This is a genomic window from Variovorax sp. J2P1-31, assembly GCF_030317215.1.
Classification (GTDB): Bacteria; Pseudomonadota; Gammaproteobacteria; order Burkholderiales; family Burkholderiaceae_C; genus Variovorax.
The window spans coordinates 1-54,061 of record NZ_JASZYA010000001.1; the positions used below are offsets into that span (position 1 = coordinate 1).

General features: G+C 68.8%; 54 protein-coding genes, 1 rRNA gene and 1 riboswitch. Of the genes, 18 read left to right on the forward strand and 37 right to left on the reverse strand.

What is annotated here, in order from left to right:
- The first annotated feature begins 187 nt into the window (after positions 1-187).
- Positions 188-300, forward strand: a 5S ribosomal RNA gene (rrf, locus tag QTI20_RS00005).
- Between the two features lie 128 nt (positions 301-428).
- Here rrf and QTI20_RS00010 read toward each other — a convergent pair.
- The 6 genes from QTI20_RS00010 to QTI20_RS00035 all read right to left on the reverse strand — a co-directional run bounded on the left by QTI20_RS00010 (position 429) and on the right by QTI20_RS00035 (position 5,279).
- Positions 429-1,184, reverse strand: coding sequence for a helix-turn-helix transcriptional regulator (locus QTI20_RS00010; RefSeq protein ID WP_286550935.1), 756 nt, complete (start codon positions 1,182-1,184; stop codon positions 429-431).
- 13 nt (positions 1,185-1,197) lie between these two features.
- Positions 1,198-1,653, reverse strand: coding sequence for a GyrI-like domain-containing protein (locus QTI20_RS00015; RefSeq protein WP_286550934.1), 456 nt, complete (start codon positions 1,651-1,653; stop codon positions 1,198-1,200).
- A 90-nt stretch (positions 1,654-1,743) separates the two neighbouring features.
- Positions 1,744-2,124 carry a VOC family protein gene (locus QTI20_RS00020; protein ID WP_286550932.1) on the reverse strand — a complete coding sequence of 127 codons (381 nt, stop codon included), beginning with the start codon at positions 2,122-2,124 and terminating at the stop codon, positions 1,744-1,746.
- A 148-nt stretch (positions 2,125-2,272) separates the two neighbouring features.
- Positions 2,273-4,099: a PhoH family protein gene (locus QTI20_RS00025; RefSeq protein WP_286550930.1), complete on the reverse strand. Its 1,827-nt coding sequence runs from the start codon at positions 4,097-4,099 to the stop codon at positions 2,273-2,275.
- Between the two features lie 178 nt (positions 4,100-4,277).
- Positions 4,278-4,754 (reverse strand): peroxiredoxin, encoded by a 477-nt coding sequence (locus tag QTI20_RS00030; RefSeq protein ID WP_183027129.1) that lies wholly within the window; start codon positions 4,752-4,754, stop codon positions 4,278-4,280.
- 138 nt (positions 4,755-4,892) lie between these two features.
- A complete protein-coding gene (locus QTI20_RS00035) occupies positions 4,893-5,279 on the reverse strand; it encodes an Mth938-like domain-containing protein (protein ID WP_286550928.1) in 387 nt (128 codons plus the stop codon).
- Between the two features lie 67 nt (positions 5,280-5,346).
- Here QTI20_RS00035 and QTI20_RS00040 point away from each other — a divergent pair, with 67 nt between their 5' ends.
- From QTI20_RS00040 to moaD, 6 genes are read left to right on the forward strand one after another with little or no spacing between them, the layout of a single operon-like run.
- Positions 5,347-6,570, forward strand: coding sequence for a pyridoxal phosphate-dependent aminotransferase (locus QTI20_RS00040; protein ID WP_183027131.1), 1,224 nt, complete (start codon positions 5,347-5,349; stop codon positions 6,568-6,570).
- Between the two features lie 52 nt (positions 6,571-6,622).
- On the forward strand, positions 6,623-7,948 hold the full coding sequence (locus QTI20_RS00045) for a homoserine dehydrogenase (protein ID WP_286550925.1): 1,326 nt from the start codon (positions 6,623-6,625) through the stop codon (positions 7,946-7,948).
- Positions 7,948-9,363 (forward strand): threonine synthase, encoded by a 1,416-nt coding sequence (gene thrC / locus QTI20_RS00050; RefSeq protein ID WP_286550924.1) that lies wholly within the window; start codon positions 7,948-7,950, stop codon positions 9,361-9,363. The genes QTI20_RS00045 and thrC overlap by 1 nt, the downstream gene beginning before the upstream one ends.
- Positions 9,364-9,367: 4 nt before the next feature.
- A complete protein-coding gene (mobB, locus tag QTI20_RS00055) occupies positions 9,368-9,925 on the forward strand; it encodes a molybdopterin-guanine dinucleotide biosynthesis protein B (protein ID WP_286550922.1) in 558 nt (185 codons plus the stop codon).
- Complete coding sequence (locus QTI20_RS00060) at positions 9,906-11,153, forward strand: molybdopterin molybdotransferase MoeA (protein WP_286550920.1); 1,248 nt, start codon at positions 9,906-9,908, stop codon at positions 11,151-11,153. Before mobB ends, QTI20_RS00060 begins: the two co-directional genes overlap by 20 nt.
- Positions 11,154-11,160: 7 nt before the next feature.
- A complete protein-coding gene (gene moaD / locus QTI20_RS00065; RefSeq protein ID WP_286550918.1) occupies positions 11,161-11,409 on the forward strand; it encodes a molybdopterin converting factor subunit 1 in 249 nt (82 codons plus the stop codon).
- 2 nt (positions 11,410-11,411) lie between these two features.
- On the opposite strand, the gene dapA is transcribed toward moaD, so the two are convergent.
- Positions 11,412-12,296 carry a 4-hydroxy-tetrahydrodipicolinate synthase gene (gene dapA / locus QTI20_RS00070; protein WP_286550915.1) on the reverse strand — a complete coding sequence of 295 codons (885 nt, stop codon included), beginning with the start codon at positions 12,294-12,296 and terminating at the stop codon, positions 11,412-11,414.
- Between the two features lie 254 nt (positions 12,297-12,550).
- On the opposite strand from dapA, the gene QTI20_RS00075 reads away from it, so the two are divergent.
- On the forward strand, positions 12,551-13,021 hold the full coding sequence (locus tag QTI20_RS00075) for a molybdenum cofactor biosynthesis protein MoaE (protein ID WP_286550914.1): 471 nt from the start codon (positions 12,551-12,553) through the stop codon (positions 13,019-13,021).
- Positions 13,022-13,158: 137 nt separating this feature from the next.
- On the opposite strand, the gene QTI20_RS00080 is transcribed toward QTI20_RS00075, so the two are convergent.
- On the reverse strand, positions 13,159-14,148 hold the full coding sequence (locus QTI20_RS00080) for a Bug family tripartite tricarboxylate transporter substrate binding protein (RefSeq protein ID WP_286550913.1): 990 nt from the start codon (positions 14,146-14,148) through the stop codon (positions 13,159-13,161).
- 115 nt (positions 14,149-14,263) lie between these two features.
- Here QTI20_RS00080 and clpB point away from each other — a divergent pair, with 115 nt between their 5' ends.
- The 3 genes from clpB to QTI20_RS00095 are packed head-to-tail and all read left to right on the forward strand — an operon-like array spanning position 14,264 to position 17,878.
- Positions 14,264-16,885 carry an ATP-dependent chaperone ClpB gene (gene clpB / locus QTI20_RS00085; RefSeq protein ID WP_286550912.1) on the forward strand — a complete coding sequence of 874 codons (2,622 nt, stop codon included), beginning with the start codon at positions 14,264-14,266 and terminating at the stop codon, positions 16,883-16,885.
- Between the two features lie 8 nt (positions 16,886-16,893).
- On the forward strand, positions 16,894-17,223 hold the full coding sequence (locus QTI20_RS00090; protein ID WP_286550911.1) for a hypothetical protein: 330 nt from the start codon (positions 16,894-16,896) through the stop codon (positions 17,221-17,223).
- A gap of 49 nt (positions 17,224-17,272) precedes the next feature.
- A complete protein-coding gene (locus QTI20_RS00095) occupies positions 17,273-17,878 on the forward strand; it encodes a class I SAM-dependent methyltransferase (RefSeq protein WP_286550910.1) in 606 nt (201 codons plus the stop codon).
- Between the two features lie 43 nt (positions 17,879-17,921).
- Here QTI20_RS00095 and QTI20_RS00100 read toward each other — a convergent pair whose 3' ends face one another.
- From QTI20_RS00100 to QTI20_RS00125, 6 genes are all read right to left on the reverse strand, one after another.
- Entirely contained in the window at positions 17,922-19,742 is a 1,821-nt protein-coding gene (locus QTI20_RS00100; RefSeq protein WP_286550909.1) for an AMP-dependent synthetase/ligase, read from the reverse strand.
- Entirely contained in the window at positions 19,739-20,566 is an 828-nt protein-coding gene (locus QTI20_RS00105) for an ABC transporter ATP-binding protein (RefSeq protein ID WP_286550908.1), read from the reverse strand. The genes QTI20_RS00100 and QTI20_RS00105 overlap by 4 nt, the downstream gene beginning before the upstream one ends.
- Positions 20,567-20,573: 7 nt before the next feature.
- Positions 20,574-21,761 carry an ABC transporter substrate-binding protein gene (locus QTI20_RS00110; RefSeq protein ID WP_183027143.1) on the reverse strand — a complete coding sequence of 396 codons (1,188 nt, stop codon included), beginning with the start codon at positions 21,759-21,761 and terminating at the stop codon, positions 20,574-20,576.
- Positions 21,762-21,784: 23 nt separating this feature from the next.
- Complete coding sequence (locus tag QTI20_RS00115) at positions 21,785-22,822, reverse strand: branched-chain amino acid ABC transporter permease (RefSeq protein ID WP_286550906.1); 1,038 nt, start codon at positions 22,820-22,822, stop codon at positions 21,785-21,787.
- Positions 22,823-23,008: 186 nt separating this feature from the next.
- Positions 23,009-23,887, reverse strand: a complete 879-nt coding sequence (locus QTI20_RS00120) for a branched-chain amino acid ABC transporter permease (RefSeq protein WP_183027145.1) — start codon at positions 23,885-23,887, stop codon at positions 23,009-23,011.
- Positions 23,887-24,741: an ABC transporter ATP-binding protein gene (locus QTI20_RS00125; RefSeq protein WP_286550905.1), complete on the reverse strand. Its 855-nt coding sequence runs from the start codon at positions 24,739-24,741 to the stop codon at positions 23,887-23,889. Before QTI20_RS00125 ends, QTI20_RS00120 begins: the two co-directional genes overlap by 1 nt.
- Before the next feature lie 149 nt (positions 24,742-24,890).
- On the opposite strand from QTI20_RS00125, the gene QTI20_RS00130 reads away from it, so the two are divergent.
- From QTI20_RS00130 to arfB, 4 genes are all read left to right on the forward strand, one after another.
- Positions 24,891-25,607, forward strand: coding sequence for a TetR/AcrR family transcriptional regulator (locus tag QTI20_RS00130; protein ID WP_286550904.1), 717 nt, complete (start codon positions 24,891-24,893; stop codon positions 25,605-25,607).
- Positions 25,604-26,386, forward strand: a complete 783-nt coding sequence (locus QTI20_RS00135) for an enoyl-CoA hydratase/isomerase family protein (protein WP_286550902.1) — start codon at positions 25,604-25,606, stop codon at positions 26,384-26,386. Before QTI20_RS00130 ends, QTI20_RS00135 begins: the two co-directional genes overlap by 4 nt.
- Positions 26,387-26,426: 40 nt before the next feature.
- A complete protein-coding gene (locus tag QTI20_RS00140) occupies positions 26,427-27,611 on the forward strand; it encodes an acetyl-CoA C-acyltransferase family protein (RefSeq protein WP_183027149.1) in 1,185 nt (394 codons plus the stop codon).
- Positions 27,612-27,720: 109 nt separating this feature from the next.
- Positions 27,721-28,134 (forward strand): alternative ribosome rescue aminoacyl-tRNA hydrolase ArfB, encoded by a 414-nt coding sequence (gene arfB, locus QTI20_RS00145; RefSeq protein ID WP_259652105.1) that lies wholly within the window; start codon positions 27,721-27,723, stop codon positions 28,132-28,134.
- Between the two features lie 6 nt (positions 28,135-28,140).
- Here arfB and QTI20_RS00150 read toward each other — a convergent pair whose 3' ends face one another.
- Positions 28,141-29,817: a SulP family inorganic anion transporter gene (locus QTI20_RS00150; RefSeq protein WP_286550901.1), complete on the reverse strand. Its 1,677-nt coding sequence runs from the start codon at positions 29,815-29,817 to the stop codon at positions 28,141-28,143.
- An 88-nt stretch (positions 29,818-29,905) separates the two neighbouring features.
- Positions 29,906-30,733, reverse strand: coding sequence for an AraC family transcriptional regulator (locus QTI20_RS00155; RefSeq protein ID WP_286550899.1), 828 nt, complete (start codon positions 30,731-30,733; stop codon positions 29,906-29,908).
- An 84-nt stretch (positions 30,734-30,817) separates the two neighbouring features.
- On the opposite strand from QTI20_RS00155, the gene QTI20_RS00160 reads away from it, so the two are divergent.
- Entirely contained in the window at positions 30,818-32,065 is a 1,248-nt protein-coding gene (locus tag QTI20_RS00160; RefSeq protein WP_286550898.1) for an MFS transporter, read from the forward strand.
- Between the two features lie 34 nt (positions 32,066-32,099).
- Here QTI20_RS00160 and QTI20_RS00165 read toward each other — a convergent pair whose 3' ends face one another.
- The 10 genes from QTI20_RS00165 to QTI20_RS00210 all read right to left on the reverse strand — a co-directional run bounded on the left by QTI20_RS00165 (position 32,100) and on the right by QTI20_RS00210 (position 41,106).
- On the reverse strand, positions 32,100-32,612 hold the full coding sequence (locus QTI20_RS00165; RefSeq protein ID WP_286550896.1) for a 6,7-dimethyl-8-ribityllumazine synthase: 513 nt from the start codon (positions 32,610-32,612) through the stop codon (positions 32,100-32,102).
- Positions 32,613-32,706: 94 nt separating this feature from the next.
- Positions 32,707-32,865, reverse strand: a riboswitch (FMN riboswitch).
- A gap of 107 nt (positions 32,866-32,972) precedes the next feature.
- Positions 32,973-34,067 (reverse strand): DNA glycosylase AlkZ-like family protein, encoded by a 1,095-nt coding sequence (locus QTI20_RS00170; RefSeq protein WP_286550895.1) that lies wholly within the window; start codon positions 34,065-34,067, stop codon positions 32,973-32,975.
- Between the two features lie 69 nt (positions 34,068-34,136).
- Positions 34,137-34,856: a cysteate racemase gene (gene cuyB / locus QTI20_RS00175; protein WP_286550894.1), complete on the reverse strand. Its 720-nt coding sequence runs from the start codon at positions 34,854-34,856 to the stop codon at positions 34,137-34,139.
- On the reverse strand, positions 34,853-35,542 hold the full coding sequence (locus QTI20_RS00180) for an aspartate/glutamate racemase family protein (RefSeq protein ID WP_286550893.1): 690 nt from the start codon (positions 35,540-35,542) through the stop codon (positions 34,853-34,855). Before QTI20_RS00180 ends, cuyB begins: the two co-directional genes overlap by 4 nt.
- Positions 35,539-37,050: a dihydropyrimidinase gene (gene hydA, locus QTI20_RS00185; RefSeq protein WP_286550892.1), complete on the reverse strand. Its 1,512-nt coding sequence runs from the start codon at positions 37,048-37,050 to the stop codon at positions 35,539-35,541. Before hydA ends, QTI20_RS00180 begins: the two co-directional genes overlap by 4 nt.
- Before the next feature lie 22 nt (positions 37,051-37,072).
- Positions 37,073-38,008 carry an N-carbamoyl-D-amino-acid hydrolase gene (locus QTI20_RS00190; protein WP_286550891.1) on the reverse strand — a complete coding sequence of 312 codons (936 nt, stop codon included), beginning with the start codon at positions 38,006-38,008 and terminating at the stop codon, positions 37,073-37,075.
- A 50-nt stretch (positions 38,009-38,058) separates the two neighbouring features.
- On the reverse strand, positions 38,059-38,745 hold the full coding sequence (locus QTI20_RS00195; protein ID WP_286550890.1) for an amino acid ABC transporter permease: 687 nt from the start codon (positions 38,743-38,745) through the stop codon (positions 38,059-38,061).
- 24 nt (positions 38,746-38,769) lie between these two features.
- Positions 38,770-39,450: an amino acid ABC transporter permease gene (locus tag QTI20_RS00200; protein WP_286550889.1), complete on the reverse strand. Its 681-nt coding sequence runs from the start codon at positions 39,448-39,450 to the stop codon at positions 38,770-38,772.
- A 21-nt stretch (positions 39,451-39,471) separates the two neighbouring features.
- On the reverse strand, positions 39,472-40,230 hold the full coding sequence (locus tag QTI20_RS00205) for an amino acid ABC transporter ATP-binding protein (protein ID WP_286550888.1): 759 nt from the start codon (positions 40,228-40,230) through the stop codon (positions 39,472-39,474).
- Between the two features lie 33 nt (positions 40,231-40,263).
- The gene (locus tag QTI20_RS00210; protein ID WP_286550887.1) at positions 40,264-41,106 is read right to left on the reverse strand and encodes a transporter substrate-binding domain-containing protein; all 843 of its coding nucleotides are present in this window, start codon (positions 41,104-41,106) and stop codon (positions 40,264-40,266) included.
- Between QTI20_RS00210 and QTI20_RS00215 the strand changes: the two genes are divergently transcribed.
- On the forward strand, positions 41,105-41,260 hold the full coding sequence (locus tag QTI20_RS00215; protein WP_286550886.1) for a hypothetical protein: 156 nt from the start codon (positions 41,105-41,107) through the stop codon (positions 41,258-41,260). The two genes, QTI20_RS00210 and QTI20_RS00215, sit on opposite strands and share 2 nt — an antisense overlap.
- A 100-nt stretch (positions 41,261-41,360) precedes the next feature.
- On the opposite strand, the gene QTI20_RS00220 is transcribed toward QTI20_RS00215, so the two are convergent.
- From QTI20_RS00220 to QTI20_RS00265, 10 genes are all read right to left on the reverse strand, one after another.
- Positions 41,361-42,275, reverse strand: coding sequence for a LysR family transcriptional regulator (locus QTI20_RS00220; protein ID WP_286550885.1), 915 nt, complete (start codon positions 42,273-42,275; stop codon positions 41,361-41,363).
- Positions 42,276-42,336: 61 nt separating this feature from the next.
- Positions 42,337-43,215, reverse strand: a complete 879-nt coding sequence (locus tag QTI20_RS00225; RefSeq protein WP_286551019.1) for a sugar phosphate isomerase/epimerase family protein — start codon at positions 43,213-43,215, stop codon at positions 42,337-42,339.
- Positions 43,216-43,223: 8 nt separating this feature from the next.
- The gene (locus QTI20_RS00230; protein ID WP_286550884.1) at positions 43,224-44,408 is read right to left on the reverse strand and encodes a dihydrodipicolinate synthase family protein; all 1,185 of its coding nucleotides are present in this window, start codon (positions 44,406-44,408) and stop codon (positions 43,224-43,226) included.
- A 10-nt stretch (positions 44,409-44,418) separates the two neighbouring features.
- On the reverse strand, positions 44,419-45,582 hold the full coding sequence (locus QTI20_RS00235) for a Gfo/Idh/MocA family protein (RefSeq protein ID WP_286550883.1): 1,164 nt from the start codon (positions 45,580-45,582) through the stop codon (positions 44,419-44,421).
- A 40-nt stretch (positions 45,583-45,622) separates the two neighbouring features.
- Complete coding sequence (locus QTI20_RS00240; RefSeq protein WP_286550882.1) at positions 45,623-46,603, reverse strand: tripartite tricarboxylate transporter substrate binding protein; 981 nt, start codon at positions 46,601-46,603, stop codon at positions 45,623-45,625.
- 164 nt (positions 46,604-46,767) lie between these two features.
- Positions 46,768-48,195, reverse strand: coding sequence for an enolase C-terminal domain-like protein (locus QTI20_RS00245; protein ID WP_286550881.1), 1,428 nt, complete (start codon positions 48,193-48,195; stop codon positions 46,768-46,770).
- A gap of 64 nt (positions 48,196-48,259) precedes the next feature.
- Positions 48,260-49,039, reverse strand: a complete 780-nt coding sequence (locus tag QTI20_RS00250) for an ABC transporter ATP-binding protein (protein ID WP_286550880.1) — start codon at positions 49,037-49,039, stop codon at positions 48,260-48,262.
- Between the two features lie 20 nt (positions 49,040-49,059).
- Positions 49,060-50,070 carry an ABC transporter substrate-binding protein gene (locus QTI20_RS00255; RefSeq protein WP_286550879.1) on the reverse strand — a complete coding sequence of 337 codons (1,011 nt, stop codon included), beginning with the start codon at positions 50,068-50,070 and terminating at the stop codon, positions 49,060-49,062.
- A gap of 43 nt (positions 50,071-50,113) precedes the next feature.
- On the reverse strand, positions 50,114-50,887 hold the full coding sequence (locus QTI20_RS00260; RefSeq protein WP_286550878.1) for an ABC transporter permease: 774 nt from the start codon (positions 50,885-50,887) through the stop codon (positions 50,114-50,116).
- A 131-nt stretch (positions 50,888-51,018) separates the two neighbouring features.
- Positions 51,019-51,678 carry a TetR/AcrR family transcriptional regulator gene (locus tag QTI20_RS00265; protein WP_286550877.1) on the reverse strand — a complete coding sequence of 220 codons (660 nt, stop codon included), beginning with the start codon at positions 51,676-51,678 and terminating at the stop codon, positions 51,019-51,021.
- 121 nt (positions 51,679-51,799) lie between these two features.
- Between QTI20_RS00265 and QTI20_RS00270 the strand changes: the two genes are divergently transcribed.
- Complete coding sequence (locus QTI20_RS00270; protein ID WP_286550876.1) at positions 51,800-53,515, forward strand: thiamine pyrophosphate-binding protein; 1,716 nt, start codon at positions 51,800-51,802, stop codon at positions 53,513-53,515.
- Positions 53,516-53,584: 69 nt separating this feature from the next.
- Here QTI20_RS00270 and QTI20_RS00275 read toward each other — a convergent pair whose 3' ends face one another.
- Positions 53,585-54,028 (reverse strand): SWIB/MDM2 domain-containing protein, encoded by a 444-nt coding sequence (locus tag QTI20_RS00275; protein WP_183027269.1) that lies wholly within the window; start codon positions 54,026-54,028, stop codon positions 53,585-53,587.
- Positions 54,029-54,061 lie beyond the last annotated feature (33 nt).

Below are 54,061 nucleotides of genomic sequence, written 5' to 3' on the forward strand. Positions count from 1 at the left end.
GTTAAGCTAACTGATACTAATTGCTCGTGAGGCTTGACCCTATAACTTTGATCAGACCGAAAGGTCGCGAATACATGATCAAGGTGTTATGCCAAGTTGACGCATTCAAAATAATTCGCCAAAAGCTGATTCCAAACTCTATGAATTCGTTTGATTGATCATGTGATCAAGCAGACAACAAGTTATGCCTGATGACCATAGCGACGTGGTACCACTCCTTCCCATCCCGAACAGGACAGTGAAACGCGTCAGCGCCGATGATAGTGCGGGTTCCCGTGTGAAAGTAGGTCATCGTCAGGCTCTTACAGCCCTAGACAAGCCCCAACCAATCGGTTGGGGCTTTTCTTTTTGGGGAATTGGAATCGCGTGGATCGCGGGTTCCATTCGAATTCGACGGATCAATTCATCGGCCCCGAGATTCGGTGCATTCAGCCGGCCTTCGTCTCGGCAGTCGCCCACGGCGGTGTATCGCCCGGCTGCTGCGGCACGATCTTTCCCTTGGCCTTTTTTGCCTTGAGTTGCCGCAGCATGTCGGCCAGCGTCTTGCCGGGTTCGTCGCGGAAACGCTCCGGCAGCACCGCGATGGCGTCCATGCGGTCCACGCGAAAGCCGCGGAAATCATCGCGCAGTTCGCACCAGGTCGACAGGGTCCAGACCTTGCCCCAATAGAAGCAGCCCAGCGGCCGCACGGTGCGTTCGCTGGCGTCGCCCAAAACGTCGCGGTAGCTCAGCCGGAGCTTGTGGTGCGACTGCACGCTCTCGCGCAGGGTCTGCAGCCGCCTGCGCAGGGTGTCGTCCAGGCCCATGGCGGGCGCATAGAGTGCCAGCGCCTCCGCGGAGACCCGCGCCGCCGGCGGCAGCACTGAGAGGATCTTGCCCAGGCTGCTCTCGATGTCTCGCGCCAGCGCCGGGTCGACCCAGCTTTGCGCCATGCGCGCCGCCGCCACCAGCGCGGAGGCCTCGTCCTGCGTGAACATCAGCGGGGGCAGTTCGAAGCCCGCGCCCAGCCGATAGCCGACGCCGGCCTCACCCTCGATCGGCACGCCCTGGTGCTGCAGGTCGGCCACGTCGCGGTAGACCGTGCGCTCGGACACCTCGAGGCGTTGCGCGAGAAAGGCCGCCGTGGTGAGACGGCGGCCGCGGATGAGCTGCACCAGCTGGAAGAGGCGGTCGGCGCGGCGCATCGGTGTGTCTTCTTCAGGATCCGCGCACGCCGATGTGGATCGATACCTTGTCCGGTCCCTCGTAGGCTTCGAAGTCGCTGCGGTAGCTGCGTGCGACCTCCGGGTGCGCCTCGAAGTACTGCCAGATGCGCTGCCAGGTGGCGATCACCACCTGCGGCATCGGGCCCTGGGCGCTGAACACGAGGTAGTCGCCAGCTTCGATGGCCACGCTGTCCGCGCCGCCCGAGACGGCCACGCCGGCCGTCAGGTCGAAGGCGCCGTGGGCATCGGATGCGTAGCCCGAATAGACGCCGTAGACCCGCTCGTCGTGGGTGCGCTGCGGTGTCGATGCCGCGGTCTGCTCGCTGAAGAAGCGGTTCCACAGCGCGCCGATGCGGGCCGTGCCCGGATCGGCTTCTTCGCGGTTGGTGGTGCGGACCGCAATGCCTGCGACCCGGAAGGCGCCCTGCTGTTGGCGGATGGGTTCCATCTTGTTCTCCTGCTCAAAGAAAGAAAGTGCGAGCATTGTCGGTTCGGTCTTCACGGCCCCGGCGATCCGGTGGTGCCGGGCCATGGCGGATCAGGCCAGCGCGTGCAGGCCGACCTCGTTGCCCTCGGTGTCGCGCATGTGGGCGATGAAGCCCATGCCGGGCGGCAGGGCCGACTTGGGTGCGACGACCTGCCCGCCGGCCGGCTCGATGCGTGCGAGCGCGGCGTCGATGCTGGGCGCGCAGTCCAGGTAGATGCGGATGCTGCTGCCGGTGCGCGCGGCAGCGCTGGCGCCCGCCTGCAGCGCACCGCCGGTGGCGGGCCTGTCGTACGGAAACACGGCCAGCGCACCGGCGCCGCCGAAGTCTTCGCGGCGCAGCTTGCGGGCCAGCACGGTCTCATAGAAGGCCTGGGCGCGGTCGAGGTCGGCGACCGGAATCTCGAACCAGCTGATGACGTTCTGCGTGGACATGGAGGGCTCTCTTTCGTGTGTGTTGAAGGAGCCCCGATGGTGCGGACCGCCTCCTGACAACGTCTTGTCAGGAGCCTGTCACCGCGAACGAAAAAAAGCCCGCAGGCTTCGAAAAGCGTGCGGGCTCGGTGCGTGGCGTGGGCCGTGTCTAGAGCACTTCGCTCGCGAAATCCGCCAGCCGCGAACGCTCGCCGCGCGCCAGCGTGATGTGCCCGCTGTGCGGCCAGCCCTTGAACTTGTCGACCGCGAAGGTCAGGCCCGAGGAGCCTTCGGTGAGGTAGGGCGTGTCGATCTGCGCCAGGTTGCCCATGCAGATGATCTTGGTGCCCGGGCCGGCCCGGGTGATCAGCGTCTTCATCTGCTTGGGCGTGAGGTTCTGCGCCTCGTCGATGATCACGTACTTGTTGAGGAAGGTCCGGCCGCGCATGAAGTTCATGCTCTTGATCTTGATGCGGCTGCGGATCAGCTCGTTGGTGGCCGCACGGCCCCATTCGCCGGCCCCGCCGCCGTCGCCCTTGGCCAGGAACTCGAGGTTGTCGTCGAGCGCGCCCATCCAGGGGCCCATCTTCTCTTCCTCGGTGCCGGGCAGGAAACCGATGTCCTCGCCCACGCTCACGGTGGCGCGGGTCATGATGATCTCGGTGTAGCGGCGGTCGTCGAGCACCTGCGTCAGGCCCGAAGCCAGCGCCATCAGCGTCTTGCCGGTGCCGGCGGTGCCGGTCAGCGTGACGAAGTCGATGTCCGGGTCCATCAGCAGGTTCATCGCGAAGTTCTGCTCGCGGTTGCGCGTGCTCACGCCCCACACGGCGTTCTTGCCCGAGGCGTAGTCCTTGAGCGTCTTGAGCACCGCGGTCTTGTCGCGGATCTCGGTCACGCGCGCGTACATGCTCGGCTCGCCCGGGGCCTCGAAGAAGACGAACTGGTTGATGTAGAGGTTCGGCACGATCGGCCCGCTGATGCGGTAGAAGGTGCTGCTGCCGCTCTGCCAGCTCTCGACGGTCTTGCTCTGGCGGGTCCAGAAGTCGGCCGGCAGCGCGTAGGAGCCGGCGTAGAGCAGGTCGCCGTCTTCCAGCGTCTTGTCGTTCTGGTAGTCGTCGGCCGCGAGGCCCAGCGCGCGTGCCTTGACGCGCATGTTGATGTCCTTGGACACCAGCACGACTTCCTGCTTGGGCTGGCCGGGGCGGTCCTGCGCGTACTGGTTGCGCAGGGCCTGAACCACACCCAGGATCTGGTTGTCGGCCTTGCCCTGGGGCAGGCTGGTGGGCAGCGTGTAGTCCAGCGGCGAGGTCTGGAAGAACAGCTTGCCGCCGGCCTCGCGGTGGCCGGTGGTGTCGAGCTTCAGGCCCTTGGCGATGTCGGCGTCCTTGGCACCGGCGAGCGCATCCAGCGTGCGGCTGGTCTGGCGTCCGTTGCGCGCGACCTCGGTCGTGCCCTTCTTGTGGCCGTCGAGCTCTTCGAGCACGATCATCGGCAGGAAGACGTCGTGCTCCTCGAAGCGGAACAGGCACATCGGATCGTGCAGCAGCACGTTGGTGTCGAGCACGAACAACTTGGTCGGGCCGGTCGACTTGGCGCGCCGCGGGCGGGCGCTTTCCTGGGCGCCGTTGCGCGCGCGCGGCGCCGGGCTGGCCGCGACGGGCGCGGGGGTCGGCGGCGTCGCCGGCGCAGGCGGGCGTTCCGGGGCACGCTCGGCGCGTGCCTGCACCGCGGCGGGCGCCGCTTCGGGTTGCGGGGCGGGCCGTGGCTTGGTTTCGATCTGGCGGGCCACCTCGGGCGCGGGCGGCGTGGTCACGCGCGGGGCGGCGGCGCCCTGGCTGTGGTCGTCGAACAGTTCCAGTGCGCGCGGTCCGTTGCCGCGTGCGCTCTCCGTGGTCCGACCGCCGCGGCGCGGCGCCTTGGGGGTCGCGGCCGGCGCGTCGATCGCGTCAGGCGAGAGGAGGGCGGCGCGTTTCGTGGGAGCGGGAGGCAAGGGCATGGGGCAGTGTGCTCGCAAAAGTGAAGCCGGAAAACGAAAAAGCCGCCTGAAGACCAGGGCGGCTTTGTTCGGGGGATGCGGTCGTGGAGCTCAACGGCATGAGGCCATTATGCACACCGTGCGCGCCACATCGGTGTCACGTGGCGTGCGGCCAACAGACCGCGAAAAACGGCGATCGTCAGGCGGCCTTCTTGAGCGCCTTGACGGCCTTCAGAACGTCGTCGACATGGCCCGGCACCTTGAGGCCGCGCCATTCGGCCTTGAGGATGCCGTCGGCGCCGATCAGGAAGGTGCTGCGCTCGATGCCCTTGACCTTCTTGCCGTACATGATCTTGTTCTTGACCACGCCGAACATGTGGCACATCTTCTCTTCGGTGTCGGCGATGAGTTCGAAGGGCAGCTCGAGCTTGGCCTTGAATTCGTCGTGTGACTTCATGTTGTCACGCGAAACACCGAAAACAGTGGCGCCGGCCTTCACGAAATCCTTGTAGCGGTCCCGGAACTGCATGGCTTCGGTGGTGCAGCCTGGCGTGTTGTCCTTGGGATAGAAATACATCACCAGAACGTGCCCGAGGTGCGAGGTGTTCGACACCTTGAGCCCGCCGGTGGCATTGGACTCGAATTCGGGGATGGGTTTGTTGACAACGATCGCCATGAAACTTGTTTTCTCCGTTGGTTTCCATTCGTGCGGCTGCAAGGCCGAAAACGATGGAAGATTGGTCGTTGCTTGACTGAGAGGGGATCTGAGGGCGGATCGCCGTTCGCAACCCGGGATTTTAGCTCGAAATGCCCTCTAATTGCCAGCTTTTGGCTGCTCGACCAGCAGGGCCGCCACCACGTGGCGCCCCTCGCTCGCAAGGATGTTGTAGGTGCGGCAGGCGGCCGCGGTGTCCATGGTTTCGACGCCGGTGCGCTGCGCCATCAGGGTGCGCAGCCAGGCCGGCTGCGGGAAACGGATGCGCTGGCCGCTGCCGAAGATCACCAGCTCGGCGCCCAGGGCCGCGAGCTGGGCGAAATGTTCAGGGCCCAGATCGTCGAAGTTCGCGCATTCCCAGGCGAAGCGCTCGCCCCGCGAGCCCAGCACCACGCTGTGTTCGACCCGCTCGTTGTTGATCGCCACCCAGCCCGGACCGTGCGCGGTGAGGGTCTGGGTGTCGGATTTGTCGGGTTGAAGCTTCATCTATAAGGCCGGGGAACTGTGGTCAAATTATAGGTTTTCCCCTGTGCAGGCACCCTCTGGAGGGACTTTGAAGCAGCTCAAGAAGTCGGCCAAACTGGCCAATGTTCTCTACGACGTCCGCGGCCCCATCGTCGATGCGGCGCGGCAGATGGAAGAGGATGGTCAGAAGATCATCAAGCTCAACATCGGCAACATGGCGCCGTTCGGCTTCGATGCGCCCGAAGAGATCCAGCAGGACATGATCCGCAACCTGCCGGATTCGGCGGGCTACTCCGACAGCAAGGGCATCTTCGCCGCGCGCAAGGCGGTGATGCACTACACGCAGCAGCAGGGCATCGAGGGCGTGACGCTCGACGACATCTACCTGGGCAACGGCGCCAGCGAGCTGATCGTGATGGCCACCAATGCGCTGCTGGACGACGGCGACGAGCTGCTGGTGCCCATGCCCGACTACCCGCTGTGGACCGCGGCCGTGTCGCTGTCCGGCGGCAAGCCGGTGCACTACCTCTGCGAGGAAGACAACCACTGGATGCCGAGCCTGGCCGACATCCGCGCCAAGATCACGCCGCGCACCCGCGGCATCGTGGTGATCAACCCCAACAACCCCACCGGCGTGCTCTATTCCGACGAGCTGCTGCGCGGCATGGTGGCGATCGCGCGCGAGCACGGCCTGGTGCTGCTGGTCGACGAGGTCTACGACAAGGTGCTCTACGAGGACGCCAAGCACACGGCCATGGCCAGCCTGTCGACCGACGTGCTGACGATCACCTTCAACTCGCTGTCCAAGGCCTACCGCTCCTGCGGCTACCGCGCCGGCTGGATGATCGTGTCGGGTCCGAAGGCCAACGCCACCGACTACATCGAAGGCCTGAACATGCTGGCCAACCTCAAGCTCGGCTCCAACGTGCCGGGCCAGTGGGCGATACAGACCGCGCTCGGCGGCTACCAGAGCATCAAGGACCTGGTGAAGCCCGGTGGCCGCCTGCGCCGCCAGCGCGACCTGGCCTACGAGCTGATCACCGCCATTCCCGGCGTGAGCTGCGTCAAGCCCGAGGCCGCGCTCTACATGTTCCCGAAGCTGGACCCGGTGATGTACCCGATCGCGGACGACCGCGAGTTCTTCATGCAGGTGCTGCGCGAGACGCGCGTGATGCTGGTGCAGGGTTCGGGCTTCAACTTCCCGGACAACCAGCATTTCCGCATCGTGTTCCTGCCCCACGAGGAAGACCTGCGCGAGGCCATCAACCGCATCGCCAAGTTCCTCGAGCGCTACCGCGCCCGCTTCGCCTGAGCGCGTACCGCGCGGCCCTCCGTCCCCTTTCGTTTTGACTGAAGTTGTATCCATGAAACCCATCCAGGTCGGCCTGCTCGGCATCGGCACCGTCGGTAGCGGCACGTTCAACGTGCTCCAGCGCAATCAGGAAGAAATCAAGCGCCGCGCCGGCCGCGGCATCGAGATCACCATGGTGGCCGACCTCGACACCGACCGCGCCCGCGCGGCCGTGGGCGAAGGCGTGCAGGTGGTGGCCGACGCGCGCGCCGTGATCGCCAATCCGGACATCGACATCGTGATCGAGCTGATCGGCGGCTACGGCATCGCCAAGCAGCTGGTGCTCGAGGCCATCGCGGCCGGCAAGCACGTGGTCACGGCCAACAAGGCGCTGCTCGCGGTGCACGGTACCGAGATCTTCGCCGCGGCCCAGCAGAAGGGCGTGATGGTCGCGTTCGAAGCGGCCGTGGCCGGCGGCATCCCGATCATCAAGGCACTGCGCGAAGGCCTGACGGCCAACAGCATCCAGTGGATCGCCGGCATCATCAACGGCACCACCAACTTCATCCTGTCCGAGATGCGCGACAAGGGGCTGGACTTCGCCACCGTGCTCAAGGAAGCGCAGCGCCTGGGCTATGCCGAGGCCGATCCGACCTTCGACATCGAAGGCGTGGACGCCGCGCACAAGGTCACGCTGATGAGCGCCATCGCCTTCGGCATCCCGGTGCAGTTCGACAAGGCGCATGTCGAGGGCATCACCAAGCTGGCCGCGCAGGACATCAAGTACGCCGAGCAGCTGGGCTACCGTATCAAGCTCCTGGGCATCACCCGCCGCGCCGCCGGCGGCATCGAGCTGCGCGTGCACCCCAGCCTGGTGCCGGCCAAGCGCCTGCTGGCCAATGTCGAAGGCGCGATGAACGCGGTGGTGGTGCACGGCGATGCCGTGGGCACCACGCTCTACTACGGCAAGGGCGCGGGCAGCGAGCCCACCGCCAGCGCGGTGATCGCCGACCTGGTCGACATCACGCGCCTGCACACGGCCGACGCCGCGCAGCGCGTGCCGCACCTGGCCTTCCACCCCAACGCGATGAGCGACGACCTCCAGATCGTGCCCATGCGCGAGGTGGTGACCAGCTACTACCTGCGCCTGCGCGTGGCCGACGAGGCCGGCGTGCTGGCCAAGGTCACGGGCCTGCTGGCCAGCGCGGGCATCAGCATCGACGCGGTGCTGCAGCGCGAAGCCGACGAGGTGGGCGGCGAGGGCTCGACCCAGACCGACCTGATCATCCTCACGCACGACACGCGCGAAGGCACGCTCGACGACGCGATGGCCGAGCTGCAGGCGCTGCCGACCGTGCTCGCGCCGATCGTGCGCCTGCGCAAGGAAGAGCTGTCCTGATGCGCTACCTCTCGACCCGCGGCGACATCGAGCGCCGCCAGTTCTGCGACATCCTGCTCGAGGGCCTGGCGCCCGACGGCGGCCTGTACCTGCCCGAGCACTACCCGCAGGTCGATGCGGCCACGCTGGCGAAGTGGCGCGGGCTGCCCTATGCCGAGCTGGCCTACGAGATCCTCTCGCTCTACATCGACGACATCCCGGCCGAGGAACTGAAGGCGCTGTGCGCGAAGACGTACACGGCCGAGGTCTTCGGCTCCGACGAGATCGTGCCGCTGCGCGAGCTCGAAGACGGCGTGTACCTGGAAGGCCTGTCCAACGGCCCCACGCTGGCCTTCAAGGACATGGCGATGCAGCTCCTGGGCAACCTGTTCGAGTACGAACTGGGCCGCCGCGGCGCGCAGCTCAACATCCTGGGCGCGACCAGCGGCGACACCGGCAGCGCGGCCGAGTACGCGATGCGCGGCAAGAAGGGCGTGCGCGTGTTCATGACCTCGCCCGACGGCCGCATGAGCCCCTTCCAGCAGGCCCAGATGTTCAGCCTGCAGGACGCCAACATCCACAACATCGCCATCGAGGGCGTGTTCGACGACTGCCAGGACATCGTCAAGGCGGTCTCGAACGACCTGGGCTTCAAGCGCAAGTACCGCATCGGCACCGTCAACTCGATCAACTGGGCGCGGCTGCTGGCGCAGGTCGTCTACTACTTCGCCGGCTACTTCCAGGCCACGGGCAGCGACGACAAGCCGGTGAGCTTCACCGTGCCCTCGGGCAACTTCGGCAACGTCTGCGCGGGCCATGTGGCGCGCATGATGGGCCTGCCGATCCGCACGCTGGTGGTCGCCACCAACGAGAACGACGTGCTCGACGAGTTCTTCCGCACCGGCGTCTACCGCGTGCGCGCGGCCGCCGACACGCACGAGACCTCGAGCCCCTCGATGGACATCTCCAAGGCCAGCAACTTCGAGCGCTTCGTGTTCGACCTGCTGGGCCGCGACGGCGCCAAGACCCGCGCGCTGTTCGAAGGCGAACTCGGCCGCACCGGCCGCTTCGACCTGAGCGCCGACCCGGTGTTCGCGCAGGCGGCCGAGCGCTTCGGCTTCGTCAGCAGCCGCAGCACGCATGCCGACCGGCTGGCCACGATCCGCGACACCGACAAGCGCTTCGCCGTGCTGATCGACACCCACACCGCCGACGGCGTGAAGGCCGCGCGCGAACACCTGTCGCCCGGCGTGCCGATGATCATTCTCGAGACCGCGCTGCCGATCAAGTTCGCCGAGACCATCGTCGAGGCGCTGGGCCACGAGCCCGCGCGGCCGGCCCGCTTCGAGGGCATCGAGGACCTGCCCAAGCGCGTGGTCAAGCTGCCCGCCGACGCCGAGGCCGTGAAGGCCTACATCGCGGAACACTGCGACTAGCGGCATGCACGTCATCGGCTTCGCAGGGTATTCGGGCGCCGGCAAGACCACGCTGGTCGAGCGGCTGATCCCCGTGCTGAAGCGGCAGGGCCAGCGGGTGTCGGTGGTCAAGCACGCGCACCACAAGTTCGACGTCGACCATCCGGGCAAGGACAGCTACCGCCACCGCGAGGCCGGTGCCTTCGAGGTGGTGGTCGCGTCCGACCAGCGGCTCGCGCTGATGCGCGAGTTCGAGCAGCCCGCGCAGCTGTCGGTGCACCACCTGATCGCCGAGCTCTACGAGGGTGTCGACTGGGTGCTGGTCGAGGGCTTCAAGCACGCCGACCTGTGGAAGATCGAGGTGCTGCGCCAGAGCGGCCCCGACGAGGAGGCACGGCCGGCGCAGTACCCCGACGACACCTTCGTGGCCGCGCTCGCCACCGACCGGCCCGACGCGCTGCCCGAGCCGACCCTGCGACCGGTGTTCCATCTCGACGACGTCGAAGGCATCGCGCGGTGGTTGCTCGACAATGCGCATCGCTTCGACTACAAGGCCGAGAACCATGAGCTCTCCTTCCGCTGAACGCCCCCGGCTCACGCCCCTCGACGAAGCGCTGGCGAGCCTGCTCGCCCGGGCCCGCCCGCTGGAGGCGCAGAGCGTCTCGACCTTCGAGGCCGACGGCCGCGTGCTGGCGCAGGACGTGGTGTCCGGCCTCACGGTGCCGCCGCGCGACAACAGCTCGATGGACGGCTACGCGGTGCGCGCGGCCGACTGCGCCAGCGCCGGCGCACTGCTCACGGTCGCGCAGCGCATTCCGGCCGGCAGCGTGGGCACGCCGCTCGCAGCCGGCACCGCGGCGCGCATCTTCACGGGCGCGCAGATCCCCGAGGGCGCCGATGCGGTGGTGATGCAGGAAGAGGCCACGGCGCAGCCCGAGGAGGGCATGCTGGGCCGCGTGCGCATCGACACCGTGCCCGCGGCGGGCCAGTGGATCCGCCGTGCCGGCGAGGACGTGTCGCGCGGCGACGTGGTGCTCGCGCGCGGCGCGCGCCTGGGCCCGGCGGCGCTGGGCCTCGCAGCCAGCGTGGGCCTCGATCGCCTGTTGGTGGCGCGGCGTCCGCGCGTGGCGCTGCTGTCGACCGGCGACGAACTCGTGATGCCCGGCGCGGTGGCACCCGAGGCCATGAAGCCCGGTGCGATCTACAACTCCAACCGCTTCTTCATGCGCGCGCTGCTGCAGCGCCTGGGCTGCGAGGTGAGCGACCTGGGCCTGGTGCCCGACCGGCGCGACGCGACCATCGAGGCGCTGCGCAGCGCGGCCGCGCACAACGACCTGATCATCACCACCGGCGGCGTGTCGGTGGGCGAAGAGGACCACATCAAGGGCGCGGTCGAGGCGCTGGGCGAACTGCAGCTGTGGTCGCTGGCGATCAAGCCCGGCAAGCCCTTCGCCTACGGCCGCATCGGCCAGGCGCACCTCACGGGCCTGCCGGGCAACCCGGTCTCCAGCTTCATGACCTTCGTGCTGCTGGTGCGCCCCTTCCTGCTGGCCTTGCAGGGCGCGACGCAGGTGGCGCCGCAGCCGGTGGCCCTGCGCGCCGACTTCGACTGGCCGCGCGCCGACCGCCGCCGCGAGTTCCTGCGCGCGCGCCGCAATGCCGAGGGCGGGCTCGACCTGTTCCCCAACCAGAGCTCGGGCGTGCTGACCTCCGCGGTGTGGGGCGATGGCGTGGTCGACAACCCGGCGGGTCAGCCGATCCGCAGGGGCGACACGGTGCAGTTCATCTCCTTCGCCACGCTGCTGGGCTGAGGCGACCATGAAGATCGCGATCCGCTACTTCGCCTCGGTGCGCGAGGCCCTGGGCAGCGGCGAGACCGTCGAAACCCAGGCCGCCACGCTGGCCGAGCTGCGCGACGAACTCATCGCACGCGGCGCGCCGCATGCCACGGCCCTGGCCCGTGGCAAGGCCGTGCGCATGGCGCTGGACCAGGCCATGAGCGTCGAATCGGCCTCACTGCACGAGGGCTGCGAGGTCGCCTTCTTTCCGCCCGTGACGGGCGGCTAGCGTCAGGCCGGAATCGCCCGGCGCAACTGCTCGCGCAGCGCATCGCTGACCGGCGTCATCGGCGCGCGTAGATGGCCGTCGCCGATCACGCCCGCATCGGCCAGCCAAGCCTTGAGCGGCGCCGGATTGGGTTCGGCGAAGAGCAGCGCGATCAGCGGCTGCAGCGCCTGCCAGAGCGGCCGCGCCTCGGCCAGGCGGCCTTCGCCGATCAGTTGCAGCACCTGCACGAACGTCTCTGTCTCGACATGCGTGCTGGCCGCGATCGCACCGGCGCCACCCTCGGCCACGGTCGAGAAGATCTGCGCGTCCTCGCCCGCCAGCACCTGCAGCGCGCCGTCGGCGATCAGCGCACGGGTCTTGGTCATGTCGCCGCCGCAGTCCTTGAGCGCGCGGATGCGCGGGTGGGCAGCCAAGGTGCGCAGCGTCTCGAGCGACAGCGTGGCGCCGGTGCGGTAGGGGATGTCGTAGACGATCAGCGGCACGCTGCTCGCGTCGGCGATCGCGCTGAACCAGCCGACCAGGCCCTGCTGCGAAGGGCGGATGTAGCTGGGCGCGGGCACCAGCAGCCCGTGGAGGCCGTGGTCGGCAAGCCGGCGCACCCAGCCCAGCGTCTGGCCCAGGTGGTAGCCCGAGAGGCCCATCACGCGCGGCAATTCGGGCGCAGCGGCGGCCACGGTGGCCAGCACCGCCAGTTGCTCGTCTTCGTCAAGCGCGGCGGCCTCGCCGGTCGAGCCGCAGACCACGAAGCCGGCGATGCCCGTGGGCGCGAGCCGGCGCACGAGGGCCGCGAGCGAGGGATGGTCGACCGTGCCGTCGTGACGGAAGGGCGTGATCAGGGGAACCCAGAGGCCCGAGAAATCGGAGGGGGCGACAGAAGAAGAGGACACGCAATGCTCCTTGGTGCAGGAAGCGACCGATGGGAAAACCATCGTCGGATGTGCGCGTGCCATGGGCTGCAGCCTGAGCCTTGCCGGTCCCGTCGCTCATCCGACGACGGAACCGCAGCTCCGGTCAGACGAGCTGTGGTTTTTTGGCTTTGCCGTTGCAGCGTGCGCACGCCTGGCCTTCGGACGAAGGCTGGAGGGGGTGCGCGGCGCGGCAGGGCATGGTGGCGAGTCTACCGCGATGCCACAATCCGCCGATGACCCGCGTTGCTATCCAGACCCATGATTTCGACCTGGCGCAGGAGATTGCGACGCTGCGCGCGGAAGATCCGCGTGTCGGCGCCGTCTGCAGCTTCGTCGGCACGGTGCGGGATCGCAACGACGGCAGTGCCGTGGCCTCGATGGAACTCGAGCACTACCCCGGCATGACCGAGAAGGCCATCGAGGCCATGATCGACGCGGCGCAGCGCCGCTTCGACATCCTGGGTGCGCGCATCGTGCACCGCGTGGGCCTGCTGCAGCCGCTGGACCAGATCATGATGGTGGCGGTGGTCTCGGCACACCGCGGCCAGAGCTTCCAGGCCTGCGAGTTCCTGATGGACTACCTCAAGACCCAGGCGCCGTTCTGGAAGAAGGAACAGACGCCCGAGGGCGCGCGCTGGGTCGATGCGCGCGTGTCGGACGATGAGGCGCTGGCGCGCTGGGGCATTCAGGCGCCCAACGCCTGATTCGTCCGGGCCCCGTTTTTTCCCTCTCCCTCCGGGAGAGGGCAGGGTGAGGGCGACGGCCGTCGTTTGACCACGCGCTTCGGCAAAGGCTGCATGCCCTCACCCCCACCCTCTCCCAGAGGGAGAGGGGGCAAGACTCATTGAGGTTTGAAGCCGCTGGCCTGGATGATCTTTTCCCAAGTTTGCGTGTACGTCCGCACGCGCCCCGCGAACTGCCCCTGCGGCTCATAGGCCACGTTGAGGCCCATGGCCGTGAGCTTCTGCTTCACGTCCGGCATCGCCAGCACCTTCTGCAACGCGGTGCCGAAGCGGTCGATCACCGGCTGCGGCGTGCCCACGGGCGCGAAGATGCCGTAGTAGGGGTAGTCGTCGAGGTTCGCGAAACCCAGCTCGGTGAAGGTCGGCACCTGCGGCAACAGCGGCTGGCGCTTGGCGCCGATCACGGCCACGATGCGCACCTTGCCGGCCTTGTGGTTCTCGATGAAGTCGGGCACCGAGGCGATGCCGGCGGTGATCTGGTTGCCCAGCATGTCGGCCGTCAGCGGCGCGCTGCCGCGGTAGGGCGCGGCCTGCAGGTCCAGCTTGTACTTGTCGGAGATCAGCTTGACCAGGAACTCGGGGATCGAGCCCGGCGCGGGCACGCCGATGGTCTCCTTGCCGTCCTTCTGGGTGCGCACCCACTTCACGTACTCGTCCATGTTCCTGGCCGGCGTGCCGCCCGAGACCGCCAGCACGTTGGCGAAGGTGGCGAAGCCGGCCACCGGCACGAAGTCGGCCGAGGGGTTGAAGCCCGGGTTCTTGACCACCTGCGGCAGGATGGAGATGCTGTGGTCGTGCGTGAGGAACAGCGTGTGGCCGTCGGCTGGGGCCGATTTCAGTGCCTGGGCCGCGATCTGGCCGCCCGCGCCCGCACGGTTCTCGACCACCACCGGGGCGCCCAGCTCGTCCTTGAGTTTTTCGCCCAGAGCGCGTGCAATGGCATCGCTGCCGGCGCCGGCGGGGAAGCCCACCAGCAGCCGGATCGGCGTCTGTGCCTGGGCCAGGCCCGAGAGGCCCAGGGCCGCGGCGAAAAGGCCGAGCGTCAGCGCCCGGCGGGCCGGCTGAACACGCTGCGTTGAAAAAACCATGATCGACTCCAATCCATTGTGGTGAGAGGCTCCGGCAGCAATAGCCGTGCCTGAATTCGCCCGCGCTCTTGAATGGCGCGCGAACAGCCCTATTTTGAATGCAGGAAACACCACCATGCGCCAAGACAAACTCACCACCAAATTCCAGGAAGCGCTCGGCGATGCACAGTCGCTGGCGCTGGGCAACGACAACGCCTACATCGAGCCGGTCCACCTGCTCGCCGCCATGCTGCGCCAGGACGATGGCCCGCGTGCGCTGCTCGAGCGCGCCGGCGTCAACGTGAGCGCGCTGGGCCAGGCCGCCGAGGCCGCGATCAAGAAGCTGCCGCAGGTGCAGGGCCACGATGCGGTGCAGGTCGGCCCCGAGCTCAACAAGCTGCTGCAGGCGACCGAGAAGGAAGCCATCAAGCGCAACGACCAGTTCATCGCGGGCGAGCTCTTCCTGCTGGCGCTGGCCGACAGCAAGGCCGACGTCGGCCAGCTCGCGCGCAGCAACGGCCTGACGCGCAAGAGCCTGGAGTCGGCCATCGATGCGGTGCGCGGCGGCCAGGGCGTGAACAGCGCCGACGCCGAAGGCCAGCGCGAAGCGCTCAAGAAGTACTGCATGGACCTGACCGAACGCGCGCGTCTCGGCAAGCTCGACCCGGTCATCGGCCGCGACGAGGAGATCCGCCGCGCGATCCAGGTGCTGCAGCGCCGCACCAAGAACAACCCCGTGCTGATCGGTGAACCGGGCGTGGGCAAGACCGCCATCGTCGAAGGCCTGGCGCAGCGCATCGTCGCGGGCGAGGTGCCCGAGTCGCTCAAGGGCAAGCGCGTGCTGTCGCTCGACATGGCCGCGCTGCTGGCCGGCGCCAAGTTCCGCGGCGAGTTCGAGGAACGCCTGAAGACCGTGCTCAACGAACTCGCGAAGGACGAGGGCCAGACCATCGTCTTCATCGACGAGCTGCACACCATGGTCGGCGCCGGCAAGGCCGAAGGCGCGATGGACGCGGGCAACATGCTCAAGCCCGCGCTCGCGCGCGGCGAGCTGCACTGCGTGGGCGCCACCACGCTCGACGAATACCGCAAGTACATCGAGAAAGATGCGGCTCTGGAGCGCCGCTTCCAGAAGATCATCGTGGGCGAGCCCTCGGTCGAGGCCACCATCGCCATCCTGCGCGGGCTGCAGGAGAAGTACGAGGTGCACCATGGCGTGCAGATCACCGACCCGGCCATCGTGGCCGCGGCCGAGCTGAGCGACCGCTACATCACCGACCGCTTCCTGCCCGACAAGGCCATCGACCTGATCGACGAGGCCGCGGCCAAGATCAAGATCGAAATGGACTCCAAGCCCGAGGTCATGGACCGGCTCGACCGCCGCCTGATCCAGCTGCAGATCGAGCGCGAAGCCGTGCGCCGCGAGAAGGACGAAGCCTCGCAGAAGCGCTTCGGCCTGATCGAGGACGAGATCGTCAAGCTGCAGAAGGAGATCGCCGACTACGACGAGATCTGGCAGGCCGAGAAGGCCCAGGCCCAGGGCAGCGCGAAGATCCGCGAGGACATCGACAAGCTCAAGTTCGAGATCGAGGAGTGGAAGCGCAAGGGCGACTTCAACAAGCTCGCCGAGCTGCAGTACGGCCAGTTGCCGGCGCTGGAGAAGCGCCTGCGCGAAGCCGAGGAGAGCGAAGCCAGCAAGGGCAAGTCCAGCGCGCCCACGCTGCTGCGCACCCAGGTCGGCGCTGAAGAGATCGCCGAGGTCGTGGCGCGCGCCACCGGCATCCCGGTCGCCAAGCTGATGCAGGGCGAGCGCGACAAGCTGCTCGTGATGGAAGACAAGCTGCACGAGCGCGTGGTCGGCCAGGACGAGGCCATCGGCGCGGTCGCCAACGCGATCCGCCGTTCGCGCTCGGGCCTGTCGGACCCGAACCGCCCCACGGGCTCCTTCCTGTTCCTCGGCCCCACGGGCGTGGGCAAGACCGAGCTGTGCAAGGCGCTCGCGGGCTTCCTGTTCGACAGCGAGGACCACCTGATCCGCATCGACATGAGCGAGTTCATGGAGAAGCATTCGGTGGCCCGCCTGATCGGCGCGCCGCCGGGCTACGTGGGCTACGAGGAGGGCGGCTACCTGACCGAAGCCGTGCGCCGCAAGCCCTACAGCGTGGTGCTGCTCGACGAGGTCGAGAAGGCGCACCCCGACGTGTTCAACGTGCTGCTGCAGGTGCTCGACGACGGCCGCCTCACCGACGGCCAGGGCCGCACCGTGGACTTCAAGAACACCGTGATCGTGATGACCAGCAACATCGGCTCGCCGATCATCCAGGCGATGGTGGGCCGGCCGAGCGAGGAGATCAAGGACGCGGTCTGGGACGAGCTCAAGAACTACTTCCGCCCCGAGTTTCTGAACCGGATCGACGAGACGGTGGTGTTCCATGCGCTGGACGCGAAGAACATCGAATCGATCGCCGCCATCCAGCTCAAGGTGCTGCAGGCGCGGCTCGCGAAGATGGACCTGTTCCTCGATGTGTCGCACGCGGCGCTGGCCGAGATCGCCAAGGTGGGCTTCGACCCGGTGTTCGGCGCGCGGCCGCTCAAGCGGGCGATCCAGCAGCGCATCGAGAACCCCTTGTCGAAGCTGCTGCTCGACGGCAGCTTCGGGCCCAAGGACACGATCCGGGTCGAAACCGACCCGATCCAGTCGCCCGGGCAGTTCTCGTTCAGCCACGGCGGGGAACCATCGGCCGAGGCTCTGGCCTAATGCCGATGATGAATTTCGTTCTTCGCTTCATCCTCTTCTGCCTGGGCCTGATTTTCGCGCTCAGCCTGGCGGTGGCCGTGCTGCTGCTGGCGGCGGTCTGGGGCCTGCGCTACGGCTGGGCCAAGCTCACCGGCAAGCCGGTGACGCCCTGGGTCATGCGCTTCAACCCGCGCAGCGGCTTCGACCGCTTCCGCGCCGCGCAGCAGCCGGCCGAGCCCACCGCCGCCGACGTGGTCAGCGCCCGCGCCCGCGGCGAGTCGACGCGCAGCCCGATCGCGCTGGGCGACGCGGGCGAGGTGACCGACGTGTCGGCCCGGCCCGCGACGCGCGGCAACTAGCCCTCCGGCATCACCCAGGACGTGCGGCGCGTACAGGTACGATCCGCGCATGGAATCCGCTGATGCCGCCCTCTTCGATGCGTCGTACTACGCGCACTACTACTTCGACAAGAAGACCCGGGTGGCGGACCGGCAGCATGTCGAACGGCTGGGTGCCTTCGTCAGTTCCTACCTGAAGTACCTGCGCGTGCCCGTGCGGCGCGTCCTGGATGTCGGTTGCGGCATCGGGATCTGGCGCGACATCACGACGCAGCACTTTCCGCAGGCGACCTACCAGGGCGTCGAAATCAGCGAATACCTGTGCGGTCGTTACGGATGGGAGCGTGGCTCGGTCGTGGACTACCGGGCCCGGGAGCCCTTCGACCTGGTCATCTGCCAGGGCGTTCTGGCCTACCTGAGCCCGGCCGACCTCAAGCGTGCCCTGCGCAACCTCGGGGTGCTGAGCCAGGGCGCGCTCTACCTTGAAGCCGTGACGCTCGAGGACTACGAGAACGACGTGGTGGACGAGGACCTCACCGATCCGCTGCTGTTCCGGCACCGTGCCGAGATGTACCGGCGCGGACTGACGCGCAAGTTCAAGGAACTGGGCGGCGGGGTCTGGCTCAGCCGGAGCGCCGAGGTGCCGCTCTTCTCGCTGGAAAGCGCCGCGGAGTGAAGCCGCGCCGGGTCGCGGTCCTGCTTCGCGAAAGACCCGGGCCTCAACGGCTGTAGAGCCGCTCGATCTCGTTCGCGTAGTTCTTGTAGATGCTCGAGCGCCGCACCTTCATGGTCGCGGTGACGTCGCCGTCGTCGTGGTCCAGTTCCTTGGCCAGCAGGTGGAACTGCCGGATCTGCGAGACCTGCGCCAGCCGGCCGTTGCCGCGCGCCACTTCGTCGCCGATCAGCCGCAGCACCTCGGGGTGCTCGGTGAGCGAGCGGAAGTTGGTGAAGGGGATGCGCTGCGCCTCGGCCCACTTGCCGACCGTCTCGTAGTCGATCTGGATCAGCGCGCCGACGAACTTGCGGCCCTCGGCCACGATCACGCATTCCTTGATGTAGGGGCTGCCCTTCATCGTGTTCTCGATCTCCGAGGGCGTGAGGTTCTTGCCGCCCGCGGTGATCATGATGTCCTTGAGCCGGTCCACGATGCGCAGCTGGCCGCCGGCCTCTTCGCGCACCACGTCGCCGGTGTGCAGCCAGCCGTCGCGGATCGATTGCGCCGTGGCTTCGGCGTTCTTGTAGTAGCCCGCGAACACCATCTCGCCCTGGAGCAGCAGCTCGCCGTTCTCGCCGATGCGGTGCGCCGTGCCCAGCGTGGGCGGGCCGACCGTGCCCGGCATCACCGCGTCGAGCCGGTGGCCCGTGACCATGCCGCTCGATTCGGTCAGGCCATAGACCTCGACCAGCGGCACGCCCAGCGTGCGGAAGAAGCGCACCACGTCGGGCGCGATCGGCGCGGCGCCGGTCAGCGCCACCCGCACGCGGCGCAGGCCGATGAAGTTCTGCAGCGCCCGCAGCACCAGCCAGTAGCTCGCGGCATGGGCCAGGCGGTCGGCCACCGACCATTGCGCACGTGGCTTGGCAAGCAGCGCCTCGCAGCGCGCCCAGGCGCGCGAGAAGATCGCGCGCTGCAACCGGCCGGTCTCCTGCAGCTTGATGCTGATCGAGGCGTGCAGCTTCTCCCAGATGCGCGGCACGCCCAGGAAGATGCTGGGCGCGACTTCGCGCAGGTCTTCCTGCACCGTGCGTATCGATTCGCCGAAGTGCACCTGCGAGCCCAGGTAGGGCGGCGCGAAGGCGGTGAGCATCTGCTCGGCCACGTGGCACAGCGGCAGGTACGACAGGTGCGCGGTGTCGCCGTCGAGACCCAGCCGGTCGACGATGCCCGGCACCACGCCGCGGATGTTGCGGTACGACAGCATCGCGCCCTTGGGCTTGCCGGTCGAACCCGAGGTGTAGATCATCAGGCCGATGTGGTCGAGCGTCTGCGCCGCCAGCGCGGTGTCGATGATCGCGCGGCCGCCCTGCGCGGCCGAGGCGGCGCCCAGGCGCTCGAGTTCGGCGAAGGTCGTGACCTTGTCGCGGTGCGCGACGTCGAGGTTGCGCAAACCCTTGGTCTCGACCACCACGATCCTGCGCAGCCGCGGCAGCAGGGCCAGCGATTCGATCACCTTGTCGGTCTGCTCCTGGTCCTCGCAGACGATCAGCTCGATGTCCGCATGGCCGACCACGTAGGCCACTTCGCTGGCCGGGCTGGTCGGGTAGACGCCGACCGTCACGCCGCCCACCAGGCCCGCGCCCATCTGCGCCAGCACCCACTCGGTGCGGTTCTCCGACAGCACGCCCACGTGGCCACCCGGCGTGAGGCCCAGCGCGCGCAGGCCCAGGCCCACATGCTCGGCGCGTTGCGCATAGGCCTGCCAAGTGAGGGGCTTCCAGATGCCGAAGTCTTTTTGCCGGAGCGCGACCTTGTCGGGCTGCAGGCGCGCCTGTTCGCGCAGCATCTGCGGCAGGGTCAGGGGGGGCAGCGTTGCGCTCATGACAACCACCGTTTGCGTCGCTTGTAGTGCTTGATGTCGCGGAAGCTGCGCGCCTCGCCGCTGCCGCCCACGCCGAGGTAGAACTCGCGCACGTCGGGATCGGACGCCAGGCGTTCGGCGCTGCCGTCGATCACGATCTTGCCGTTCTCCATGATGTAGCCGCGGTGGGCCACGGCCAGCGCCACCGTGGCGTTCTGCTCGACCAGCAGCATCGACACGCCGCGCTCGGCGTTGATGCGCGCGATGATGGTGAAGATGTCCTCGACCAGCTTGGGCGACAGGCCCAGCGAGGGCTCGTCGAGCAGGATCAATTGGGGCTGCGCGACCAGCGCGCGGCCGATGGCCAGCATCTGCTGCTCGCCGCCCGAGAGGTAGCCGGCCAGGCCCTTGCGGCGCTCGTGCAGCCGCGGGAAGTAGCTGTAGACCGCGTCGAAGTCAGGCCTGGCATCCGGGCGGCCGGTGAGCGCGTAGGTGGCGGCGACCAGGTTCTCCTCGATCGTCAGGTCCTCGAACACGCGCCGGCCCTCCATCACATGGCACAGGCCGTCGCGCACCAGCTGCTGCGGCGCACGCTCGGCCGTGCCCTGGCCGTTGAACTCGATGCGGCCGGCCTCGAGCGCGCCGTCTTCCAGCGCGAGCAGGCCCGAGATGGCCTTGAGCGTGGTCGACTTGCCCGCGCCGTTGCTGCCCAGCAGCGCGACGATCTCGCCGCGCGGCACGGCCAGCGACAGGCCGCGCAGCACCTGCACCACCTTGTTGTAGACGACCTCGATGTTGTTGACACTCAGGACCGTCTCGCCCGCCATGACCGCGCCCGCTTGCATCGTCGGCTTACTTGCTCAAGGAGATCCAGTCGGACGCGGGCACCATCTTCTGCGCCTTCATGTCCGCCTTGTAGACGCGGCCCACCGGGATCGAGTTGCCGCTGATGGTGATGGGCGTGCCGATCAGGCCGCCGGTGTCGAAGTCCTTGATCGTGTTGAGCGCGGCCTTGAGGTTCTTGCCGTCGAGCGGCTTGCCGGCCTCGAGCGTGCGCTTGGCCGCCTCGGTGAACAGCATCGCCGTGAGGAAGCCCTGGGTGTAGGCCGTGCTCTGGTACTCGGGGCGCAGCGCGCGGATCTTGTCGAGCATCGGCGCCTTGGCCGAGGTGTCGTAGTAGTAGCGGTAGGGCATCACGCCCATGAAGCCGTCGGCGCCTTCGCCCATCTTCATCACGGTGGAGCTGTCCATGGTCCAGAAGGTGCCCATCCACTTGCTGGTCATGCCCATCTGCTTGCCCTGCTGCACGAACTCGGGAATGGGCGCGAGGATGTAGCCGTGGAAGATGGTGTAGTCGGGCGCGGCGCGGCGCAGCTTGATGACCTCGGTCGACACGTCGACGCTGCCGGCCGGCGTCATGAGCTTGACCGGCACCGTGAGGCCCAGCTTCTTCGCGGCCGCCTCGCTGGCCTCGATCGGGTCGCGGCCGAACTCGGAGTCGGAGTACACGAAAGCCACCTTGGCGCCCGGCTTCTCCTTGGCGATGTGCCTGAGCAGGATGCCGATCTGTTCGGTGTAGTCGGGCCCGACCAGGAACTGGTTGGGGAACTTGACGGGGTCGTTGAGTTCGGTCGCGAAGGAGGCGCCCGCCATCAGGATCTGGCCGCTGCGGTCGAGCTCGGGGTTGATGGTCTTGGCGAAGCCGGTCGAGTCGCCGTAGTAGAGATTGACCTTGTTCTGGCTGGTGATCTTCTTGTAGGCGGCGACCGAGACGTCGACCTTGTAGCCCGTGTCTTCGGGCACGTAGCGCAGCTTGCGGCCCTTGATGCCGCCCGCGTCGTTGACCATCTTCACGTAGTCGGCCATGCCGGCGTTGATGCCCACGCCCGCGAAGGCGAACACACCGGTCATGGGGATCGAGCCGCCGATCACGATGTCCTCGTTGGACTGGGCCTGTGCCGCGAAGGGGGCGGCGAGCGCGGCCGAAGCGGCGAGCACGAGCGCACGGCGGCGCAGAGAGGGCTGAAGTGTCTTGTGCATGCTTGTCTCCTGTGAGGGGTGGCTCAATTCCTGAAAGGCCACAGATGGAAAAAGCGGCGCGTGCGCCGCCACACTTCTGCGAGCCCGTGCGGCTCGAACACCAGAAATCCGACGATCAGGAGGCCGAACACCACGGTGCGCACCGGCGAGAGGAACACCGTCATCTCGGTGCCGCCCGGCAGCAGGTCGACGATCAGCTTGAGCAGCTCGGGCACCATGGTCATGAAGATCGCGCCCAGGATGCCGCCGAGGATCGAGCCCATGCCGCCGACGATGATCGCGGCCAGGAAGAAGATCGACATCAGCAGCGGGAAGCTCTCGGGCGTGACCACGCGGAAGAAGTAGGCCCAGAGCCCGCCCGCCACACCCGCATAGAAGGACGAGAGCCCGAAGGACAGCAGCTTGTAGCGCAGCAGCGGGATGCCCAGCACCTCGGCCGAGATGTCGCGGTCGCGGATCGCGATGAAGGCCCGCCCCACGCGGGTGCGGAACAGGTTGGCCGCACCCAGCACCATCAGCAGCATGACCGGCACGATCACCCAGTAGAGGCGGAAGGAGGTGTCGAGCGGCAGGCCGAAGAACTGCGCCGGCGGCACCGAGAGGCCGGTGGTGCCGCCCGTGAGCTTGAGGTTGGCGAACAGGAAGTGGGTGATGAAGGAGGCCGCGATGGTCGCGATGGCCAGGTACAGGCCCTTCACGCGCAAAGAGGGTATGCCGACGATCAGGCCGCCCAGCATCGCCACCGTGCCGCCCGCCAGCAGGTTCAGCAGGAAATGCGTGCCCAGCCGCGTCTCGAGGATCGCGACCGTGTACGCCCCCAGGCCCATGAACGCGGCCTGGCCCAGGCTCACCAGCCCGGTGTAGCCGGTGAGGATGTTGAGTCCGCTCGCGCTCGCCACGTTGATCGCCACCAGGCAGGCGAGGTAGAGCCAGTAGTCGCTGGCGACGAAGGGGAAGAGCAGCAGCAGCGCCGCGCCGATCGCGAGCCAGGTCTTCTGCGTGCGCGAGTCGAACAGCGCCGCATCGGCGATGTAGCTTTCCTTGAGGGTGCCTATGCGCATGGGGCTGCTCTCTCGTTCTGGCGCTCTTGTTCGGGGCGCGTGCACCGGCCACCCTGCGCACGTGGAGGCGCCGGGATCGCTTCACCGCCGCCCCATGCCGGGGATACCGCGGAACCGGCTTGGCCGGGCCGCCGGTATCGCCCCCTGGAGGGGGAGGCGCCGAAGGCGCATCGGGGGTGGGCCATCCTAGAGCCTCTCGATCTCGTGGGTGCCGAACAGGCCATACGGCCGCACCATCAGCACCAGCACCAGCACGATGAAGGTCGCGAGCAGCTTGTACTCGCCCCCGAGGAAGGTCCCGGCCAGCGCTTCCACCAGCCCGATGAACACCCCGCCGATCAAGGCCCCCAGCACGCTGTCGAGCCCGCCGACGATCACCACCACCAGCACCGACAGGCCGAACACGCCCATGGTCGACGAGATGCCGCCGATGGCGCCGACCATGATGCCGGCCACCGCGGCGATCATGGCCGAGGCGACCCAGGCCAGCGAGAACACGCGCGGCACGTTGATGCCCATGGAGTAGGCGGCCGCCTGGTCCGAGGCCGTGGCGCGCAGGGCCACGCCGCCGCGCCAGAAGCGGAACACCAGCAGCACTGCGCCGATGAGGCCGGCCGCGATCAGCGCGCCGTAGGCCACCTTGGGCGCGAGGAAGGCCTCGCCGACCATGATCGGCGTGTTGGGCAGGAACTCGGGCAGCCGGCGCTGGTCCGCGGTCCATATGATCTCGACCAGGCCCACCAGCACCGAGGCCAGGCCCACCGTCACCATGAAGACCGAGATCGGCGGCTCGCCCAGCAGCGGCCGGATCATGGTGCGTTCGACGATCGCGCCCAGCAGCCCGGTGCCGATCACCGCGCCGATCACCGCGGCCCAGATCGGCAGCGAGAAGGTCGCGGAGAAGGTGAAGAACAGGTAGGCGCCGATCATCAGCATTTCGCCGATCGCGATGTTGACCACCCGCGTGGCCTTGTAGACCAGCACGAAGGCCAGCGCGGCCAGCGCATAGAGGCCGCCGCTGGCCACGCCTGTGAGGCTGATCTCGAACAGGTAGGCCCAATCCATCACGCGACTCCCGCGACCGTCTGTTCGCCGCGCAGCTTGCGCCGCAGGTCGCCCACGTCGCCCGCGCCCAGGTAGGCGCGGATCACCTCGGGGTCGGCTTGAACGTGCGCCGGCGCGCCCTGCGCGATGACCTGGCCGAAATTGAGCACCACCACGTGGTCCGACAGGTCCATCACCATGCCCATGTCGTGCTCGACCATCAGCACCGTCACGCCCCATTCGTCGCGCACGTCGAGGATGAAGCGCGCCATGTCCTCGGTCTCTTCGCGGTTCATGCCCGCGACGGGTTCGTCGAGCATCAGCACCTTCGGCTGCATCGCCAGCGCGCGGGCCATCTCCACGCGCTTCTGCAGCCCGTAGGGCAGGGCGGACACCGGTGCGTGGCGGATGTGGTCGATCTCGAGGAAATCGATGATGCGTTCCTCCACGTCGCGCCGCAGTTCGGCCTCTTCGCGCCGCGCGCGGCCCACATAGAACAGCGCCTCCAGCACGTTGGTCTTGAGGTGCGCGTGGCGGCCCAGCTTGATGTTGTCGAGCACCGTCATGCCGCGGAACAGCGCGATGTTCTGGAAGCTGCGCGCCAGGCCCAGTTTCGCGCGTTGCGGTGCCGGCGTGCGCGTGATGTCGGCGCCCTCGAACAGCACCCGGCCCGCCGACGGCCGGTAGAAGCCCGAGATGGTGTTGAACAGCGAGGTCTTGCCCGCGCCGTTGGGCCCGATCACCGCGGTGATGGAACCCGGCTGCACGCTGAAGCCCACGCCCGTCAGCGCCTTCACGCCGCCGAAGGCCAGCGTCAAGGCCTCGACCTGCAGCACCGGGGCGGCAGGGGCGGGGACGGCGGCGGGCTGGGGCATGGTTTCCAAAAGAAAAAGAGGGGCCGGTCGACGAGGGTTTGCGTGCAAAGCGCGAAAATCTACTTGTCCGTAGAATTTCTACTCGTCGGTAATGTCGCTGTTGCTTACGCTTCACGGCATCCGGACTTTCCCGCGCTGACCTTCACACCATGGCTTCCTCCGCCCTTCGCTCCAAAGCCGCCGCCGCCTCCCCGTGGGAGCCCGCGAGCGCGCGCGCGCTGCAACGCGAGGTCAAGCGCAACGCGGTGCTGCAGACGGCCGCGCAGCTCTTCAACGAACGCGGCTTCCACGCCACCTCGCTCGACGACATCGCCGAGCGGTTGCATGTGAGCAAGCCCACGCTCTACTACTACGTCGAGGGCAAGGACCAGATCCTGCTGGAGTGCGTGCGCATCGCGCTCGACCTGATGCACGAGGGCATCGAGGCGGTGCGCCGCGCGGGCGGCAGCGCGATCGACCAGCTGAAGGCCTGCATGCGCATCTACACCGGCGTGGTCACGCAGGACTTCGGCATGTGCGTGATCCGCATCGGCGAAGACCCGCTGCCCGAGCCGCTCAAGACCGAGCTGCGCCGGCTCAAGGCTGGCATCGACCACCAGTTCCGCCGCCTCATCGCCGACGGCGTGGCCGAGGGCTCGCTCGCGCCCTGCGACCCGAAGATGGCGGCCTTCATGCTGGCCGGCGCGCTGAGCTGGGTCGGCCGCTGGTACCGCGGCGACGGCGCGCTCACGCCCGAACAGATCGCCGACCAGGGCATCGCGCTGCTGCTCAACGGCGTGCTGCAGCGTCCTGCGCCCGCAGCGCGCAAGACCGCCTCCCCGCCCGCTGCCCAGCGGGCCCGCAAGAAGAAAGAAGGACAAGCATGAACAACGATTCCCCCCTGCTGGTGGGCCGCGACGGCGACATCGCCACGCTGCGCTTCAACCGGCCCTCGGCCCTGAACGCCATCGACGTGCCGATGGCCATCGCCTTCCTGGCCGCGGCGCGCGAGCTCGCGGCCGACAGGAGCGTGCGCGCGGTGCTCCTGAGCGGCGTGGGCAAGGGCTTCATGGCCGGCGGCGACCTGGCCGTGCTGCAGGCCGACCCGGTGCAGGGCGCGGCCGACCTGATCGGTCCGCTGCACGAGGCCCTGACCGTGCTGGCCGGCATGGATGCGCCGCTGGTCGCGCAGGTGCACGGCGTGGCCGCGGGCGCGGGCCTGAGCCTGATGCTGCAGGCCGACTTCGTGCTGGCGGCCGAGGGCACGCGCTTCAACCTGGCCTACGTCAACATCGGCGCCAGCTGCGACGTCGGCGCCTCCTGGGCGCTGCCGCGGCTGGTGGGCCTGCGCCGCGCGCTCGAGATCGCGATGCTGGGCGAGATGTTCGACGCGGCCGCGGCCGAGCGCATGGGCCTGATCAACCGCGTGGTGCCGGCCGCCGCGCTCGAAGCCGAGGCGCTGGCCTTCGCGCGCCGCCTGGCCCAGGGACCGACGGTGGCGCTGGGGCGCCTGCGCCGGTTGATGCGCACCTCCTTCGAACGCGACCTCGCGGGCCAGCTCGACGCCGAATCGGCCGCGTTCCGCGAATGCGCGAGCAGCGACGACTTCAAGATCGGCATCGACGCCTTCTTCGCGAAGACCAAGCCGGCCTTCACCGGCCACTGATCGGCCACTGATTTTTCAACTTGCAGCAGGAGAACTGACCATGACTTCCCCCGACATCTTCGTCGTCGGCACCGCCCGCACCGCCATCGGCACCTTCGGCGGCGCACTGAAGGACGTGCCCAACACCCAGCTCGCCACCACCGCGGTCAAGGCCGCGATCGAGCGCAGCGGCGTCGCGGCCGATGCCATCGGCCACGTGGTGATGGGCAACGTGATCCCGACCGACGTCAAGGACGCCTACCTGAGCCGCGTGGCCGCCATCGACGCGGGCTGCCCGATCGAGACGCCGGCCTTCAACGTCAACCGCCTCTGCGGCTCGGGCCTGCAGGCCATCGTGTCGGCGGCCCAGGCGATCGCGCTGGGCGACTGCGACATCGCGATCGGCGGCGGCTCGGAATCGATGAGCCGCGGCCCCTACTTCGACACCGCGGCCCGCTTCGGCGCGCGCATGGGCGATGCGGTGCTGGTCGACTACATGCTGGGCATCCTGCACGACCCGTGGGAGAAGATGCACATGGGCATCACGGCCGAGAACGTGGCCGCGCGCTACAAGATCTCGCGCGAGATGCAGGACGCGCTGGCCGCGCAGAGCCAGCAGCGCGCCGCCGCCGCCATCGCGGCCGGCCGCTTCAAGGAACAGATCGTCCCGGTCGAGGTCAAGACGCGCAAGGGCGTGGTGCTGTTCGACACCGACGAGCATGTGCGCGCCGACACCACGGTCGACACGCTGTCGAAGATGAAGCCGGCCTTCAAGAAGGACGGCCTGGTCACCGCCGGCAACGCCTCGGGCATCAACGACGGCGCGGCCGCGGTGGTGCTGGCCAACGGCGAGCGGGTAAAGGCGCTGGGCCTGAAGCCGCTGGCGCGCCTGGTGGGCTATGCGCATGCGGGCGTCGAGCCGGCCTACATGGGCATCGGCCCGGTGCCGGCCACACGCAAGGTGCTGGAGCGCACCGGCCTGAAGGTGAGCGACCTCGACGTGATCGAGTCCAACGAAGCCTTCGCGGCCCAGGCCTGCGCGGTGATCCAGGAGCTGGGCTTCGACCCGGCCAAGGTCAACCCCAACGGCTCGGGCATCTCGCTGGGCCATCCGGTGGGCGCGACCGGCGCGATCATCACCACCAAGGCCATCGCCGAACTGCACCGCACGGGCGGGCGCTATGCGCTGGTCACGATGTGCATCGGCGGCGGCCAGGGCATTGCAGCGATCTTCGAAAGAATCTGAGCTCTCCCCCATGGCTTGCGCACTTCGTGTCGCAGCGCCTACCCCCTTCCGGGGGCAACACCAGCGGCCCGGCATAGCCGGTTCCGCGGTGTTCCTGGACAATCGCCGGATGATGCCGCCTCGCCTTTCCATCCCCATCGACCCCGACGAGGTCGAACTGAGCGCGATCCGCGCGCAGGGCGCGGGCGGGCAGAACGTGAACAAGGTGTCGAGCGCGGTGCACCTGCGCTACGACATCCTCGCCAGCTCGCTGCCGCCCGACGTGAAGGAGCGGCTGCTGGCGCTGCGCGACAGCCGCATCACGCAGGAAGGCGTGCTGGTGCTCAAGGCCCAGCAGCATCGCACGCAGGAGATGAACCGCAACGACGCGCTGGCACGGCTGCAGGCGGTGGTCGACAGCGTGGCTGCGCCGCCGCGCGTGCGTCGCGCGACCAAGCCCACCTACGGCTCGAAGCAGCGGCGCCTCGAGGGCAAGAGCCAGCGCTCGGAGATCAAGAGCCTGCGCGGCCGCGTGCAGGACTGAGCGTCGTCAGGCCTTGGCGGCCGGCTCGGCCAGCGCCGCCAGCGCTTCGGCGTCCGTGCCGAACACCCGCAGCATCGGGCCCGGCGTGAGCAGCCCGGCCTTCTCCAGCACCGTCTGCGCGGGCAATTTGAGCCCGATCACCCACAGCGAGAGGCCGCGCGATTCCACCGTCTGGCGGATGCTGCCGAACACCTCGGCGCCCGTGATGTCGATGCGGTTGATCGGCTGCGCGAACAGGCACAGCGTGCCGATGGCCGGATGGGCCGCGAGCTGTTCGGAGACCGCGCGCTCGAGCGTGCTGGCCGAGGCGAAGTCGAGCTCGGCGTCCATGCGCAGCGCGCAGACGTCCTCTCGCAGCGGTGGCAGGTGCCACAGGTGGCGGTCGCGCAGCCGGCCGTCGGGGTGCAGGCCGACCTCGATGATGCGCGGGTGCAGGTGGCGGTACATGTAGTGGCTCAGGCTCATCGCCAGGCCGGCCAGCACGCCCCAGTAGATCGCGGGCGCGGTGGCGATGGTCAGCGCGAAGGTGGCGATCGCGGTGCCGGCCTCGATGCGCGAGACGCGCCACAGCGCCACGAAGGCGGCCGGCCGCACCAGGCCCAGGATGGCCGTCACCACCAGCCCGGCCAGCACCGCCTGGGGCACGTGGTAGAGCAGCGGCATCAGCCACAGCAGCGCGACGCCGATCAGCACCACGCAGACGATGGTGGCCCAGCCGGTCTTGGCGCCGGCATAGAGGTTGATGGCCGAGCGCGAGAAGGAGGAACTGGTGGCGAAGGCGCCGCACAGGCCCGAGGCGATCTTGGCCAGGCCCTGGCCGATCAGGTCCTGGTTCTCGTTCCAGAGCTTGCCCGAGCGGCTGTTGTCGACCTTGGCGCTCGAGGCCGTTTCGAGGAAGCTGACCAGCGTGATCATCAGCGCCGGCAGCAGCAGCGCGCCGAAGGTCTGCAGCGAGATGGCGCCCGGCAGGTAAGGCGCGGGCAGGCCGGTGGGCAGCGCGCCGATCACCGCGCCGCCGCGCAGCGCATAGCCCAGCGTCGCGCTGACGACCGCGCCCAGGCCCACCACCAGCATCGCGGCCGGCAGCCGCGGCCAGCGCTGCTTGGCGGTCCAGAGGATGGCCATGGTGGCGAGGCCGAAGGCCATGGCGGTCCAGTCGGGCGGCGGGCCCGCCAGCCACTGCGCCATCGGCCGGCCGGTGAAGCCCAGCAGCGCGGGCAGCTGCGACAGGGCGATCAGCACCGAGGCGCCCTGCGTGAAGCCGATCAGCACCGGCGAGTTGACCAGCTTCAGCAGCCAGCCGAAGCGCATCACGCCCATCAGCAGCTGCAGCGCGCCCGACATCAGCGCCAGCCACACCGCCAGCGAGACCCAGTCGGCCCCGCCCGGCACCGCCAGCGGCCCGAGCGAGGCGCCGATCAGCAGGCTGGTGAGCGCGGTCGGCCCGACCGACAGCCGCGCCGAGGCGCTGAACAGCACGCCCACCAGCGCGGGAATGAAGGAGGCGTAGATGCCCGTGACCAGCGGCATGCCGGCCAGCGCCGCATAGGCCACGCCCTGCGGCAGCACCAGCATCGCGACCGTGAGCCCGGCCATGATCTCGCCGCGCAGCGTGGCGCGGTCGGGGCGCGGCCAGCCGAGGAAGGGGAGCCAGAGGGCGAGCCGTGCGCGATTCAGTGCCATGGCATGAAGGGCCTGCGGCGGCCGGTACCGGAAGAGAGGAAGTGCACTGGCCGATGATACGGAAGCCGGGTGGCGCGCCGGCGTCGGCTCAGGCGCGCTTGCGGTGCTGGAAGGCGGTGGGCGAGCGGCCGGTGGCGGCTTTGAACATGGCGCAGAAGGCGCTGTCGGTGGCGTAGCCGCTGGCGGTCGCGACCTGGCTCACCGCCATGCCGCGGGCCAGCAGCGGCAGCGCATGGGCCATCACGGCCTGCTGGCGCCACTGCTGCCAGTTCATGCCCAGCTGGTCGCGGAACAGCCGCGCCACCGTGCGCTCGCTGGCGCCGATGGCCTGCGCGCGCTCGGCCAGCGTGGCGCGGTCGGCCGGGTTGCGCAGCAGCGCCTCGCAGAGCTGGCGCAGGCGCTTGTCGGCGGGCAGCGGCACGTCGATGCGGATCTGGGTGGCACGCTCGATCTCGTCGATCAAAAGTGGCGCGATCATGCGCTCGCGCTGCGGCGCATGCGGGTCGGCGGGCGGTTGGCCATCGGGCGTGGTGTCGAGTGCGAGCATCAGCGCGCGCATCAGGGGACTGATCTCCAGCACCTCGCACTTCTCCCAGCCCGGCGCCAGCCAGCGGTGGATGTAGACGGTGCGCAGCTCGGCGTCCTCGATCAGCGTGATGCTGTGCGGCATGTCGGCCGGCACCCAGAGCGCGCGCGAGGGCGGCACGATGTAGCTGCCGTCCTCGGTGCTCAGCCGCACCACGCCGCGCGTGGAGAAGGTCAGCTGCGGCCAGGGGTGCACGTGCAGCTCGACGAAGGTGTCGGCCTCGAGGAATTGCTCCTTGGCGCGCAGCGGCCGCACCGCGTCGGGCGCATAGAGGTGCGGCGTGAGCGGCCCCACCACGACGGCTGGAGGGGTGGGGGTTGCAACTGTCATGATTTCGACAAATGTTGTCCTTATATCGCCATTCTGCCGTGCGCGGGCGGCCTACGATAGGCGCACCTTTTTCCCGCTGCTGCCATGTCCACTTCTTCCCCTGCCGGCGCGCCGCCCGCGACCACCCTGCGCACCGATGCCCAACTGATCGGCCTGGTCGGCCTGGCGCACGCGATCAGCCATTTCAGCCAGCTGATCCTGGCGCCGCTGTTCCCTTGGCTCAAGGACGCCTTCGACGTCAGTTACACCGAACTGGGCGCGGTGCTCACGGTGTTCTTCGTCGTCTCGTGCATCGTGCAGGCGGCCTCGGGCTTCATCGTCGACAAGCTCGGCCCGCGGCCGGTGCTGTTCGTCGGGCTCGGGCTGCTGGGCCTGGCCGGCTTCGGCTATGCGATGGCGCAGAGCTACTGGATGCTGCTGGCCAGCGCGGTGGTGGCGGGCGTGGGCAACGGGGTGTTCCATCCGGTCGACTACACGCTGTTCAACCGCAAGGTCGCGCCCACGCGCCTGGGCCATGCCTACAGCGTGCACGGCATCACCGGCAGCCTGGGCTGGGCGCTGGCGCCGGCCTTCGTGGTGCCGCTGGCCATGGCCTTCTCCTGGCGCATCGCGCTGGCGGCGGCCGGTGCGCTGGCGCTGGCGGTGCTGCTGGTGCTGTGGCTCTACCGCGGCGTGTTCTCGCTCGACGTCAAGGCGGTGCAGAAGGCCACGGGCCAGGTGGCCGGCGCGGCGGGGCAGTTCGATTTCCTGCGCATCCCCGCGGTCTGGATGTGCTTCGGTTTCTTCTTCTTCTACGCCATGGTGATCAGCGTGGTGCAGACCTTCGCGCCCGTGGCCGCCGGCCATCTGCACGCGGTGCCGGTGGCGCTGGTGGCGGTGTGCCTCACCGTCTACATGGTGGGCAGCGCGGCCGGCATGGTGATCGGTGGCTTCCTGGCCTCCGACCCCTCGCGCTGCGAGCGCATCGTGGGCGTGGGCTTCGGCATCGCGGCGGTGCTGGCGCTGGTGTTGGCCTTCGCCGATTTCGCGCCGGTGCTGGTGCCGGTGCTGTTCGGTGCCATGGGCTTCGCCTCGGGCATCGCCGGGCCCTCGCGCGACCTGCTGGTCAAGCGATCGACGCCGGCCAACGCCACCGGCCGCGTCTACGGCGTGGTCTACGCCGGGCTCGACATCGGCCAGGCCGTGGCGCCGCTGGTCTTCGGCCGGCTGATGGACAACGGCCGCTACACCGCGGTGATCGTCGGCCTGGCGGTCGTGCAGGGGGTGCTGATCGCCAGCGCCTTCAACGTGCGCCGCGTGCGGCGCGAGGCGCTGGTGCCGGCTTCGGCCTGAGCCCTCGCTTCGCGCCGGCCGCCCGGCGCGTGGCTCAGGCGGCCAGCAGCGCCTCGACCTGGCGCAGGCCCTCGAGCGTCTTGAGGCAGGCGTCGGCCGCCTCGGTGCCCTTGACCGCGAAGTGCGCGTGGAAGTACTTGCGGTGCTCCACATGCTCGTGGAAGTGGTGCGGCGTGAGCACGGCCGACAGCATCGGCACGTTGGTCTCCAGCTGCAGCGACATCAGCGTGCTGACCACGGTGTTGGCGACGAACTCGTGGCGGTAGATGCCGCCGTCGACCACCAGCGCGCAGCCCACGATGGCGGCATAGCGGCCCGACAGCGCGAGCCGCTTGGCATGCAGCGGGATCTCGAAGGCGCCAGGCACGTCGAGCACGTCGATGCGCTCGCGCGGGAAGCCCTGGCGCTGCATCTCGGCGAGGAAGGCGTCGCGTGCCTGGTGCACGATGTCGGAATGCCATTGCGCCTCGATGAAGGCGACGCGCTGCGCTTCGGAGTTTTCCGAGTTGCCGATGGCGGAGAGGGGAAGGTCGTTGATCTGACTCATGGTGTGCCCTTGAAAGCAGGTTTCCTGAATCAGGGCGCACGAAGCCGCAGCCGCGGCGCGCGCCAGAAAAAAGACGCGCGGCCACGCCGACGGTTCGCGCTCTCTTTCATCCGGACTGTGACCGTCGGCCCCGGAATCACACCGGATCTGCTGACCCTGCCGCACACGGGGTGCACGGCAGGCGCTCGCGGGCTTGTGCGAACGAGTCGCCATCACCGCCGGTGGGGAATTGCACCCCGCCCTGAGAACGCTTGTCGCCCGGCGAACCGGACGACGCATCGATTCTAGGAGCCCGGCCGAGGGCGTTGTTGTCGCCCGCGCGCCAGACCTTCGGCCGCGGGGGATTTTTCCGAGGGGTGCTCAGCGCGGCGCGAGGAACTGTGTCATGCGCTGCAGCTCGTCGTCGAGCGCCGCGCGAAAGGCCGCGCCGCGCGGCGGCGTGGCGGCATAGCCGAAGCTCGGCTGCAAGGGCCCGCCGGGTGCACTCACGTTGGCCCAGCCGATCACCTGTTCGTGCCACAGCATCGGCAATGCGTAGTAGCCGAAGCGGCGCTGCGGCGCGGGCGTGTAGGCCTCGAACTTGTAGGTCCAGCCCCAGAGCAGCTCGAAGCGGCGCCGGTCCCACACCACGGGGTCGAAGGGCGCGAGCAGGCGCAGCGCATCGTCGGGCGCGTGGCGCTTCGAGGCCGGCTTCTCGTCGGCGGGCCAGTACCAGGTCGTGCCGTCGATGCGGCAGCTCGCGAGTTCTTCGTCGCGCGCGATGCGCAGCGCGGCCTGGGTCTGCGCGGCGAGGTGCGGCGCGCCGTAGCCCAGCAGCCGGATCAGGTAGGTCAGGCTCGCGGCGGGCAGCGGCGCGTACTTGCGCACCACCAGCGCGATCAGCGCCGCCGCGCGCTGCGCACGGCCCGCGGGGCTGTCGTCGGCCGGCGGATGCGCCACGGCCGCGTAGACGCGGGTGCCGCTGTCGCGTCGCACCACGCGCAGCAGGCCGCGGTAGTGCAGGCCGTCGAGCAGGTGGGTGGTGGCGTTGCTCGCGCCGCCCCAGTAGTTGGTCACGCGGCCGTGCGCGAAGTGCAGCTCGACCTGGCGCGGATGCACCGGGCCGTGGGCCTGCACATAGGCCAGCACCTCGGCCGCCTTGCGCTGGGTGTCGGCATCCCAGGCGCGTTTCGATTCGCGCGGGTGCATCAGCGCCAGGTGCTCGCGCGGCAGGAAGCCGTAGTTGACCAGGCAGTCCTCCTCGATCGCGAGCCGGCTGTAGCGGCTTTCGAGGTCGCCCGCGCGGTAGTCCTTCACGCGGTGGCGCAAGGTCAGGTCCTGCGCGCGCGCGGGCGCGCGGATCGGGTCGGCCTGCACGAAGCCCAGCCGGCGGATCGCGGCGGGCAGCGTGGTCGGGGTGAAGAGGGTGCGCGCCACCGCGTAGCGGCGCAGGTCGTCGAGGGTGGGCTCAGCCATGGGGTGCATTGCAGCACAGGCGGCACGCGCCTGCCGTGTCCGGTCCGGATGTCCCGTCGCGCGTGGTTCCTAGGCCGTGCCGGGCCGCATCAGCGCGATGGCCTCGCGCGCCAGCGCATCGATCGAATCGGTGAGCACGATGCCGAGCTCGGCGCGCCGCCCCGGCGGCACGGCCAGCGGCAGTTCGGTGCAGCCGAGCACCACGGCCTTCGCACCGCGTTGTGCGAGCAGGCGGACACCCTCGGCGGCGGGTGCGAAAGCCGCGTCGATGCGGTTGGCCTTCACGGCCGCGATGGCGGGCACGCACAGGCGCTGCACTTCTTCGGCCGAGGGCTCGATGGGCTCGTAGCCGGCGGCGCGCAGGTAGCGCTGGTAGAGCCCCATGGCGATGGTGGCCGGCGTGCCCAGGATGCCGACCCTGCCCTCGGTCACGCCCTGGCGGCGCAGGTCGGCCACCACCGAGTCGACGATGTGCAGCAGCCGCGTCGGACTGGCGGCCTGCAGTTCGTCGAACCACAGGTGGGCGGTGTTGCAGGGGATCGCGATGCAGTCGGCGCCGCCCGCCACCAGCGTCCCGATGCCGCGCAGCATGGCTGGCAAGGGGCTCGGGCCGGTGCCCATGCAGGCCGAGGAGCGGTCGGGGATCGCGGGGTCGTTGCACAGCAGCACGGGGATGTGCTGCTGGTCGCTGTCGGCGGGCGTGAGCTGCACCATGCGCAGCGCGAAGGCGGCGCCGGCCAGCGGGCCCATGCCGCCGAGCACGCCCAGGCGCTGCGGCACCGCGTTCATGCCGCAGCGCCGTCGCGTTGCCGGCGCGCGAGACCCGCGGCCAGTTCGGCCGCGGCCTCGCAGGGGTCGATGACCGGCACGCCCACCGCGGCTTCGAGCGGTGCGCGCAGCTCGGCCATGCCGGCGCAGCCGAGCAGCACGACGTCGGCGCCGTCGGCGTCGACCAGCAGCCGGGCCGCCGCGATCATGGGTTCGAGGGCATGGGCGGCGTCGCCCGACAGGTGCACCGGCAGGTCGAGCGGACGCTCGGCCACCACGCGCTCGCGCACGCCCAGGATGTCCCAGTAGCGCAGGTGGCGCGGGATCGCGGCGCTCGCGATGGCGATCACGCCCACGCGCTGTCCGCGCGCCATGGCGGCGCGCATGCCGGCCTCGCCCAGGCCGATCACCGGCTTGTCGCAGCGCGCGCGCGCCGCGGCGATGCCGGGATCGCTGAAGCAGGCCAGCACGAAGGCGTCGGCCTCGCTCGCATGCGCGGCCACGTCGTCGGCCGCGATGCGCGCGCCGAGCTCGAAGTCGGCCTGCGTCACGATGCCCGGCGGGCCGTCGTGCGCGGTGACGCAGTCGAAGTCGCACTGCGCGGGCGGCACGGTCGCGCGAAAGGCGCGCGCCACGGCATCGGTCACGCTGCTGCTGCTGTTGGGGTTCAGCACCCGAACGCGCGGGACGGTGGACGGTGCACTCATGCCTGGTTCTCCCCGAGGCCGATCAGCGCCTTGAGCACGCGGCCGTGCGGGCGTTCCGCACCGGCGGCCGGCGTGCGGCGCGGCAGGTCGGGCGCGCCGCGGCGCAGGTAGGCGCCGCTGCCGCGCTCGGCATGCAGCGCGTTGTCCTCGATCACCACGCGGCCGCGGCTCACCACCACTTCGGGCCAGCCCTGGATGGTGCGGCCTTCGTAGGGCGTGTAGCCCGCGTTGTCGTGCAGCATCGCGGCCGTGATGGTGGTCTCGCGCTCGGCGTTCCAGACCGCGATGTCGGCATCGGCGCCCAGCGCGATCGCGCCCTTGCGCGGCGCCAGGCCGTAGAGCTTGGCGTGGTTGGTGGCGGTGAGCGCCACGAACTGGTGGATGTCGATGCGGCCCTTGAGGAAGCCTTCGCTGAACAGCAGCGGCATGCGCAGCTCGATGCCCGGTACGCCGTTGGCCATTTCCTTGAAGGTGGTGGCGTCGCCCTTGGGCAGCTTGCCGGTCTCGTCGAAGCGGTAGGGCGCATGGTCCGACGAATAGGTGGCCAGCGTGCCGTCGATCAGGCCGCGCCAGATCGCCTCCTGCGCGTCGGCGTCGCGCGCGGGCGGCGAGCAGCAGAACATCGCGCCTTCTAGGCCGGGGCGGTCCATGTCGTCGGCGGTCAGGAACAGGTACTGCGGGCAGCTCTCGGCCAGCACGTTGGCGCCCAGCAGCTGGGCCTGGCGGATCACCTCGACGGTCTCGCCGCCGGCCACGTGCACCAGCAGCAGCGGCACGTCGACCAGGCGCGCCAGCGCGATCGCGCGGTAGGCGGCCTCGGTCTCGGCCAGCGGGTCGTGCGCCACGCCGTGGAACTTGGGCGCGGTGTGGCCGCGGTCGATCAGGCGCTGCGCGATCCAGCGGATCATGTCGTTGTTCTCGGCATGCACCATCACCAGCGCGCCCTCGGCACGGGCCAGCGCCAGCACGTCGAGCAGCTCGATGTCCTCGAGCTTCATGCGGTCGTAGGTCATGTAGACCTTGAGCGAGGTGATGCCGTCGCGGATGGCCGCGGGCAGGTCCGTGGAGAGCGTGGCGGCGTCGGGGTTCGCCAGGATCAGGTGGAATCCGTAGTCGATCACCGCCTTCTCGGCCGCGCGCCGGCTGTAGTCGGCCAGCACCTCGGGCACCGACATGTCGCGATGCTGGGCCGCGAAGGGCAGGATGGTGGTGGTGCCGCCGAAAGCGGCCGACACCGTGGCCGAGTAGAAGTCGTCGGCGCACATCATGCCCATGCCCGAGCGCTGCTCGACGTGGCAATGGCTGTCGATGCCGCCAGGCAGCACCCAGCGGCCGGTGGCGTCGACGTCGCGCAGGCCCGGTGGCAGCGAGCCGCCGATGGCCGCGATGCGCCCGTCGCGCACGCCGAGGTCGCCCTCGATCACGCGGCCGTCGGTGACGATGCGGCCGCCGCGGATCGTCAGGTCGAAGCGTTCTTCGCCGATCAGCGAAGCGATGGTGGTGTCCATGCGCAGTTCCGTGTGTGTGCGTTCAGACCAGCGGCTCGCCGGCGCCGGTGCGCTCGACGATCAGGCCGTAGTGCTCGGGGCGGCGGTGCTTGGCGAAGTTGAAGACGTGCTGGCGGAAGTACTCGCCCAGCGACATGTCGGCCTTCACGCAGATCACCTCGTCTTCCTCGGTGAGCGAGCGCGCGACGATCTCGCCGGTGGGCGCCACGATGGCCGAGCTGCCGATCATGTGATGGCCGTCTTCCGAGCCGCACTTGGCGGCGGCCGCCACCCAGATGCCGTTCTGGTAGGCATTGGCCTGCAGCGACACCAGGTGCGTGGTGGTGCGCAGGTGCACCGGTTCGTTCCAGTGGATGTTGAGCGAGGGCGTGTTGTAGCCCAGCACCACCACCTCGGCGCTCTGCAGCGCCATCACGCGGTAGGTCTCGGGCCAGCGGCGGTCGTTGCACAGGCACATGCCGAAGCGCGTGCCCATGGTGTCGAACACGCGGAAGCCCAGGTCGCCCACTTCGAAGAACTTCTTCTCCAGATGCTGGAAGGGCGCGTCGGGCTTGTGGTCGGAATGGCCCGGCAGGTGGATCTTGCGGTACTTGCCGACGATGGCGCCGGTGCGGTCCACGATGATCGAGGTGTTGTAGCGCGTGCCTTCGGGCGTGCGTTCGGCATAGCCGAGGTAGAAGCCCAGTTCCAGCTTCTTGGCCTCGTCGAACAGCGGCTGCACCTGGGCGTTGGGCATGCTCGCCTCGAAGAAGCGTGCCTCGGCCTCGGCCTCCTCCATCCAGTAGCGCGGGAAGAAGGTGGTGAGCGCGAGCTCGGGGAACACGACCATCTCGGCGCCGCGGCTCTTGGCATCGCGCATCATCTCGACCAGGCGGCGGACGACCGCCTCGCGGGTGTCCGACAGGTGCACCGGGCCCATCTGGGCGACGGCCAGACCCAATGTGCGTTTCGTTGTCATCATTGCTTCCTCAGTTAGCGTGGGTGGTTGTTCGGGGGAGTCGGGCCGCGTCATGCGGCCCGGGGCTGGGCGCGGCGCTGGCGTTTTTCCAGGCGGCCCAGCAGCACGACCAGCGGCCACAGCAGCGCCAGATAGATCAGCGCGGCCAGCACGATGGGCGTGGGGTTGTAGAGCATCGATTGCGCGGAGCGCGCGGCATAGAGCATCTCGGGCACCGACACCACGCTGGCGATGGTGGTGAGCTTCACCACCTCGATCATGTTGCTCACCAGGTCGGGGAACACGTTGCGCACCGCCTGCGGAATCTCGACGTACACCAGGCTGCCGACCCGGCCCATGCCGGTCGACAGCGCCGCCTCGCGCTGCCCGCGCGGCACCGACTCGAGGCCGGCGCGCAGGATCTCGCCGAAGTAGCTCGAGTTGTTCAGCATGAAGCCCAGCGCCACGCAGGCCATGGGCGAGAGCTCCAGGCCGAGGTAGGGCAGGCCGGTGTACAGGAAGATCAGCAGCACCAGCGGCGGAAACGCGCGGAAGAAGTCGATGTAGATCACCAGCAGCGCGCGCACCAGCCGGTTGCGGACCACGAAGCCGGTCACCGCCAGCACCATGCCGGCGCCGATCCCGAGCGGGATCACCCACGCCGACAGCAGCAGCGTGTTGAGCAGGCCCTGCAGCACGTAGGGCGTGACCTCGCGCACCACGTCGAGGTTGAAGAAGTATTGGAGGATGAGTTCCATGAGGAGGGGCTCCGTTCGGCGGCTTCAGTGGCGACCCGCGCCGTAACGCCGTTCGATGTAGCGCCCGGCGATCACCACGGGCAGGAAGATCACGAGGTAGCCCAGCGCGCCCAGCATCAGCGGCGTGGGGTTGCCCGCGAAGCTGGTGGCCGAGGTGGCCTGGTTCAGGATCTCGTTGAGCCCGGCCACCGAGCCGTAGGCCGTGCCCTTGGTGATGGCGATCACGCGGTTGGTCAGCGGTGCCACCATCAGGCGGCAGGACTGCGGGAGCAGCACGTGCACCATGGCCTGGGTGTGGGTCATGCCGGTCGAGCGCGCGGCCTCCATCACGCCGCGCGGCTGCGCCTCGATGCCGGCCCAGAACACCTCTTCGGAGAAGGCCGCGAGCACCAGCGTCAGCGCCAGCCAGGTCGACGCGAAGGCCCCCAGCGACAGCCCCAGGAAGGGCAGCGCGAAGTACAGCAGGATGATGAGCACCAGCGGCGGCAGCGCGCGGAAGATGTCGACCAGCGTCGACACCAGCAGCGGCAGTCCGCGCACCGGCAGGCTGCGCAGGTAGGCCAGCAGCAGGCCCAGCGCCAGGCCGGCGGCGATCACCGCCAGGCCCAGCTCGATGGTCACACGCGCGCCGTCGAGGATCTGGGGCAGGTAGCGCGCGGCGATGTCGCCGTTGAAGAAGGTGAAGGCGAGCTTGTCGAACTGCATGCGGCGTTCCCGTTCGGGCGCTCAGAGCGCGCGGCTGCCGATGCTGGCGATGAAGGCCGCGGTGCGCGCATGCGCCGGCGCATCGAAGACCTGGGCCGGCGAGCCCTGCTCGACGATCGCGCCGCCGTCCATGAACACCACCCGGTCGGAGGCCGCCTTGGCGAAGCCCATCTCGTGCGTCACCACCACCATGGTCATGCCGTCGGTGCGCAGTTCGCGCATCACCTGCAGCACGCCGCCCACCATCTCGGGATCGAGCGCGCTGGTCGGTTCGTCGAACAGCACCAGCGCCGGCTTCAGCGCGATCGAGCGCGCGATGCCTACGCGCTGCTGCTGGCCGCCCGAGAGCTGCGTCGGGCGCACGCGCGCCTTGTGTTCCATGCCGACGCGCGCGAGCGCTTCCATGGCGGTGTGCTCGGCGGCGTCGCGCGCCATCTTCTTCACCTTGCGCAGCGCCAGCGTCACGTTGCCCAGCACGTCGAGGTGCGGGTAGAGGTTGAAGGCCTGGAACACCATGCCGACGCGTTCGCGCAGGCGGTTCAGGTTGGCGCCGGGCGCATAGATGTCGTGCCCTTCGACGCGCACCTCGCCGCGGGTCGCGTCCTCCATGCGGTTGCAGCAGCGCAGCAGCGTGCTCTTGCCCGAGCCCGAGGGGCCGATCACCGAGACCAGTTCGCCGGCCTGCACATCGAGGTCGATGCCGTTGAGCACGGGGACGCTGCCATAGGATTTGTGCAGGTTGCGGACTTGCAGGAGCGAGGAAGACGTCACGGTGTTCATCGGTGGGGAATGGGGCAGGGTGGCGCGCGGCGCTTACTGGCAGACCGGCTTGGCGGTGGTGGCCTCGTAGCCGAACAGGCTCGGGATGCCGTGGCCGGCCGGCGAGACGACGGTGGCCGAGTCGGCGGCCGGCGCGGCGCCGAACCACTTGGTGTGCATCTTCTGCAGCGAGCCGTCGAGCTTCATGCACTTGAGCACGTTGCTCACCTGGTCACGCCCGGCCTTGTCGTCGAGGCGGAAGGGGATGGCCCAGACCGAACCGGTCTTGATCGTGAAGGTGGTCTTGATGGCCGGCGTGCTCTTGGCGGCCCAGGCCGAGGGCGTGACGCCGGCCAGGTTGGCGTCGCCGCGGCCGGAGATCACGGCCTGCACCGCATCGGCGTTGGTGCCGTAGACGGCGATCTCGTAGCCGTACTGCGCCTGGTTGTTGCGCGCCCATTCCTCCGGGCCCGAGCCCTTGTTGACGGCGATGGTCTTGCCCTTGAGGTCCTCGAGGCGCTGGATGTCGTTGCGGTCCTTCTTCATGACCAGCGTGAAGTTGTTCTCCAGGTAGCCCTCGGTGAACAGCACCGACTTCGCGCGCTCGGGCGACACCGTGGTGGGCGCCATCAGGAAGTCGAACTTGCCGGCATTGAGCGCGGGGATCAGCGCCGAGTACTGCGCGCCCTCGATCTCGATCTTGCGTCCCAGGCGGCGCGCGATCTCTTCGCCCAGGTCGACGTTGAAGCCCTGGAAGCCGCCGCTCAGTTTCGGAAAGGCGTGCGGCGGGAAGTTGGGGTCGATGCCGGTGCGCAGCGGTGTGGTCTGGGCGACGGCGGTGCCGATGGCGCAAGCGAAGGCCAGGGGCGCGAGCAGGAACTTCAGGTGACGGGACATGAGCATTTCTCCAGAAAAAATCGCAGACCGGATGGCGCGTGGCCACCAGGCGACCGGCACCGGAGTGGTGTGCTCCGGCGATGCGGTGAATTATTTCGAGGGAGAAAGGTCGCGTCGATTGATGCTTTGTGCGGCGTCGTTGCGCGTGCGTTAACACCTCGCGCCAGTGCGGTGCGGTGTGTGGAAAGTGCCCATCCGAAGTGCGGCGTGCATGCTATTGGGGCATTCCCTTGGTGGGCGCCTTCAACGGGCGATCAGCTTTCCTGCGGCTTCGGCGCGGCAAGACCACGCTGCATGAGCACGCTGCGCAGGGTGCGCACGAAGGCTTCGGCGGCCGGCGAGAGCGGGTCGGTGCGCAGGTGGACCAGGTGCGCCACCAAGGGCTCCAGTCCTTCGACCGGCAGGATGCGAAAGCGCGCGTCGGGCCAGGCCTGCAGCGAGAACTCGTCGACCAGCGCGATGCCCGCGCCCAGGTGCGTGAGCGCGCAGGCGTTCTGCGGCGAGCCGACTTCCAATGTCATGCGCGGCGCGTCGTCGAGCGGCGCGAAGAAGTTGCGCACCAGCTCGCCGAAGGGGGTGCCGCGCGGGTACGACATCAGGTCGTAGGGCAGCAGGTCTTCGGCGCCGACCGCGTTGCGCGCGGCCAGCGGATGCGTGCGGGGGCAGATGCAGACGATGCGGCAGCGTGCGATCGGCTGGCTGCTGAGGTTGGGATGGTCCACCGCTTCCAGCGAGATGCCCAGGTCGAAGTGCCGGCTCAGCAGGCGCTCGCGCAGCAGGTCCTGGTTGAGGCACTTGAAATGCACGCGCGTCTCGGGGTTGGCGTGGTGGTAGTGCGCGATGGCCATCGGCACCAGCATGTGGCCGATGCCGGGGCTGGACACCACGCTGACCAGGCCCGAGCGGCGCGCCATGAGTTCGTGCGTGAGGTCGCTGATGCGCTGTACGCCCTGGTAGACGTCCTCCACCTCGTGGTAGAGCCGGCGTGCCTCGGCGGTGGGAGAGAGCCGGCCCTTGATGCGGATGAACAGCGGGAAGTTGAGCTGGGTCTCGGTGTGCGAGAGCACGCGGCTGATGGCGGGCACCGACACGTGCAGCAGCCGGGCCGCATCGCTGACCGAACCGGTGGCCATGATGGCCCGGAACACTTCGATTTGACGAAAATTCATGGAGGTGGACTTTAACGACCGCGTATGCGCGGCCTGTTCACCGGCCTCCGGCCCGTCCCGCTCAGACCACGCTGCGGTGCCGCTCGATGCAGACGTCCAGCGTCTCGCTGCCCGTGCGCTGCCACCAGTCGAGGTTCGAGAAGATCTCGACCTCGCTGAAGCCCGCGAAGCCCGCGGCCTCGACCCAGCCGCGGATCTTCCTGAGCTCGATCACGCCGTCGCCCATCATCCCGCGGTCGGACAGCAGGTCGCGCGTGGGCAGGCGCCAGTCGCACACGTGGTAGGCCAGCAGGCGCTCGCGGCCGGCGCGTGCGATCTGCTGCTGCAGCTTCGGATCCCACCACACGTGGTAGACGTCGAGCGCCACGCCCAGCAGGCCGCTTTTGGCGGCGTCGAGTTCGTCGCAGAGGTCGAGCGCGTGTTCGAGCGTGTTGATGCAGGCGCGGTCGGCCGCCTGCATCGGGTGCAGCGGCTCGATGGCCAGCGGCATGCCGACCTCGCGCGCGTATTCCAGCGAGGCCGCGATGCCGTCGCGCACCTCGCCGCGCGCGCGGGCGAGGTCGGTGTAGGCCGGCTTGCCTTCGAGCGCGCCGGGCAGCGCGCCCACCACCAGCACCACGCAGGGCGAGCCCAGCGTCTTGGCCTCGTCGATGGCGCGCCGGTTGTCGTCGAGCGCGGCCTTCAGGCCCGCGGCGTCGGCGGCCGGGAAGAAGCCGCCGCGGCAGTAGCCCGAGAGGGCGATGCCGTGCGCCTTCAGCTGGCGCGCGACCTTGTCGAGGCCGACGGCCGCGACCTGGTCGCGCCAGGGGCTGATCGCGCGGATGCCGCGTTCGGCGCACTGGTCGATGATGCGGTCCAGCGGCACCTCCGCGCCCGACTGCTTGCGCACCGTGGCGGTGTTGATCGAGAGCCAGTCGTGGTTGGACGAGAAGTCGCGCATCGTCGTGCTCATTCCACGCCGTGCAGCGCCAGCAGCGTCTTCATGCGCTGCACCGCGAGTTCGGGCTGCTCGAGCACGCTGGCCGCGTCGGCCAGGCGGAACAGTTCCGCGAAGTGCTGCAGCGAGCGCGTGCTCTGCTGGCCGCCGACCATCGTGAAGTGCTTCTGGTGGCCGTTGAGCCAGGCCATGAACACCACGCCGGTCTTGTAGAAGCGCGTGGGCGCCGCGAAGATGTGGCGCGACAGCGGCACCGTGGGGCCCAGCAGCGCATGGAAGGTCTCGCTGTCGCCCTTGGCGAGCGCGCCCAGCGCGGTGCTCGCGGCGGGGGCGATGGCGTCGAAGATGCCCAGCAGCGCATCGCTCTTGCCGTGCGTCGCTTCGCTGCCGAAGCCGTCGCCGGCGATCAACTCGGCGTAGTTGAAGTCGTCGCCGGTGTACATGCGCACGCCCGGGGGCAGGCGGCGGCGCATCGAGATCTCCTTGTCCTTGTCGAGCAGGGAGATCTTGATGCCGTCGACCTTGTCCGGGTGCGCGGCGATGATGCCCAGCGCGGTGTCCATGGCCACGTCGATGTCCTTCGTGCCCCAGTAGCCGGCCAGCGCCGGATCGAACATGTCGCCCAGCCAATGCAGCACCACCGGCTGCTTGGCCTGGCTCAGGATGCGGCCGTACACGCGTTCGTAGTCGGCCGGACCGGTCGCCACGCGGGCCAGCGCGCGGCTGGCCATCACGATCAGCTTGCCGCCGAGCTTCTCGATGGCTTCCATCTGCGCTTCGTAGCCGCGGATCACGTCGTCGACGCTCTTCACCTCGTCGATGTTCAGGTGGTCGGTGCCGCAGCCCGAGGCGACGAAGGCGCCGGGCACGTCCTTGGCCGCATCGAGCGAGCGGCGGATCAGTTCCAGCGAGGTGGGCCAGTCCAGGCCCATGCCGCGCTGCGCCGTGTCCATGGCCTCGGCCACGCCCAGGCCCAGCGAGAACAGGTGGCGGCGGTAGGCGATGGTGGTGTCCCAGTCGACCGCGGCCTGCAGCCACGGGTCGACCGCCGCGAGCGGATCGGCCACCACGTGCGCCGCCGAGTAGGCGATGCGGTTGAACTTCAGGCCCGCCTCGGGCTTGGCCAGCACCTGGCCGCGCAGGGCGTAGGGCGCCAGCGTGCCGCCGGCGGTGGGAAGGGTGATCGAGAGTGCCATGGCGCCGACCTCAGACCTTCAGCGCGGGCACGTCGACCCAGCGGCGGTCCTGCCACGATTCGAGCGCGGCCTCGACCAGCTGCACGCCCTTGGCGCCTTCGGGCAGCGTCCACTTGTAGGGCTCGTTCTCGACCACGTGGCGGATGAAGTGTTCCCACTGGATCTTGAAGCCGTTGTCGTAGACCTGCGAGTCCGGGATCTCCTGCCACTGGTCGAAGAAGTTCATGGTCTGCTTCTCGTCGGGGTTCCACACCGGGCGCGGCGTGGCCACGCGCGACTGCGCGCGGCAGCTCGACAGGCCGGCCACGGCCGAACCGTCAGTGCCGTCGACGTGGAAGGTCACGAGGTCGTCGCGGCGCACGCGCGTGGCCCAGCTCATGTTGAGCTGCGCGATCACGGGTTCGCCGTTGTGGCCGGTCAGTTCGCAGGTGGCGTAGGCCGCGTCGTCGGCGGTGGCCTGGTAGGGCTTGCCGGCTTCGTCCCAGCGCGTCGGGATGTGGGTGGCACCGATGCACGACACCGACTTCACTTCGCCGAACAGGTTGTCCAGCACGTAGCGCCAGTGGCACATCATGTCCAGGATCATGCCGCCGCCGTCTTCCTTGCGGTAGTTCCAGCTCGGGCGCTGGATGGGCTGCAGGTCGCCTTCGAAGACCCAGTAGCCGAACTCCAGGCGCACGCTCAGCATGCGGCCGAAGAAGCCCGCGCGGCGCAGCATGTCGAGCTTGCGCAGACCGGGCAGGAACAGCTTGTCCTGCACCGCGCCGTGCTTGAGGCCCGAGCCTTCGGCCAGGCGGGCGATCTCGACGGCTTCGTTGAGGTTGGTCGCGATCGGCTTCTCGCAGTAGACGTGCTTGCCGGCGCGGATGGCCTTGGCCAGCAGCGTGGGACGCATCTGGGTGGTGCCGGCGTCGAAGAAGATGGTGTCGTCGGGGTTCTCGAGCGCCTTGTCGAGGTCGGTGCCCCAGCGCGCGATGCCGTGCTTCTTGGCGAGCGCTTCCATCTTCTCGGCGTTGCGGCCGATCAGGATCGGGTCGGGCATGACCTTGTCGCCGTTGGAGAGCGTGACGCCGCCCTGGGCGCGGATCGCGCAGATGGAGCGGATCAGGTGCTGGTTCATGCCCATGCGTCCGGTGACGCCGTGCATGATGAGTCCGAGTCGTTGTGTAGCCATGGTTTTCTCTGCTTGCTTGCGGGGGGTGATGGGGGGGGCTTTACTGGGGCGACAGGCCGGCGGCCTTCACCAGCTTGGCGTTGCTGACGATTTCGTCCTTGATGTAGGCGTCGAACTGCTGGGGCGTGAGCGTCCAGGCGTCGGCGCCGAGCTTGAGGAAGCGTTCCTTGACCTCGGGGGTGGCGAGCGCCTTCACGACCTCGTCGTGCAGGCGGTTGACGATCTCGCGCGGCGTCTTGGCGGGCGCCATCATCCCGATCCAGAAGTTGAATTCCGAACCGGGCACGCCGGCCTCGGCGGTGGTCGGCACCTCGGGCAGCGCGGCGGCGCGCTTGGGCGAGCCCACGGCGAGTGCGACCAGGTGGCCTTCCCTGATCTGGCCGATCACCGGCGCGATGGGCGAGAAGTAGTAGTCGACGCGGCCCGACAGCACCTCGGTCACGGCATCGGCCGAGCCCTTGAACGGGATGTTGGTGGCGTCGATGGCGGCGGCCATCTTGAACTTCTCGGCGTTCAGGTGCGTGGCGCTGCCCTGGCCGGCCGAGGCGAAGTTGATGGTGCCGGGCTTGGCCTTGGCGGCGGCCACCAGTTCCTTGAGCGTCTTGATGTTCTTCGACGGCGAGATCACCAGTGCGTTGGGCAGCGTCGCGACCGGCGTGATGCCGGCGAAGTCGCCCAGCGTGTCGAAGGGCAGCTTGGCGAAGGTCGACGGACTCACCGTGTGCGAGGACGAGTGCAACATGATCGTGTAGCCGTCGGGCGCCGCCGTGGCCACGGCCTGCTGGCCGATGGTGCCGCTGGCGCCGCCGCGGTTGTCCACCACCAGCGTCTGGCCCATGCTCTGGCCCATCTTGTCGGTGATGGCGCGCGCAATGATGTCGGTGGTGCTGCCGGCCGCGAAGGGCACGATCACGCGGATCGGCTTGTTCGGGTAGGCGCCCTGGGCGGCGGCGCCGGGAGCGGTCAGCACGGTGAGGCACGCCAGCGAGGCGGCCGCGGCGATGCGGGCGAAGGGGGTCATGGAAGGTCTCCGTTTGATTTGTCTGGCGCACCCGTCCGGGTGCTGGTGAACCGTCTAATTCACCAATTGGTGAATTGAAGGGAATTTTCCGGCTTGGCGAGCCGCGGGTCAATCCGCGCGCGCGGGGTCGGGATCAGGGATTACCCGGAGAGCGGGCGGGACGCTCAGAGGCTGCGCATCGCGTCCCAGCGCACGCCGGCGCCCGCGCGACCGGTGCCGAAGCCGGGCGCGGCCAGCGAGGCCAGGTCGATCTGGCCGTCGACGATGCGCAACCGGGCCGCGCCTTCGCTGTGCGCGTAGAGCGCCGGGTGCAGCGCCAGCAGCGTGGCCTGTTCGTCGCCGGGCAGCGCCGCCATGCCGTTCACGTAGTGGTGGCCGTTGCGCTCCACATGGTCGAGCCCGAGCCAGCCGACCAGCGCCAGGTCCTGCTGCAGCCCGATGCCGGCCTGCAGGGTCAGGTCCTCGCCCGAGAGGAACAGCGCCTCGCCCCTGGCCCGGCCCTGCGCGCAGCGCGCGGCATTGACGATCGATTTGTAGAAGCCCTTGCAGCTCTTGCTCGAGACGCCGGTGTAGCCCAGCGCGCGCGCCTGCTGGAAGCTGTCGAGCGTGGCGTCGGATTCGTCGATCAACAGCGGCAGGCGCGCGACCGTGGCGTGCATGGCGTGGTCCAGCGCATGCGCACGCGCGATGGGCTGCTCGATGAAGACCGTGCGTTCGACCAGGCCGCGCAACGCGGGCGCGGCCAGGAAGGCGTCGAGGAAGTCGGCGAAGGCGGCCGCGTCGGCGTACTGCTCGTTGCCGTCGAGCGTGACCAGTTCGGCGCGGCCCTCGATCACTTCCGCGATGCGGCCGAGCCGCTGCAGGTCGGCCGGCGTGTCGCCCGAGAGCTTGAGCTTGAAGTGCCGGTGGCCGTAGCGTGCGATGGCCGCCTCGAGCGAGGTCGGCAGGCCGTCGGCGGGCAGCTGGTCGGCGGGCAGGTCGCCGTCGCGGATCGCATCGGCCAGGCCCACCGTGTGGCGCGCGGCGATGCGCGTGCGCGGCCGCTGCCGTGCGAGGAAGGCGGGCAGGTCGAAGTCCGCGAGGTCCGGCGCCAGGCCATGGCGCGCGAGGTCGATGCCCGCGGCGTTCATGGCCATCGCTTCGGCAAAACTGCAGCCCAGGTGCAGGCACAGCGCATCGAGCAGCGCGCGGTCGACCAGCGCCGGCCCGTAGCTGGCCACCAGCGGCAGCAGGCCCTGGCGCAGGCCCGTGGCCAGCAGGTCGTCGTAGTGCTCGGCGAAGTGGTCCCAGGCGCTCTGCGCGGGGCCGGGCGCGGTGTAGGCCTCGCGGGCGTTGCGCAGGGCCTGGCGCAGCTGCTCGAAGTTCTGTGCGTTCGACAGCGCGGGGTTCTTGTCGAACCACTTGGGGATCATCATCTCGGCCGAACAGCCTTCGCTGGTGCGGCCGTCCTCGAAGCGGATGCGCGCGCGCACATGGACCTGCGGGCAGGCCGTGACCGTCACGGCGCCGAAGCGGAAGGGCAGCCGCAGCGTCACGTCGCGCTCCGAGAAGGCGATGTGTTCGATGTGGAAGCGGGGCGCGGCGAGGGCCATGGTGTGTCTCCGGCGCGGTGCGCGCCATTGCGGCGGGCCGGCGCGTACGGGGCCCGGCCGCGGGTCAGTGGTCGAGGATGCCCTCGGAGAAGAAGTGCGCGCGAATGGTCTTGGCGTAACCGCCGAACTCGGCCGAGCCCATGAGGTCCAGCGGGCGTTCCCTGGGCAGGTCGATGTCGTAGACGGCCGCGATCGAGCCCGGGCGTTCGCTCATCACGATCACGCGGTCCGACAGGTACACCGCTTCGGGGATGCTGTGCGTGATCAGCATCACCGTCTTGCCCGAGGCGCCGACGATGCGGCGCAGCTCGAGGTTCATCTTCTCGCGCGTCATCGCATCGAGCGCGCCGAAGGGCTCGTCCATCAGCAGCACGCTGGGGTCGTGCAGCAGGGCGCGGCAGATCGATGCGCGCTGCTGCATGCCGCCCGACAGCTGCCATGGGTACTTGCCCTCGAAGCCCCTGAGCCCGGCCATCGCGATCAGCTCGGCCGCGCGTGCGCGCGCCGGGCCCATCGGCATGTGGCGCATCTCGGCCTGCAGCAGGATGTTGTCGAGCACGGTGCGCCAGGCCAGCAGCACCGCGCTCTGGAACACGATGCCCACGTCCTTCTGCGCGCCCTTGATCGGCTTGCCCGACAGCGTCAGCGTGCCGCCGGTGATGGGCAGCAGGCCCGCCACCATCTTGAGCAGCGTGCTCTTGCCGCAGCCCGAGGGGCCGACGACCGAGACGAACTCGCCCTTGCGGATGGCGAAGTCGAGCGGCTTCAGCGACTCGACCGGACCGTCCTTGGTCTGGTAGACCTTGGTGACGCCGCGGGCTTCGATCAGGACTTCGGAGGACATGGGCAGCAGGCAGCGAGCGCTCAGTTCGTGGGGAGGTAGTCGAGGGTCACGTAGTCTTCGGGCTTGCCGCGCGTGGCTGCGTCCATGCCACCGTACTGCACCAGCAGGTCGAGCGAGTCGTTGACGTTCTTCATGGTCACGCGGAAGGGCCGCTGGTTGGCCGTTTCCTTGGTGTGATAGAGCGCCACGCTCTGCTTCATGCCGACGATCAGCGTGTCGCGCACGCCGGCCTTGGGGTTGGCCTTGAGCATCGCGTCGACCGCGGCCTCGGGGCTCTTCTCGGCGGCTTCGGCGGCCTTGGTGGAGGCGCGCATGAAGCGCTTCACCAGGTCGCCGTTCTCGGCCAGGAAGGCCTTGTTGGTGATGATGCCGGAGCTGATCTGGTTCACGCCCGAATCGGCGAAGCGGATCGGCGTGACCGGCTTGCCGGTGGCATCCTGCAGCTTGATGGCCTGGTCCATCACGTAGCCCAGCAGCAGGTCGGCCTGGCCGTTCATCACCGCATTGAGCTTGGTCTGGCCGTCGCCCGAGACGATCTTCACCTGGTCGGCCTTGATGTCGTTCATCTTGAGGAACAGCGGCCACATCTGCGACATCGAGTCGCCGGGCGTGACGGCCACGGTCTTGCCGATGATGTCCTTGGGCGTCTTGATGTTCTTCTCGGTGAAGCCCATCACCGACATCGGGCTGACCTGGAACAGCACGCCGGTGGACTTCAGCGGCGCGCCCTTGGCGGCGGCCTTGATCATGGTCGTGACGTCGATGTAGCCGAAGGTGGCCGACTTGGCAGCCACCGCCTGCGCGGTCACGGCGGAGCCGCGGCCTTCCTGGATCTCGAGGTCGATGCCTTCCTCGGCGTAGAAGCCCTTCTCCTTGCCCAGGAAGAAGGGCGCGTGCTCGCTGTAGAGGTACCAGTTGAGCATCAGGGTCACCTTCTCGGGTGCCTTGGTCTGGGCCTGCGCGGGCGCCACGGCCATCAGCACCGCCGCGGCGGTGGCGATCATCAATGCGGGGAAGCGGGTGGTCTTCATGGTGTGGTCTCCGTTGGGTCTGTCTGTCGTTGTGCCGGGAAAATCACTGCACGATGCGTTGCGATGCGTGCCAGGGAATCATCAGGCGCTCGACCAGGTCGACCGCCACGAACAGGATCACGCCGATGCTCGACAGCACCACCAGGGCCGCGAACATCAGCGGCAGGTCGAAGTTGCCGTTGGCCACCTGCAGCACGTAGCCGATGCCCGAGTTGGAACCGACGAACTCGCCCACCACCGCGCCGACCACGGCCAGCGTGACCGAGACCTTGAGACCGCTGAAGATCGCGGGCAGGGCCTGCGGCAGGCTGATCTTGAAGAAGGTCTGCAGGCGGCTCGCGCCCATCGAGCGCGCCAGGTCGAGCATGTCGGGCTCGACCGACTTGAAGCCCATCACCGTCGACACCACCACCGGGAAGAAGCCCAGCAGGAAGGCCGAGATGACCTTGGGGAAGATGCCGAAGCCGAACCACACCACGAACAGCGGCGCGATCGCCACCTTGGGAATGCTCTGCGAGAACACCAGCAGCGGATAGACATACGACTCGACCAGCCGCGAGTAGGCGATGACCATCGCCATCGGGATGCCGATCACGATCGTGAGCCCGAAGCCGCCCAGCGTGGCCAGGGTCGTCTTCCAGCTTTCGGCCAGCAGCCGCGGCCATTCGGCGATCAGCTGCTTCACCACTTCCAGTGGCGGCGGCACCAGGTAGGCCGGGATCTTGAACAGCCGGATGGCGAGGTCCCACAGCACCAGCAGCACGATGATCAGGAAGAACGGGCGCAGGGCCGGTAGCAGAAGAAGCCTGCGAATCATCGAGCGAAGTCTCCGGGAGTGACGCGCGCGTCAACCCGACCGCGCAGCTAAGTAACCAAGCGGTGAATTGTTTGCGCGTGGACCTCCGGTGTCAACGACACCGAGGGTAAGCACGGAGAGTCAGGCGCCGGTCAGCGCAGCACGTAACCCAGCACCAGTTCGGTCATGTGCGACAGGCGCTGCGCGAGCGCCTTGGGGGCGCGCAGGTCGCGCCCGAAGATGGCCGACAGCGTGGCGTTGTTCGACAGGTAGAAGTAGCAGATCGAGGCGATCGAGATGTAGAGCTGGATCGGGTCCACGCCGTCGCGGAACAACTCGTCGCGCCGGCCGCGCTCGAGCACGTCGGCCAGCATCTGGACCAGCGGCGAGTTCATCTCCTGGATCCGCGCCGATTGCTTGAGGTGCACGGCCTGGTGCAGGTTCTCGCTGTTGAGCAGGGTGATGAACTCGGGGTGCTCGAGGTAGTAGTGCCAGGTGAAGGACACCAGCTGGCGCACCGCCTCGACCGGGTCCATCGCGTCCAGGTGCAGTGCCTGTTCGGCCGAACGGATGTCGGCGTAGGTGCGCTCGAGCACGGCCAGGAACAGGTCGTCCTTGTTGCCGAAGTAGTAGTAGATCAGCCGCTTGTTGACGCCGGCCTGCTCGGCGATCCGGTCGACCCGCGCCCCGGCGAAGCCGCTCTGCGCAAACTCCTCCAGCGCGGCGGTCAGGATCGAGAGTTGCGACTTGTCGGCGTCGCGCGCGCGCGGCGCCGCGACGGGCTTGGCGGGCTTGGGAGGGGAGGAGGCCATGTGCTGCTGTGTGTTCGAACTAACCGAGCGGGGAATTATGGTGGCGCGGCGGCTGCGGCCGGTTGCACGCGCTTCCGTCACGATAAGCTGGTGCCCCTTCTTCCTTCGCATCGAACCTCCCATGAGTGAACAGCAGGCCGGCCGCTTGATCGTTGAATGTCTGGTGGCGCAGGGCGTCGAACACGCCTTCGGCGTGCCGGGCGAGAGCTACCTCGCGGTGCTCGAGGGCTTCCATGCGCACCGCGAGCGCATCCGCTTCATCGTCAACCGGCAGGAGGGCGGCGCGGCCTTCATGGCCGAGGCGCAGGGCAAGCTCACGGGCCGGCCCGGCATCTGCTTCGTCACGCGCGGACCGGGCGCGACCAACGCCTCGATCGGCGTGCACAACGCCTTCCAGGACTCGACGCCGATGATCCTGTTCGTGGGCGACGTCGGCAGCGACTTCCGCGACCGCGAGGCCTTCCAGGAGATCGACTACGGCAGCTTCTTCGGCCCGAGCACCAAGGGCTTCGCCAAGCGGGTGGAGCGCATCGACGACGCCGACCGCATCCCCGAGTACATCGCGCGGGCCTTCGCGACCGCGATGAACGGCCGCCCCGGGCCGGTGGTGCTGGTGCTGCCCGAGGACATGCTGCGCACCATGACCGCGGCCCGCCCGCTGGCGCGCGTCGAGGCGGTCGAGCCCTGGAGCGATCCCGGCGCGCTGCGCACCCTGCGCCAGCTGCTGATGCAGGCCAAGCGGCCCTTCGTGATCGCGGGCGGCGGCGGCTGGACGCCGCAGGCCGCGCAGGCGCTGCAGCGCTTCGCCGAGAACTGGCGGCTGCCGGTGGGCAATGCCTTCCGCTACCAGGACACTTTCGACAACCACCACCCGCTCTACGCGGGCGACGTCGGCATCGCGATCAACCCCAAGCTCGCGGCGCGGGTGAAGGAGGCCGATCTCGTCATCGCCATCGGCCCGCGGCTGGGCGAGATGACCACCAGCGGCTACACGCTGCTGGAAGCGCCGCAGCCCAAGCAGACGCTGGTCCACATCCATGCGAGCGCGGAGGAGCTCAACCGCGTCTACCAGGCCGACCTGGCGATCAACGCCGGCATGAGCGCCGCCGCGCGCAGCCTCGAGGTGCTGAGCGCGCCGCCCGAGCTGCCGTGGGAGGACTGGACCGCGGCCGCGCATGCCGACTACCTCGCCAACCTCGTGCCGCAGCCGCTGCCCGGCCTGCCGGCCGATGCGCCGCGCGGCGCGGTCGACATGGCGGCGGTGGTGGCGCTGCTGCAGAAGCACCTGCCGGCCGATGCGGCCATCACCAACGGCGCGGGCAACTTCGCCAGCTGGGTGCACCGCTTCTTCCGCTACCACGGCCTGGCCAAGGGCCACAAGACGCAGCTGGCGCCCACCAGCGGCGCGATGGGCTACGGCGTGCCGGCCGGCATCGCCTGCAACCTCACGACCGGCCGCGTGGCGTTCACGATCGCGGGCGACGGCGACTTCCTGATGAACGGGCAGGAACTGGCCACGGCCGCGCAGCATGGCGGCAAGAGCATCATCGTGCTGCTCGACAACGGCATGTTCGGCACCATCCGCATGCACCAGGAGCGCGACTACCCGGCACACGTGAGCGGCACCGCGCTGCGCAACCCCGACTTCTGCGCGCTGGCCCGCGCCTACGGCTACGCGGCCGAGCGCGTGACCGCCACCGATCAATTCGAGGCCGCGCTGCTGCGGGCGCTGGCGGCCGACACCGGCACGCTGATCGAGATTCCCTTCGACCCCGAAGTGATCACCACGCGCGTCACGCTGAGCGCGATCACGCAGGCGGCGCAGGCCAAGGCCTGAAGAAAGAGCAGGCCAAAAAAAAGCCGGCGCGAGCCGGCTTTTTGCTTCAGCGCACGAGGCGCCGACAACTCACTTGACGTGCTTGCCGATCAGCGCTGCCAGTTCGAACATCGAGACCTGTGGCTTGCCGAAGATTTCCTTCAGCTTGGCATCGGCGTTGATGTTGCGCTTGTTGGCCTTGTCTTGAAGATTGTTCTTCTTGATGTAGTCCCACAGCTTGCTCACGACAGCGGTGCGCGGCAGCGGCGTGGCGCCGACGACGGCGGCCAGTGCCGGGCTGGGGGTCAGGGCCTTCATGAACGCGGCGTTGGGCGTGCGCTTCTTGGCAGGAGCGGCGGCCTTCTTCGCGGGTGCTGCCTTCTTTGCAGGCGCAGCCTTCTTCGCGGGTGCAGCGGCCTTCTTCGCCGGTGCAGCAGCCTTCTTCGCGGGTGCAGCGGCCTTCTTTGCCGGAGCAGCGGGTGCGGCCTTCTTAGCGGGCGCCTTCTTGGCCGGAGCCTTCTTTGCAGTTGCCATGGTTGATTTCCTTTTTTGGTTGGACACTTCACC

Excerpts from the sequence above, each read along its gene's own strand:
- QTI20_RS00010 (WP_286550935.1), bottom strand. The coding sequence starts at position 1,184 with ATGCGCCGCGCCGACCGCCTCTTCCAGCTGGTGCAGCTCATCCGCGGC.
- QTI20_RS00015 (WP_286550934.1), bottom strand. The coding sequence starts at position 1,653 with ATGGAACCCATCCGCCAACAGCAGGGCGCCTTCCGGGTCGCAGGCATT.
- QTI20_RS00020 (WP_286550932.1), bottom strand. The coding sequence starts at position 2,124 with ATGTCCACGCAGAACGTCATCAGCTGGTTCGAGATTCCGGTCGCCGAC.
- QTI20_RS00025 (WP_286550930.1), bottom strand. The coding sequence starts at position 4,099 with ATGCCCTTGCCTCCCGCTCCCACGAAACGCGCCGCCCTCCTCTCGCCT.
- QTI20_RS00030 (WP_183027129.1), bottom strand. The coding sequence starts at position 4,754 with ATGGCGATCGTTGTCAACAAACCCATCCCCGAATTCGAGTCCAATGCC.
- QTI20_RS00035 (WP_286550928.1), bottom strand. The coding sequence starts at position 5,279 with ATGAAGCTTCAACCCGACAAATCCGACACCCAGACCCTCACCGCGCAC.
- QTI20_RS00045 (WP_286550925.1), top strand. The coding sequence starts at position 6,623 with ATGAAACCCATCCAGGTCGGCCTGCTCGGCATCGGCACCGTCGGTAGC.
- thrC (WP_286550924.1), top strand. The coding sequence starts at position 7,948 with ATGCGCTACCTCTCGACCCGCGGCGACATCGAGCGCCGCCAGTTCTGC.
- mobB (WP_286550922.1), top strand. The coding sequence starts at position 9,368 with ATGCACGTCATCGGCTTCGCAGGGTATTCGGGCGCCGGCAAGACCACG.
- QTI20_RS00060 (WP_286550920.1), top strand. The coding sequence starts at position 9,906 with ATGAGCTCTCCTTCCGCTGAACGCCCCCGGCTCACGCCCCTCGACGAA.
- moaD (WP_286550918.1), top strand. The coding sequence starts at position 11,161 with ATGAAGATCGCGATCCGCTACTTCGCCTCGGTGCGCGAGGCCCTGGGC.
- QTI20_RS00075 (WP_286550914.1), top strand. The coding sequence starts at position 12,551 with ATGACCCGCGTTGCTATCCAGACCCATGATTTCGACCTGGCGCAGGAG.
- QTI20_RS00080 (WP_286550913.1), bottom strand. The coding sequence starts at position 14,148 with ATGGTTTTTTCAACGCAGCGTGTTCAGCCGGCCCGCCGGGCGCTGACG.
- clpB (WP_286550912.1), top strand. The coding sequence starts at position 14,264 with ATGCGCCAAGACAAACTCACCACCAAATTCCAGGAAGCGCTCGGCGAT.
- QTI20_RS00090 (WP_286550911.1), top strand. The coding sequence starts at position 16,894 with ATGAATTTCGTTCTTCGCTTCATCCTCTTCTGCCTGGGCCTGATTTTC.
- QTI20_RS00095 (WP_286550910.1), top strand. The coding sequence starts at position 17,273 with ATGGAATCCGCTGATGCCGCCCTCTTCGATGCGTCGTACTACGCGCAC.
- QTI20_RS00100 (WP_286550909.1), bottom strand. The coding sequence starts at position 19,742 with ATGAGCGCAACGCTGCCCCCCCTGACCCTGCCGCAGATGCTGCGCGAA.
- QTI20_RS00105 (WP_286550908.1), bottom strand. The coding sequence starts at position 20,566 with ATGCAAGCGGGCGCGGTCATGGCGGGCGAGACGGTCCTGAGTGTCAAC.
- QTI20_RS00110 (WP_183027143.1), bottom strand. The coding sequence starts at position 21,761 with ATGCACAAGACACTTCAGCCCTCTCTGCGCCGCCGTGCGCTCGTGCTC.
- QTI20_RS00115 (WP_286550906.1), bottom strand. The coding sequence starts at position 22,822 with ATGCGCATAGGCACCCTCAAGGAAAGCTACATCGCCGATGCGGCGCTG.
- QTI20_RS00120 (WP_183027145.1), bottom strand. The coding sequence starts at position 23,887 with ATGGATTGGGCCTACCTGTTCGAGATCAGCCTCACAGGCGTGGCCAGC.
- QTI20_RS00125 (WP_286550905.1), bottom strand. The coding sequence starts at position 24,741 with ATGCCCCAGCCCGCCGCCGTCCCCGCCCCTGCCGCCCCGGTGCTGCAG.
- QTI20_RS00130 (WP_286550904.1), top strand. The coding sequence starts at position 24,891 with ATGGCTTCCTCCGCCCTTCGCTCCAAAGCCGCCGCCGCCTCCCCGTGG.
- QTI20_RS00135 (WP_286550902.1), top strand. The coding sequence starts at position 25,604 with ATGAACAACGATTCCCCCCTGCTGGTGGGCCGCGACGGCGACATCGCC.
- QTI20_RS00140 (WP_183027149.1), top strand. The coding sequence starts at position 26,427 with ATGACTTCCCCCGACATCTTCGTCGTCGGCACCGCCCGCACCGCCATC.
- arfB (WP_259652105.1), top strand. The coding sequence starts at position 27,721 with ATGATGCCGCCTCGCCTTTCCATCCCCATCGACCCCGACGAGGTCGAA.
- QTI20_RS00150 (WP_286550901.1), bottom strand. The coding sequence starts at position 29,817 with ATGGCACTGAATCGCGCACGGCTCGCCCTCTGGCTCCCCTTCCTCGGC.
- QTI20_RS00155 (WP_286550899.1), bottom strand. The coding sequence starts at position 30,733 with ATGACAGTTGCAACCCCCACCCCTCCAGCCGTCGTGGTGGGGCCGCTC.
- QTI20_RS00160 (WP_286550898.1), top strand. The coding sequence starts at position 30,818 with ATGTCCACTTCTTCCCCTGCCGGCGCGCCGCCCGCGACCACCCTGCGC.
- QTI20_RS00165 (WP_286550896.1), bottom strand. The coding sequence starts at position 32,612 with ATGAGTCAGATCAACGACCTTCCCCTCTCCGCCATCGGCAACTCGGAA.
- QTI20_RS00170 (WP_286550895.1), bottom strand. The coding sequence starts at position 34,067 with ATGGCTGAGCCCACCCTCGACGACCTGCGCCGCTACGCGGTGGCGCGC.
- cuyB (WP_286550894.1), bottom strand. The coding sequence starts at position 34,856 with ATGAACGCGGTGCCGCAGCGCCTGGGCGTGCTCGGCGGCATGGGCCCG.
- QTI20_RS00180 (WP_286550893.1), bottom strand. The coding sequence starts at position 35,542 with ATGAGTGCACCGTCCACCGTCCCGCGCGTTCGGGTGCTGAACCCCAAC.
- hydA (WP_286550892.1), bottom strand. The coding sequence starts at position 37,050 with ATGGACACCACCATCGCTTCGCTGATCGGCGAAGAACGCTTCGACCTG.
- QTI20_RS00190 (WP_286550891.1), bottom strand. The coding sequence starts at position 38,008 with ATGACAACGAAACGCACATTGGGTCTGGCCGTCGCCCAGATGGGCCCG.
- QTI20_RS00195 (WP_286550890.1), bottom strand. The coding sequence starts at position 38,745 with ATGGAACTCATCCTCCAATACTTCTTCAACCTCGACGTGGTGCGCGAG.
- QTI20_RS00200 (WP_286550889.1), bottom strand. The coding sequence starts at position 39,450 with ATGCAGTTCGACAAGCTCGCCTTCACCTTCTTCAACGGCGACATCGCC.
- QTI20_RS00205 (WP_286550888.1), bottom strand. The coding sequence starts at position 40,230 with ATGAACACCGTGACGTCTTCCTCGCTCCTGCAAGTCCGCAACCTGCAC.
- QTI20_RS00215 (WP_286550886.1), top strand. The coding sequence starts at position 41,105 with ATGAGCATTTCTCCAGAAAAAATCGCAGACCGGATGGCGCGTGGCCAC.
- QTI20_RS00210 (WP_286550887.1), bottom strand. The coding sequence starts at position 41,106 with ATGTCCCGTCACCTGAAGTTCCTGCTCGCGCCCCTGGCCTTCGCTTGC.
- QTI20_RS00220 (WP_286550885.1), bottom strand. The coding sequence starts at position 42,275 with ATGAATTTTCGTCAAATCGAAGTGTTCCGGGCCATCATGGCCACCGGT.
- QTI20_RS00225 (WP_286551019.1), bottom strand. The coding sequence starts at position 43,215 with ATGCGCGACTTCTCGTCCAACCACGACTGGCTCTCGATCAACACCGCC.
- QTI20_RS00230 (WP_286550884.1), bottom strand. The coding sequence starts at position 44,408 with ATGGCACTCTCGATCACCCTTCCCACCGCCGGCGGCACGCTGGCGCCC.
- QTI20_RS00235 (WP_286550883.1), bottom strand. The coding sequence starts at position 45,582 with ATGGCTACACAACGACTCGGACTCATCATGCACGGCGTCACCGGACGC.
- QTI20_RS00240 (WP_286550882.1), bottom strand. The coding sequence starts at position 46,603 with ATGACCCCCTTCGCCCGCATCGCCGCGGCCGCCTCGCTGGCGTGCCTC.
- QTI20_RS00245 (WP_286550881.1), bottom strand. The coding sequence starts at position 48,195 with ATGGCCCTCGCCGCGCCCCGCTTCCACATCGAACACATCGCCTTCTCG.
- QTI20_RS00250 (WP_286550880.1), bottom strand. The coding sequence starts at position 49,039 with ATGTCCTCCGAAGTCCTGATCGAAGCCCGCGGCGTCACCAAGGTCTAC.
- QTI20_RS00255 (WP_286550879.1), bottom strand. The coding sequence starts at position 50,070 with ATGAAGACCACCCGCTTCCCCGCATTGATGATCGCCACCGCCGCGGCG.
- QTI20_RS00260 (WP_286550878.1), bottom strand. The coding sequence starts at position 50,887 with ATGATTCGCAGGCTTCTTCTGCTACCGGCCCTGCGCCCGTTCTTCCTG.
- QTI20_RS00265 (WP_286550877.1), bottom strand. The coding sequence starts at position 51,678 with ATGGCCTCCTCCCCTCCCAAGCCCGCCAAGCCCGTCGCGGCGCCGCGC.
- QTI20_RS00270 (WP_286550876.1), top strand. The coding sequence starts at position 51,800 with ATGAGTGAACAGCAGGCCGGCCGCTTGATCGTTGAATGTCTGGTGGCG.
- QTI20_RS00275 (WP_183027269.1), bottom strand. The coding sequence starts at position 54,028 with ATGGCAACTGCAAAGAAGGCTCCGGCCAAGAAGGCGCCCGCTAAGAAG.